52 protein-coding genes and 2 pseudogenes (1 of these 54 running past the window's edge) are annotated in these 56,921 nt (G+C 71.0%); 29 read left to right on the top strand and 25 right to left on the bottom strand.

Annotated features, from left to right (window positions below):
• A protein-coding gene (locus VT50_RS27045) for a dihydrofolate reductase family protein (RefSeq protein WP_046084339.1) crosses the window boundary here: on the top strand, positions 1-573 show its 3' portion. It extends 72 nt beyond the left edge of the window; 573 of the gene's 645 nt are visible here — the last part of the coding sequence; its start codon lies off the left edge, out of view; it ends in the stop codon at positions 571-573.
• A 26-nt stretch (positions 574-599) separates the two neighbouring features.
• Here VT50_RS27045 and VT50_RS27040 read toward each other — a convergent pair.
• Positions 600-791, bottom strand: a pseudogene (locus VT50_RS27040) (VOC family protein); the annotation flags it as partial.
• A 354-nt stretch (positions 792-1,145) separates the two neighbouring features.
• Between VT50_RS27040 and VT50_RS27035 the strand changes: the two are divergent.
• From VT50_RS27035 to VT50_RS27025, 3 genes are all read left to right on the top strand, one after another.
• Positions 1,146-2,168, top strand: coding sequence for a chitinase (locus tag VT50_RS27035; protein ID WP_046084338.1), 1,023 nt, complete (start codon positions 1,146-1,148; stop codon positions 2,166-2,168).
• A 129-nt stretch (positions 2,169-2,297) separates the two neighbouring features.
• Positions 2,298-3,677: an ABC transporter substrate-binding protein gene (locus VT50_RS27030; protein ID WP_046084337.1), complete on the top strand. Its 1,380-nt coding sequence runs from the start codon at positions 2,298-2,300 to the stop codon at positions 3,675-3,677.
• A 13-nt stretch (positions 3,678-3,690) separates the two neighbouring features.
• On the top strand, positions 3,691-4,611 hold the full coding sequence (locus VT50_RS27025; protein WP_046084336.1) for a carbohydrate ABC transporter permease: 921 nt from the start codon (positions 3,691-3,693) through the stop codon (positions 4,609-4,611).
• A 60-nt stretch (positions 4,612-4,671) separates the two neighbouring features.
• Here the strand turns inward: VT50_RS27025 and VT50_RS27020 are convergent, their stop codons facing one another.
• On the bottom strand, positions 4,672-5,745 hold the full coding sequence (locus VT50_RS27020) for a zinc-binding dehydrogenase (RefSeq protein WP_046084335.1): 1,074 nt from the start codon (positions 5,743-5,745) through the stop codon (positions 4,672-4,674).
• A 213-nt stretch (positions 5,746-5,958) separates the two neighbouring features.
• Here VT50_RS27020 and pip point away from each other — a divergent pair, with 213 nt between their 5' ends.
• The 4 genes and pseudogenes from pip to VT50_RS27000 all read left to right on the top strand — a co-directional run bounded on the left by pip (position 5,959) and on the right by VT50_RS27000 (position 10,216).
• Positions 5,959-6,924: a prolyl aminopeptidase gene (pip, locus tag VT50_RS27015; protein ID WP_046084334.1), complete on the top strand. Its 966-nt coding sequence runs from the start codon at positions 5,959-5,961 to the stop codon at positions 6,922-6,924.
• Between the two features lie 79 nt (positions 6,925-7,003).
• Positions 7,004-7,306 (top strand): hypothetical protein, encoded by a 303-nt coding sequence (locus tag VT50_RS27010; protein WP_240529327.1) that lies wholly within the window; start codon positions 7,004-7,006, stop codon positions 7,304-7,306.
• Positions 7,299-7,909: pseudogene (locus VT50_RS41180) on the top strand (DUF6879 family protein). The gene VT50_RS27010 and the pseudogene VT50_RS41180 overlap by 8 nt, the downstream one beginning before the upstream one ends.
• A 231-nt stretch (positions 7,910-8,140) precedes the next feature.
• The gene (locus VT50_RS27000; RefSeq protein WP_053048426.1) at positions 8,141-10,216 is read left to right on the top strand and encodes an ATP-binding protein; all 2,076 of its coding nucleotides are present in this window, start codon (positions 8,141-8,143) and stop codon (positions 10,214-10,216) included.
• Positions 10,217-10,218: 2 nt separating this feature from the next.
• On the opposite strand, the gene VT50_RS26995 is transcribed toward VT50_RS27000, so the two are convergent.
• Together VT50_RS26995 and VT50_RS26990 are read right to left on the bottom strand one after the other, a co-directional pair.
• Positions 10,219-10,404 carry a DUF397 domain-containing protein gene (locus VT50_RS26995; protein WP_046084333.1) on the bottom strand — a complete coding sequence of 62 codons (186 nt, stop codon included), beginning with the start codon at positions 10,402-10,404 and terminating at the stop codon, positions 10,219-10,221.
• Positions 10,405-10,407: 3 nt separating this feature from the next.
• Entirely contained in the window at positions 10,408-11,289 is an 882-nt protein-coding gene (locus VT50_RS26990) for a helix-turn-helix domain-containing protein (RefSeq protein ID WP_046084332.1), read from the bottom strand.
• A 187-nt stretch (positions 11,290-11,476) separates the two neighbouring features.
• Between VT50_RS26990 and VT50_RS26985 the strand changes: the two genes are divergently transcribed.
• The 5 genes from VT50_RS26985 to VT50_RS39125 all read left to right on the top strand — a co-directional run bounded on the left by VT50_RS26985 (position 11,477) and on the right by VT50_RS39125 (position 15,750).
• Entirely contained in the window at positions 11,477-11,980 is a 504-nt protein-coding gene (locus VT50_RS26985; protein ID WP_063893170.1) for an ATP-binding protein, read from the top strand.
• Between the two features lie 41 nt (positions 11,981-12,021).
• Positions 12,022-13,206, top strand: a complete 1,185-nt coding sequence (locus VT50_RS26980; protein ID WP_053048425.1) for a methyltransferase domain-containing protein — start codon at positions 12,022-12,024, stop codon at positions 13,204-13,206.
• 54 nt (positions 13,207-13,260) lie between these two features.
• A complete protein-coding gene (locus VT50_RS26975) occupies positions 13,261-13,869 on the top strand; it encodes an acyl-CoA-like ligand-binding transcription factor (RefSeq protein ID WP_046084331.1) in 609 nt (202 codons plus the stop codon).
• Between the two features lie 41 nt (positions 13,870-13,910).
• Positions 13,911-15,365, top strand: coding sequence for an FAD-dependent monooxygenase (locus VT50_RS26970; RefSeq protein WP_046084330.1), 1,455 nt, complete (start codon positions 13,911-13,913; stop codon positions 15,363-15,365).
• A gap of 187 nt (positions 15,366-15,552) precedes the next feature.
• Positions 15,553-15,750: a hypothetical protein gene (locus VT50_RS39125; protein ID WP_158083227.1), complete on the top strand. Its 198-nt coding sequence runs from the start codon at positions 15,553-15,555 to the stop codon at positions 15,748-15,750.
• Positions 15,751-15,758: 8 nt separating this feature from the next.
• Here VT50_RS39125 and VT50_RS26960 read toward each other — a convergent pair whose 3' ends face one another.
• From VT50_RS26960 to VT50_RS26945, 4 genes are read right to left on the bottom strand one after another with little or no spacing between them, the layout of a single operon-like run.
• Positions 15,759-16,058, bottom strand: coding sequence for a hypothetical protein (locus tag VT50_RS26960; protein ID WP_046084329.1), 300 nt, complete (start codon positions 16,056-16,058; stop codon positions 15,759-15,761).
• Positions 16,033-16,230 carry a hypothetical protein gene (locus tag VT50_RS39120; protein ID WP_143645276.1) on the bottom strand — a complete coding sequence of 66 codons (198 nt, stop codon included), beginning with the start codon at positions 16,228-16,230 and terminating at the stop codon, positions 16,033-16,035. Before VT50_RS39120 ends, VT50_RS26960 begins: the two co-directional genes overlap by 26 nt.
• 26 nt (positions 16,231-16,256) lie before the next feature.
• The gene (locus VT50_RS26950) at positions 16,257-17,147 is read right to left on the bottom strand and encodes a hypothetical protein (protein WP_053048424.1); all 891 of its coding nucleotides are present in this window, start codon (positions 17,145-17,147) and stop codon (positions 16,257-16,259) included.
• Positions 17,148-17,157: 10 nt separating this feature from the next.
• On the bottom strand, positions 17,158-18,495 hold the full coding sequence (locus tag VT50_RS26945) for a hypothetical protein (RefSeq protein ID WP_053048423.1): 1,338 nt from the start codon (positions 18,493-18,495) through the stop codon (positions 17,158-17,160).
• Between the two features lie 147 nt (positions 18,496-18,642).
• On the opposite strand from VT50_RS26945, the gene VT50_RS26940 reads away from it, so the two are divergent.
• The 3 genes from VT50_RS26940 (at position 18,643) to VT50_RS26930 (ending at position 23,039) form a co-directional block, all read left to right on the top strand.
• Positions 18,643-20,775, top strand: coding sequence for a bifunctional polysaccharide deacetylase/glycosyltransferase family 2 protein (locus VT50_RS26940; RefSeq protein WP_046084327.1), 2,133 nt, complete (start codon positions 18,643-18,645; stop codon positions 20,773-20,775).
• 98 nt (positions 20,776-20,873) lie between these two features.
• Positions 20,874-22,043 (top strand): LCP family protein, encoded by a 1,170-nt coding sequence (locus VT50_RS26935; protein ID WP_075200252.1) that lies wholly within the window; start codon positions 20,874-20,876, stop codon positions 22,041-22,043.
• A gap of 183 nt (positions 22,044-22,226) precedes the next feature.
• Positions 22,227-23,039: a carbohydrate ABC transporter permease gene (locus tag VT50_RS26930; RefSeq protein WP_046084369.1), complete on the top strand. Its 813-nt coding sequence runs from the start codon at positions 22,227-22,229 to the stop codon at positions 23,037-23,039.
• A 32-nt stretch (positions 23,040-23,071) separates the two neighbouring features.
• Here the strand turns inward: VT50_RS26930 and VT50_RS26925 are convergent, their stop codons facing one another.
• The 3 genes from VT50_RS26925 to VT50_RS26915 form a co-directional block, all read right to left on the bottom strand.
• The gene (locus VT50_RS26925; protein ID WP_046084326.1) at positions 23,072-24,235 is read right to left on the bottom strand and encodes a hypothetical protein; all 1,164 of its coding nucleotides are present in this window, start codon (positions 24,233-24,235) and stop codon (positions 23,072-23,074) included.
• Positions 24,226-25,524, bottom strand: a complete 1,299-nt coding sequence (locus VT50_RS26920; RefSeq protein WP_046084325.1) for a hypothetical protein — start codon at positions 25,522-25,524, stop codon at positions 24,226-24,228. The genes VT50_RS26925 and VT50_RS26920 overlap by 10 nt, the downstream gene beginning before the upstream one ends.
• A gap of 152 nt (positions 25,525-25,676) precedes the next feature.
• Positions 25,677-26,702: a 6-phosphofructokinase gene (locus tag VT50_RS26915; protein WP_046084324.1), complete on the bottom strand. Its 1,026-nt coding sequence runs from the start codon at positions 26,700-26,702 to the stop codon at positions 25,677-25,679.
• A 209-nt stretch (positions 26,703-26,911) separates the two neighbouring features.
• Between VT50_RS26915 and pta the strand changes: the two genes are divergently transcribed.
• The 3 genes from pta (at position 26,912) to pyk (ending at position 31,663) form a co-directional block, all read left to right on the top strand.
• Positions 26,912-29,032, top strand: a complete 2,121-nt coding sequence (gene pta, locus VT50_RS26910; RefSeq protein WP_046084323.1) for a phosphate acetyltransferase — start codon at positions 26,912-26,914, stop codon at positions 29,030-29,032.
• Complete coding sequence (locus tag VT50_RS26905) at positions 29,029-30,174, top strand: acetate kinase (RefSeq protein ID WP_046084322.1); 1,146 nt, start codon at positions 29,029-29,031, stop codon at positions 30,172-30,174. The genes pta and VT50_RS26905 overlap by 4 nt, the downstream gene beginning before the upstream one ends.
• A gap of 61 nt (positions 30,175-30,235) precedes the next feature.
• The gene (gene pyk, locus VT50_RS26900; RefSeq protein WP_046084321.1) at positions 30,236-31,663 is read left to right on the top strand and encodes a pyruvate kinase; all 1,428 of its coding nucleotides are present in this window, start codon (positions 30,236-30,238) and stop codon (positions 31,661-31,663) included.
• Positions 31,664-31,783: 120 nt separating this feature from the next.
• Here pyk and VT50_RS26895 read toward each other — a convergent pair whose 3' ends face one another.
• The 4 genes from VT50_RS26895 to VT50_RS26875 form a co-directional block, all read right to left on the bottom strand.
• On the bottom strand, positions 31,784-33,118 hold the full coding sequence (locus VT50_RS26895; RefSeq protein WP_046084320.1) for a hypothetical protein: 1,335 nt from the start codon (positions 33,116-33,118) through the stop codon (positions 31,784-31,786).
• Positions 33,096-33,626 carry a DUF6114 domain-containing protein gene (locus tag VT50_RS26890; protein ID WP_046084319.1) on the bottom strand — a complete coding sequence of 177 codons (531 nt, stop codon included), beginning with the start codon at positions 33,624-33,626 and terminating at the stop codon, positions 33,096-33,098. Before VT50_RS26890 ends, VT50_RS26895 begins: the two co-directional genes overlap by 23 nt.
• A gap of 138 nt (positions 33,627-33,764) precedes the next feature.
• Entirely contained in the window at positions 33,765-34,382 is a 618-nt protein-coding gene (locus VT50_RS26885) for a DUF6230 family protein (protein ID WP_046084318.1), read from the bottom strand.
• Positions 34,383-34,945: 563 nt separating this feature from the next.
• Positions 34,946-35,917 carry a tetratricopeptide repeat protein gene (locus tag VT50_RS26875; protein ID WP_046084317.1) on the bottom strand — a complete coding sequence of 324 codons (972 nt, stop codon included), beginning with the start codon at positions 35,915-35,917 and terminating at the stop codon, positions 34,946-34,948.
• Positions 35,918-36,055: 138 nt separating this feature from the next.
• On the opposite strand from VT50_RS26875, the gene VT50_RS26870 reads away from it, so the two are divergent.
• Complete coding sequence (locus tag VT50_RS26870) at positions 36,056-36,733, top strand: TetR/AcrR family transcriptional regulator (RefSeq protein WP_046084316.1); 678 nt, start codon at positions 36,056-36,058, stop codon at positions 36,731-36,733.
• Here the strand turns inward: VT50_RS26870 and VT50_RS26865 are convergent.
• The 4 genes from VT50_RS26865 to VT50_RS26850 form a co-directional block, all read right to left on the bottom strand.
• Positions 36,709-38,409, bottom strand: a complete 1,701-nt coding sequence (locus tag VT50_RS26865; protein ID WP_046084315.1) for a coenzyme B12-dependent isobutyryl-CoA mutase large subunit — start codon at positions 38,407-38,409, stop codon at positions 36,709-36,711. The genes VT50_RS26870 and VT50_RS26865 overlap by 25 nt on opposite strands.
• A 138-nt stretch (positions 38,410-38,547) precedes the next feature.
• The gene (locus VT50_RS26860; RefSeq protein ID WP_046084314.1) at positions 38,548-38,880 is read right to left on the bottom strand and encodes a DUF3817 domain-containing protein; all 333 of its coding nucleotides are present in this window, start codon (positions 38,878-38,880) and stop codon (positions 38,548-38,550) included.
• 85 nt (positions 38,881-38,965) lie between these two features.
• Positions 38,966-39,487, bottom strand: a complete 522-nt coding sequence (locus VT50_RS26855; protein ID WP_046084313.1) for a MarR family winged helix-turn-helix transcriptional regulator — start codon at positions 39,485-39,487, stop codon at positions 38,966-38,968.
• A 43-nt stretch (positions 39,488-39,530) separates the two neighbouring features.
• Entirely contained in the window at positions 39,531-40,886 is a 1,356-nt protein-coding gene (locus VT50_RS26850) for an MFS transporter (RefSeq protein ID WP_046084312.1), read from the bottom strand.
• A 115-nt stretch (positions 40,887-41,001) separates the two neighbouring features.
• Here VT50_RS26850 and VT50_RS26845 point away from each other — a divergent pair, with 115 nt between their 5' ends.
• On the top strand, positions 41,002-41,997 hold the full coding sequence (locus VT50_RS26845; RefSeq protein ID WP_046084311.1) for an ArsR/SmtB family transcription factor: 996 nt from the start codon (positions 41,002-41,004) through the stop codon (positions 41,995-41,997).
• Positions 41,998-42,096: 99 nt separating this feature from the next.
• On the opposite strand, the gene VT50_RS26840 is transcribed toward VT50_RS26845, so the two are convergent.
• Together VT50_RS26840 and VT50_RS26835 are read right to left on the bottom strand one after the other, a co-directional pair.
• Positions 42,097-42,390 carry an MTH1187 family thiamine-binding protein gene (locus tag VT50_RS26840; protein WP_046084310.1) on the bottom strand — a complete coding sequence of 98 codons (294 nt, stop codon included), beginning with the start codon at positions 42,388-42,390 and terminating at the stop codon, positions 42,097-42,099.
• Positions 42,387-42,731, bottom strand: coding sequence for a DUF3817 domain-containing protein (locus VT50_RS26835; RefSeq protein ID WP_046084309.1), 345 nt, complete (start codon positions 42,729-42,731; stop codon positions 42,387-42,389). The genes VT50_RS26840 and VT50_RS26835 overlap by 4 nt, the downstream gene beginning before the upstream one ends.
• Positions 42,732-42,890: 159 nt before the next feature.
• Here VT50_RS26835 and VT50_RS26830 point away from each other — a divergent pair, with 159 nt between their 5' ends.
• The 4 genes from VT50_RS26830 to VT50_RS26815 all read left to right on the top strand — a co-directional run bounded on the left by VT50_RS26830 (position 42,891) and on the right by VT50_RS26815 (position 45,427).
• Entirely contained in the window at positions 42,891-43,529 is a 639-nt protein-coding gene (locus tag VT50_RS26830) for an AIM24 family protein (protein ID WP_075200251.1), read from the top strand.
• The gene (locus VT50_RS26825; RefSeq protein ID WP_046084307.1) at positions 43,529-44,179 is read left to right on the top strand and encodes an AIM24 family protein; all 651 of its coding nucleotides are present in this window, start codon (positions 43,529-43,531) and stop codon (positions 44,177-44,179) included. Before VT50_RS26830 ends, VT50_RS26825 begins: the two co-directional genes overlap by 1 nt.
• Positions 44,176-44,856, top strand: coding sequence for an AIM24 family protein (locus VT50_RS26820; RefSeq protein WP_046084306.1), 681 nt, complete (start codon positions 44,176-44,178; stop codon positions 44,854-44,856). Before VT50_RS26825 ends, VT50_RS26820 begins: the two co-directional genes overlap by 4 nt.
• Before the next feature lie 94 nt (positions 44,857-44,950).
• Complete coding sequence (locus tag VT50_RS26815; protein WP_046084305.1) at positions 44,951-45,427, top strand: MarR family winged helix-turn-helix transcriptional regulator; 477 nt, start codon at positions 44,951-44,953, stop codon at positions 45,425-45,427.
• A 45-nt stretch (positions 45,428-45,472) separates the two neighbouring features.
• On the opposite strand, the gene VT50_RS26810 is transcribed toward VT50_RS26815, so the two are convergent.
• Both VT50_RS26810 and VT50_RS26805 read right to left on the bottom strand, forming a co-directional pair.
• Positions 45,473-46,867, bottom strand: coding sequence for a sensor histidine kinase (locus VT50_RS26810; protein ID WP_046084304.1), 1,395 nt, complete (start codon positions 46,865-46,867; stop codon positions 45,473-45,475).
• The gene (locus VT50_RS26805) at positions 46,860-47,516 is read right to left on the bottom strand and encodes a response regulator transcription factor (protein WP_046084303.1); all 657 of its coding nucleotides are present in this window, start codon (positions 47,514-47,516) and stop codon (positions 46,860-46,862) included. The genes VT50_RS26810 and VT50_RS26805 overlap by 8 nt, the downstream gene beginning before the upstream one ends.
• A 112-nt stretch (positions 47,517-47,628) precedes the next feature.
• Between VT50_RS26805 and VT50_RS26800 the strand changes: the two genes are divergently transcribed.
• The gene (locus VT50_RS26800; RefSeq protein WP_046084302.1) at positions 47,629-48,258 is read left to right on the top strand and encodes a PepSY domain-containing protein; all 630 of its coding nucleotides are present in this window, start codon (positions 47,629-47,631) and stop codon (positions 48,256-48,258) included.
• 88 nt (positions 48,259-48,346) lie between these two features.
• Here the strand turns inward: VT50_RS26800 and meaB are convergent, their stop codons facing one another.
• Together meaB and VT50_RS26790 are read right to left on the bottom strand one after the other, a co-directional pair.
• Positions 48,347-49,306, bottom strand: a complete 960-nt coding sequence (meaB, locus tag VT50_RS26795) for a methylmalonyl Co-A mutase-associated GTPase MeaB (RefSeq protein WP_046084301.1) — start codon at positions 49,304-49,306, stop codon at positions 48,347-48,349.
• Positions 49,307-49,391: 85 nt separating this feature from the next.
• Positions 49,392-50,570 carry an acetyl-CoA C-acetyltransferase gene (locus VT50_RS26790; protein ID WP_046084300.1) on the bottom strand — a complete coding sequence of 393 codons (1,179 nt, stop codon included), beginning with the start codon at positions 50,568-50,570 and terminating at the stop codon, positions 49,392-49,394.
• A gap of 156 nt (positions 50,571-50,726) precedes the next feature.
• On the opposite strand from VT50_RS26790, the gene mce reads away from it, so the two are divergent.
• The 3 genes from mce to VT50_RS26775 all read left to right on the top strand — a co-directional run bounded on the left by mce (position 50,727) and on the right by VT50_RS26775 (position 56,674).
• Positions 50,727-51,191 carry a methylmalonyl-CoA epimerase gene (gene mce / locus VT50_RS26785; protein WP_046084299.1) on the top strand — a complete coding sequence of 155 codons (465 nt, stop codon included), beginning with the start codon at positions 50,727-50,729 and terminating at the stop codon, positions 51,189-51,191.
• Between the two features lie 275 nt (positions 51,192-51,466).
• On the top strand, positions 51,467-55,465 hold the full coding sequence (gene scy / locus VT50_RS26780; protein ID WP_046084298.1) for a polarized growth protein Scy: 3,999 nt from the start codon (positions 51,467-51,469) through the stop codon (positions 55,463-55,465).
• A gap of 270 nt (positions 55,466-55,735) precedes the next feature.
• Complete coding sequence (locus VT50_RS26775; protein WP_020868384.1) at positions 55,736-56,674, top strand: coiled-coil domain-containing protein; 939 nt, start codon at positions 55,736-55,738, stop codon at positions 56,672-56,674.
• Positions 56,675-56,921 lie beyond the last annotated feature (247 nt).

Raw genomic sequence — 56,921 nt, 5'->3', positions numbered from 1 at the left:
GACAAGCCCATCGGGGACGCCGGGAGACTGTTCGCGCGCTTCGACGGACGCTTCATCCACGGCGTGGACGTCACGGATGAACCGATCACCCTCGATCGCGCTCTCACCAGCACCTGGGGTCAGGGCATCGGGGCCGAGATCATGGGCCGGGGCAAGTTCGGTCCGCAGACCGGCGAGTGGACCGACGACGACTGGCGGGGCTGGTGGGGCGACGAACCCCCCTTCCACACGCCCGTGGTGGTACTCACCCACCATCGGCGTGACCCCATCCACTTCGACAACGGGACGAGCTTCCACTTTCTCGACGCCAGCCCCGGGGACGCACTCGCCCACGCCCAGGACCTCGCCGACGGCCGGGACGTGCGCATCGGCGGCGGCCCCTCCACCGTCCGGCAGTTCCTGACGGCCGACCTCATCGACTTCATGCACCTGGTCACCGTGCCCATCACCCTCGGCACCGGGGTCTCGCTGTGGGAGGGGCAGGCCGGAGTCCAGGACCGCTTCACCGTCGAGTCGGCAACCTCGGCGAGCGGCCTCACCCACCACTTCTGGAATCGGACCACCACCGGCTAGGCCTGGATGGTGGCGACGCCCTGGGGAAACGCGTAGTGCTGCATCTGGATCTCCACCGGAGGCTCGGCGAACTGCATTAGCACGCCATCGCGGAGCTGGATGTTGGTGAATGGGCCCCAGGACAGCGCTTCTGAGAGTTCCAACAACTTCCGGAAGAACCGAGCCGAATCGCCGCGGTCCTTGGCAGCGATAATGGTGTGGTTGAACGTGGCTGTCATTCGGCCGACCTCGTTGTTGCTCGACACGGAAAACGGACTCGCGGTGCGCGAGTGCCGGGAGGTCCGCGTGCCGAACTGAGGGGATGCGTTCTTCGCACCCGCCGCGTGATCAGCCCTCCGCCGGGTGGCCAATCCGTGCGTGGCGTAGCGCCGGTCCGGTGTTCACGTTAGGTGACCCTACTTGATCGGACTGACCGCCACAACAGGCAGGCGATCAGCTGCGGTTGGCCTCAATAGGAAAGTTTCCTATCCGGCATCTTGTCGCGGCCATGCCGCCTCGCTAGGTTCAGCCTCGCTAGGTACGGCCCCGCTTGAGACGTTCCTCCCACCCCCCACCAGGAGGCTCCATCAGCCATGCCTCTTTCCAAGCCGACCCACCGCAGACTCGCCCTCGCCGCCGCCATCGGCCTGCTCGGCGCGGGCGCCACCACGGCGGCCACCGCCCAGGCGGCACCCCAGGCCACACCGGAGGCACCGCACACCGCCGCCGCCCCCAGCGGGCTCAACGGCCCGTATCTCTACCTGGGTTGGGGCTCCCCGCCCAACGCCACGGACGTCATGTCGGCCACCGGCATCCAGCAGTTCACGATGGCGTTCATGCTGTCCGACGGGGGCTGCAACCCCAAGTGGGACGGCTCCCGCGCGCTCACCGGCGGCAACGACCAGTCCACGATCAACTCCATCCGCTCGGCGGGCGGCGATGTCACCGTCTCCTTCGGCGGCTGGAGCGGTAACAAGCTGGGCGAGAAGTGTTCCTCCGCGTCCGCGCTCGCCGACGCGTACCAGAAGGTCATCGACGCCTACCAGCTCAAGTCGATCGACATCGACATCGAAGCGAGCGAGTTCGAGAACGCGACGGTCCGCCAGCGCGTGATCGACGCGCTCAAGACGGTCAAGCAGAAGAACAGCGGCATCAAGGTGTACATCACCTTCGGCACCACCACGACCGGCCCCGACTCCAATGGCCAGGACCTGGTCAGGCGCGGCGCCACCGCCGGGCTCGACGTGGACGGCTGGGCGGTCATGCCGTTCGACTTCGGCCAGGGCTCGATCGACATGGCGGCGGCCACCAAGTCCGCGGTGGACGGCCTGAAGAACACGGTGGCGAGCGCCTACGGCCTCTCTTCCGACGCCGCCTACCGCAAGGTCGGCTTCTCCTCGATGAACGGCAAGACCGATGTCGAGGGCGAGACGATATCCCTGAACGACTTCAAGGACACGGTCTCCTACGCCACCAGCCACCACCTGGCCCGCGTCAGCTTCTGGTCGCTCAACCGCGACCGCAAGTGCGGCTCCGGCACGGACGGGGACGCGTGCAGCGGTATCGACCAGGGCACGTACGACTTCACCAAGGCGCTCGCGGGCTACAACGGCTGAGCCACCGGTTCCGTACGACCCGGCGGCGTTCGATCAAGCGGCGATCCAGGTCACGGGGATTGACCTTCCGTTGAAGCCGACCTTACGGTCAGCGCGCAGCCCACAGAGGCCAGCAAGGAGGTCGTGCCCGTGCGCCCCACCGCTCCACTGATCCTCGCCGCCACGCTCGCCGCCACCGCCGGGCTGATCACAGCCTGCGGTGGCGGTTCGGGCAGCGACCCGAACACCGTCAAGGTGGCCTACAACCGGTCCACCGACAACAAGATCCGCTTCAAGGACAACCACCTCGCCAAGGTCAAGAAGCAGTTCGAGAAGGCCAACCCCGGCAAGAAGGTCAAGCTGGTCCCGATCCAGGCGCAGGACAACGACTACGCCACCAAGGTCCAGCAGATGATGCGGTCCCCGAAGACCGCCCCCGACCTGGTCTACGAGGACACCTTCCGGATCAACTCCGACATCAAGGCGGGCTATCTGCGCCCCCTCGACAGCTATCTGGCCAAGTGGAAGACCTGGGACCAGTTCGTCGACACCGCGAAGTCCGCGGCCAAGGCCGAGGACGGCAAGACGTACGGCATCCCGGACGGCACCGACACCCGCGGCCTGTGGTTCAACAAGGAGATCTTCGCCAAGGCCGGACTGCCCGCGGACTGGTCCCCCAAGAACTGGGACGAGATCCTCCAGGCGGCCCGCACGATCAAGAAGAAGGTCCCCGGCGTCACCCCGCTCAACGTCTACACCGGCAAGGCCCCGGGCGAGACCTCCGTGATGCAGGGCTTCGAGATGCTGCTGTACGGCACGGGCGAGGCGGGCGGGAACCCGCTCTACGACCCCGGCGCCAAGAAGTGGGTGACCGGCGGCAAGGGGTTCAGCGACGCCCTCGGCTTCCTCAAGACCGTCTACTCCCAGAAGCTCGGCCCGGACATCTCCGACGCACTCGACCCCAACGTCGGCACCACCGTCTTCAGCGAATGGCTCCCCGAGGGCAAGCTGGCCATCGCCCTCGACGGCTCCTGGCTCGGCCAGAACTGGCTGAAGTCCGGCGGCAAGCCGTGGCCCGAGTGGTCCAAGACCCTCGGCCAGGCCCCGATGCCCACCCAGCACGGCCAGGCGCCCGGCAAGGTCAGCATGTCCGGCGGCTGGACGTGGGCGATCACCGCGAAGTCCAAGAACCCCGATCTGGCCTGGAAGTTCATCGAGCAGCTCCAGACCAAGGACAACGCGGTCAGCTGGGACATCGTCGACGCGCAGATAGCGGTCCGCAAGGACGTCGCACAGGATCCGGAGTACACCTCCTCCATGCCCGGGATCACCTTCTTCACGAGCCTGGTGAAGCACACCCACTACCGCCCCACCACCCCCATCTATCCGCAGGTCTCGACCGCGATCGGCGAGGCCATGGAGGCGGCGACCGCGGGTGACACCTCACCGGAGAAGGCCGCCAAGGCGTACGACGACCAGCTGAAGTCCATCACCGACGGCGCCACGGTGGCGGCGGGCGGCCAGGGCTGAGGGCCGCACCCCGATGGCAACCGCGACCAAGGTGGCGGCGGCCCCGACGGAGACCCCGGCCCGGCCGGGCGGCCCCCGTCGCGGCCGCCCCCTGCGCTGGCTTCCGCTCGCCCCCGCCACCGTCATGCTGCTGCTCTTCCTCGGTGGCCCGATCGCCTACTGCGTCTATATCGCCTTCACCAATATGCAGCTCACGGGCGCGTCCTCCACGGACTTCGTGGGCCTGGACAACTTCCGGCGCGCCTTCGGGGACGACGACTTCCGCAACGCCGTCGTCCTCACCCTCGTCTTCACCGTCCTCTCCTCCCTCGTCGGCCAGAACACCCTCGGCCTGGCCCTGGCCGCCCTGATGCAGCGCGCCTCCCGGCCGGTGCGCACGCTGACCGGCGCGATCGTCATCGCGGCCTGGGTCGTCCCCGAGATCGTGGCGGGCTTCCTGCTGTACGCGTTCTTCCGCCGTGAGGGCACGCTCAACGCCCTGCTGGACTGGCTGGGCCTGCCGTCCCAGAACTGGCTCTACACCCTGCCCATCCTCGCCGTCTCCTTCGCCAACGTCTGGCGCGGCACGGCCTTCTCGATGCTCGTCTACTCCGCCGCGCTGTCCGAGATCCCCAAGGAGATCACCGAGGCGGCGGAGGTCGACGGCGCCGGTGGCCTCGGCCGCTTCTGGCACATCACCCTGCCGATGATCCGCCGCTCCATCGGCACCAATCTGATGCTGAACACGTTGCAGACGCTGTCGGTGTTCGGCCTCATCTGGGCCATGACCCGGGGCGGCCCGGGAAACCGCAGCCAGACCCTCCCGGTCTTCATGTACGACCAGGCGTTCAACAAGTCCCTGATCGGCTACGGCACGGCGGTGGCCCTGCTGTTGCTGCTGGTGGGCGCGGTGTTCTCGGTGGTGTATCTGCGGCTGATGCGCGAGGAGGTCTGACGCGTCGGCTTGCGGCGGCTTGCGGCGGCTTAAGGGCAACCGGGAACGGTCTCGCCGGTGTCAGCTTCCCGGGAGCAGCACCGTGTAGTCCAGACCGCTCAGTGAGGCGGCCGTCTCCAGTGCGTCGTCGAAGTGCTCCAGGTCGTACGAGTGAGCCCTCACCCGCGTCAGGTCGATCGTTCCGGCGCGCACGAGTTGCCAGACTTCCAGCGCGGTCGCGGAGTCGAACATGAACGAACCCGTCACGGTGAGCTGTTGCCGCTGGATGCGCTGGTAGGGCAGGGCGAGTTCATGGCGGACGCCCCCGACCAGGACAGCGGTGCCGCGCAGGCGCAGCGCGTCCAGGCAGGCCAGTGTGGGGTCGGTGGTGGGGGTGTTGCCGACAACGTCCAGCAGCAGGTCGGCCCCCGCGTCGGTCTGGGCGCGGATGGCCTCACCGTCCCGGGCGCGGTCGCCGGTCAGCACCACCGGCTTCACCCTCGGATCCAGTTCCACCAGCGCGGCCAGGGACTCTCGCCTGCGTCCGGTGGCGATCACCTGCGTGGCACCGCGCGCGAGAGCCGCGAATACGGCCGCTCCCCCGAGATTCCCGGTGGCACCGTTCACGATGACGCTCTGCCCGCCGCGCAGCCCGCCCCGGCGCAGGCCCCCGTCCGCGATGGCCAGTGATGCGAGAAAGGGCAGCAGCTCCGGTCGTGTCCACTGGTCCGCTCCGGGAAGGACCGTCACACAGGAGGCGGGGTAGCAGGCCCTCTGGGCAAAGCTGCCGTGCCGCCACTGGTGTTGCATACGGGCCGAACGTGCGCTGCCACTGCCGGTCCACCCGATGAGGATCTCGTCCGGTGAACCGGACATCTCGCCCGAGGAGTACAGCGAGTTGCACAACGCCACTTCGCCCACCGTGACGCCGAACACGTCGTCCGCCACCGCCCGTACCCGTCCGATGCACGTCGGCCCCGGGACGAGAGGGACCGGCAGGTCGTAGTTCAGTTCACCCGTGAGCACCTGGCGGGTGTAGGACGGCACCCGCACGGCCACGACGTCGACCAGCACACCGCCTGGCCGCACCTCTCGGTCGGCCACTTCCTGAACGGCCCACGGCTCACCCATCTGCTCAAGCCATACTCCACGCATCTCGCCAGGCTACATACGCCGCTGGTGACGTCCGCGACGCTCGCCGCCCGCGCGCCAGTCCTCGGACAACACGGACATCCGGCCCGGTGGCTCATCCGCCTCCGCCGGGGCCACGGAACCTGGCCCGCCGACGGACAAAACGCAGGAGACGCCGTCTCGGCCGTGAACTAGCCTCGCGAGGTTGCCCTTTCGCGCCTTCAGGAGGAGACCGCCATGGCCGAGCCGTTCCCACCCGTCGCACCGTACGCCCACGGCCTCCTCGAGGTCGGCGACGGAAACCGGATCTACTGGGAGACCAGCGGGAACCCCCAGGGGAAGGCGGCCCTGTGGGTGCACGGCGGCCCCGGCAGCGGAGGGCGCCGCGGCGCCCGCACGATGTTCGATCCCGAGGTCTTCCGGATCGTCCTGTTCGATCAGCGCGGCTGCGGTGAAAGCCTGCCGCACGCCTCCGACCCGTCCGTCAGCCTCGACCACAACACCACCGACCACCTCATCGCCGACATGGAGCGGCTGCGCGAGCACCTGGGCATCGAGCGCTGGCTCCTCTACGGCGGCTCCTGGGGCTCCACGCTGATCCTCGCCTACGCCGAGCGCTACCCCGAGCGGGTCTCCGAGATCGTCATCGCGGGCGTCACGATGACCCGGCCGGACGAGATCGACTGGCTCTACCACGGCGTCGGACGCCTGTTGCCCGGCCCCTGGGAGACATTCCGCGACACGGTGCCGGAGCCGGACCGGGACGGCGACCTCGTCGCGGCCTACGACCGGCTGGTGAACAGCCCGGACGAGGCGGTCAGGGTCAACGCGGCGCGGGCCTGGTGCGCTTGGGAGGACGCGGTCATCGCCCACGAGGTCCTTGGCAGCCCCGGCTACTACAGCGACAAGTCGGACGAGGCGCTGATGGCCTTCGTCCGGATCTGCGCCCGCTACTTCGGCCACGCCGGGTGGCTCGAGGACGGCCAACTCCTCCGCGACGCCCACCGGTTGGCCGGTATCCCCGCGGTGCTGATCCACGGCCGCCTCGACCTGGGCAGCCCGCTGAAGAGCGCCTGGGAGTTGTCCAAGGCCTGGCCGGACGCCGAGCTGAAGGTGATCGACGACTCGGGCCACACGGGCAGCCCCACGCTCCGGGCCGCCGTCCTGGAGGCGATCGCCCGCTTCGGCAAGCAGGGGCGCTGACCGACTCGGTCATTCGACTCAAAACAGACCTTCGCGCTCCTCCCGCGTATCAGCCGGGCGGCTGTATGTTGGGTCGCATATGCCCTTCACCGAAGGGCTCGAGGAGGCGGGGACGATGGTCTGGCAGGCGGATCCGTCAGCGTTATTCGACAGGCGCCTGGGGGTGTCGCCGCAGGAGCGGGATCCCGACTGCGACGACAACAAGACCTGCCCCGACATGTGGCGACTCAGCAACGGTGACGTTGCCGTTATCGGCCAAGACCTCACCGAGACCTACGAAACGCGACTCCCGGAAGGCGTCGCGCTGGGCACAGGGGAAAGGCTGGTCGTCATCCCCGGCAACGTGCTCAGCCACGCGAAGAAGGACATCCCCGATGCTTGACATCCCGGTTCCCCCGCTCGATCCAGCAGAGGGCGATTGGCTGGAACTCGATGAGTATTCGGATGACTTCGACCTGCACGAGGAGCAGACGCGTAACCGCGACTCGTGGAAGCTGGAACGGAAGCAGTATTTCAAAGAGAGCAACAGCCCGAGCTGGAACGCATTCCGCCGAGGCGACCTGACAGAGGCGCAGCGGCTTTTGAAAGACCGGGCTCAGGCTCTCCGGGAAGAGGCGGAGGAGGCCGTGTCCCGTGGGTCCGTCTTCCGTCGCGTCCGGATCGCGGAGCAGCCCCTCACACCGTATGTGCAATGGGAGTTGCGCTCGCTGCGGTCCGGTCGGAGAACGGCGGACCGGTTCGTGTGGTCCCGGCAGCAGCCGTCAGCCGTCTGGAGAGCGAGGGGCCACTGCCGGAGTTGGTGATTCTGGGCGGGCGCGTCCTTTACCGGGTGATGTACACGGAGGAAAGTGCACCCAAAGGCGCCATCCGGTTCACCGATCCGACGACTGTTACGCAGTGGGAGAGATTTATCGCCGACCTCTTCGCCACCGGTGAAGACATCACGTCCTATGTCGAGCGGGAAGTCGTCGCCGATCGAGGCTGAGACTCTGGGGAGAGCTCCGACGTGAATCAAGGCCAGGAGTACCCCCGCGATGGTACGCACAGTGAGCTGTCCGGATCGTCTCGCGATGTCGTGCAGGCGGGTAGCGTCCAGGGCGGGGTCCATTTCCACCATCAGGGCGATGGCACAAGCCCTCTGGTGCCCCGGCAATTACCGGCAAACGTATATGGCTTTGTCAACCGCACAGATGAACTGAATCAGCTGAACGCGGTGATGGTCGCCGATCACGGTGGCCCTCTTGTCGTTTCCGTATACGTCATCACGGGGACCGCGGGTGCGGGGAAGACCTCGCTCGCACTGCGCTGGGCGCACGCGGTCCGTGATCGCTTCCCCGACGGCCAGCTCTACGTCAACCTGCGCGGTTACGACCCTGGTGAGCCGGTCACTGCCCAGCAGGTGTTACACGGTTTTCTCGCCGCTCTCGGCGTCCGCCCCCGCACCATTCCGCACAACCTCGATGACGCCGCGGGGCTCTACCGCTCGCTCCTCGCCGAACGCCGCATGCTCGTGGTGCTGGACAACGCGGCCACCGTCAGCCAGGTCCGCCCGTTACTGCCCGGTTCCACCGGCAGCTTGACCTTGGTGACCAGTCGCAGCCGCCTCTCCGGGCTGGCCATACGAGACGGTGCCCGACGCATCACCCTGGGCACCCTCCCCGAGCCCGAGGCAGTGGCCCTGCTGCGAGCCGTCACCACCGGCTACCGGCTGGAGGACGACACGGAGAAGCTCACCGAACTGGCCCACCTCTGCGCCTGCCTTCCGCTGGCGTTGCGGATCGCGGCCGAACGAGCCGCGACCCACCCGTACCTGCGGCTGGACGACCTGATCACCGACCTGCGTGATGAGTCCGCCCTGTGGGATGTGCTCAGCACGGGCGACGAGGAAGAGGCCGAGGCCGTCCGTACGGTCTTCGCCTGGTCCTATCGCGCCCTGCCGCCATCTGCTGCCCGTCTCTTCCGGCTGCTCGGAATCCATCCGGGCCCCGAGTTCAGCCTGCACGCCGCCTCCGCACTCGCCGGACTCGCGGCGGGACGGGTACGACAGGCACTGGACACGCTGGTCGGCACGCATCTGCTGGAGCAGACCGCACCGGACCGATACGAGTTTCACGACCTTCTCCGCGCCTACGCCACACAGCAGGCCCGGGAGGAAGAGCCCGCAAAGGATCGCACAGCGGCTCTGCGCCGCGTTCTTGACTGGTACCTGCACACGGCCGACGCCGTTCAGAGCTGGATCGAACCGGAGGAAGACCATCTCTCGCTCGACCCACCGGCCGAAGGTGTGGTGCCACTCAGCTTCGCCGAATACGACCATGCGGTGGACTGGTCCGAGCGCGAACACACGAACCTTCTCGCTGCCGTGCGCGCCGCCGAGGCGGCCGGACTGGACCGGCACGCCTGGCAGCTATCGGCGGTTCTCTTCTACGCACGGGCCCGCTCCACCTCGGTCAATGACTGGCTCACCGTGGCCCCGATCGGTCTGGAGGCGGTACGACGCCTCGGTGACCCCTCGGGCGAAGCCTGGCTCCTCGAATGCCTGGGCATGAGCTACACCAGGGGCAATGACCTCGCCAAGAGCCGGGAATGCCACGAGAGCGCGCTGGCGATCCGACGCGAGATGGGTGATCGGTACGGCGAGGCCCAGTGCCTGAATCTGCTGGGTCTGGTGCACCTGCGCCTGCGCGAGCTGGCCGATGCCGAGGGCTCCTTCCAGCGCGCTCGGTCGGCCTTCAGCGAACTCGGCCTCCCTTACTGGGAGTCCATCGCATTGATCAACCTCGCCAACGCCTGTCACCAGGCGGGGCGGGTGGATGAGGCCGCCCGCGACGCCGAGTTGGTGTACGCCACCTTCCGGGCGCGCAACGACCGGCCCAACATGGGCAGGGCGTTGGGCTTGCTGAGCGCGATCCATCTGGACCGCGGAGACCTCGATGCGGCACTGCGTGCGGCCTCGGAAGCGGTCACCATCGCGCTGGACCTGCGCCACCATGTGCTGGAGGGCTACTGGCTCATCGCCCTGGGCAACGCCCAGCGAGCCCTCGGCGAGTATGCCGACTCCCTCGTCTCCTTCCAGCGCTCGGCCTCGCTCCACCGCCGCCTCGGCGACCGCAGTCGCGAAGCGATGGCATGGCACGGCGCCGGTGAGACGTACCGGGCGATGGGCCGCCCGGGCGAGGCCGCCGACTTCCACCGCCGTGCGGCGGCGGCCCACCACGAGTTGGGGGACCGGTGGCATGAGGCGTTGGCCCTGGACGGCCTGGCCGCCGCCGAACTCGCCGAAGGCGAGTAGTCCTAGGTCGGCAGCTCGCAGAGGGCCCCCTGGAAGTCCGCCCAGGCGGCGGGGGTGAACCTGAGTATTCGCCCCTCCGGGTCCTTGGAGTCCCGTACGGCCACGGTGTTGGGCACGTTCGTCGCCACCTCGACGCATTCGTCAAAGGGGTTGCTATAGCTCGACTTGCGGAAAGTGAAGGCTTCCACTGCTCACAGTTCCTTGATCAGCGCCTCGACGAACGCTCGGGATTCGGGCTCGGAAAGGGCGCACCGCGCGGTCTCCTCGAAGATGCTCACGTGTTGGGCCGCCCCATCACCACCCTCGACCCAGACGTGGCTATGCGACGACTCCACGTACACCACGTCCATGGCACCGGGCTCGGCGAACGAGAGGACGTTGAAGGAACCGGTCAGTCCCTTGACGAATCCCGCGCTGAAGGGAAGCACCTGCACGGTGACATTGGGCCGCTCTCCCCAGTCGAGGAGGTTCTCCAACTGCTCGCGAAGCATTTCGGAATGGACCACGGGGATGCGCAGCGCGGCTTCGGGGATGACCGCTCGCAGCAAGAGCGGTGAGTCGCCGGAGAGCCGCTGCTGCCGCGCCAGCCTGGAAGCCGCGAACGTTTCGGCCTCGTCCGGCGACTCGTCGGGCAACCACGAGCGACGCAGAGCCCGTACGTATGCGGCAGTCTGGAGCAGGCCGGGGATGAATGCCACCTGCCATGCCTTGATCTCGGTCGCCACGGCTTCCAGCGGAGCGTATTGCTGCATGGCACTGCTGAGAGCGACGTCGTTCCACCAGCCCTTGGCCTTACGGCGTTCACGGTCGATGCGTGCCAACTCCAAGAGCCGGCCCACCGTCACCGGATCGTTCGCGCCGTACAGCGTGCAGAGCGTCCGGATGTCCGGCTCACGCATGGGCACCCAGCCGCTCTCCATCTTGGCGACCTTGCCGTTGGACGCGGTGATGGCGTTCGCGGCTTGGACTTGCGTCAAACCGGCCAAGGTCCGCAGCCGCAGAAGCTCCCCACCCAGCTTGCGCCCGAGAACCGTTGAGGCGCGGTTCCCCTGCGCGGATTGATCCCCTGCCACCCGACGCCCTCCCTCTTCACGCCCAGTGTGTGCCCAGGCACGGTCCGCACGCAAGATCGGTTACAAATTTCCCCGAGTGGATTGCCTCGCAGGCCGAAATGAGACTACCTTCCGTGATGAACCGCTCGCACAGGGACGTCAGTTGGCGGACGGACTCCGCCCTGCCCTGCCCACTCGGAGGTACGCGATGGCATTCGCGCCCCAAGACCCCCGGATCCCGGACCCCGTCATCAACGAGGGCCGCCTCGACTACGTCCCGACACCGATAAGCGTGACCAGGGCCCGGCAGCACGCCGCGCGCTTCGTCGCCGACTGGGGGCACCCCGGGCTGGCCGACGACACCGCGCTCATCGCTTCTGAGCTGGCCACCAACGCCGTACGGCACGGCCGCGTACCGGGGCGGCTCTTCCGCGTAGAGCTCACGCTCACCAAGACCCGGCTGCGGATCGCCGTATCCGACCCCAGGGGCGAGCGGCTGCCCCGGCCCCGCCGCCCGTCACCCCGCGACAAGCACGGCCGGGGCCTACTCATCGTCCGGGCCCTCGCGGACCGCTGGGGCGTCCGCGAACGCACCGTCGGCAAGGAGATCTGGGCCGAGCTGGATGCACAAACGAGCCGTAGCCAAGGCGAATGGGACCACACTGGTTCCGGCCGCTTCGGCCATCGCGAGGATAAGGACGGCAAGCAGTGACCACATTCGCGCATCCACGTGAGGCCTTAAGGAGTACGCGCGTGAGTGCCCCTCTTTTCGATGGCGCCCCAGCGCATCCGGGCTCCCTGGTCACGGAGTTGCGGCGGGTGGGAGCGATCCGTTCGGCCGCATGGGCGGAGGCGTTCGCCAGGGTGCCGCGCCATGTCTTCGTGCCCGAGTGGTACGGGCAGGAGACCGACAGCAGGGGCATCACCGTATGGCGCCGACATGACGCGGCCGATCGTGATGCCTGGGAAGCCGCCGTCTACGGCGATCAGACCCTGGTCACGGCGCTCGACCCCGAGACCGCCGAACGCGTCGACGAGCGGGCGTGGACCGGCATTCCGACGTCCTCCAGCACGCTGCCCAGCCTCATGGCGCAGATGCTGGAGGACCTGGGCGTGGTGGACGGCCACCGAGTGCTGGAGGTCGGTACCGGCACGGGGTACAACGCCGCCCTGCTGGGCGCCCGGCTGGGCGATCGCCTCGTGCACTCCGTCGATGTCTCACCCGATGTCGTGGAGGCCGCCCGTGGTCGGCTCGCCTCCCTGGGGTACCGGCCGCACCTCGCCGCCGGAGACGGGCAACGGGGCTTCCCGGGGCACCACGCACCGTTCGACCGGATCATCGCGACCTGCTCGGTTCCCCGCATCCCGGCCGCCTGGGTCGAACAGACGCGACCCGGCGGCACGATCCTCACCGACGTGGCCATGGGCATCGAGGGTGGCCTGGTCCGTCTGACCGTCGACGACGAGCGACGGGCCGTGGGCCACTTCACCACCACGACCGGGCGGTTCATGGCCGCCCGCGGTGACGCGCATGCCTACCGGCATCCCGGGCGGGCGCCTTACGCGCCCCGAGCCGGGGCCCATCCCGCCTCGCTCACCGCTGCCGACATCCGCGCGCACTACCCCTTCCGACTGCTGCTGGCCATCCACATTCCCGACGCCGAGCTGGTCTATCACGTGGACGACGAGACCGGCGCCATGTCGCTCCAGCTCCAGCGGCGCGACGGCACATGGGCACGCGCGCCGATCGCCGATGACCCCACCACCGTCACGTACGGCGGGAACGCCGACCTGTGGCGGCGAGCGGAGGCCGCCTGGCAGTGGTGGAACGACCATGACCGCCCCGCTCAGGACCGTTTCGGCTATGTCCGCGAAGCCGATGGACACCACTACGTCTGGCACCTTCCGGACGGGCATCGGTGGTCGCTCGGCTGTTAAAAATTGCGCGCCGCGCAGATTTGCGGGGCGCGCATATTTTGTTACGCTCGGGCCATGGGGCTACGAGAGCGCAAGAAGGCCCAGACGCACGCCGCGCTCAGCTGGGCCGCGATCCGGCTGACCGTGGAGCGTGGGTTCGACCAGGTCAAGGTGGAGGACATCGCCGAGGCCGCGGGGGTCTCACCGCGTACGTTCAACAACTACTTCTCGAGCAAGGCCGAGGCGATCGCGTTCCGCCACCTCGACCGCTGTCTGCGGGTCGCGGAGGAGTTGCGCGGGCGGCCGGGCGAGCCGCTGTGGGACGCGATCACCGGGTCCGTACTGCGGCAGTTCGCGCCGGACGCGGAGGCGATCGCCCATCCGCCCCCCGTCGACGCCGCGCAATGGACGGAGGGCGTGCGGGTGATGGTCGCGGAACCGGCGCTGCGCGGGGAGATGCTGCGGGCCGGGGCCACCGCCGAGGCCGAGATCGCGGCGGCCGTCGCGGAACGTACCGGCGGCGACCCGGAGCGGGACCTCTACCCGCATCTCGTCGCCTCGGCGGTCATGGGCGCGGTCAACACCGCCATCTCCCACCACCTCCGCATCGACGCGGCCGTGCCGGTGCGCCGCCTGCTCACGGACGCCCTCGACCGGATCGCGGCCGGTCTTGCCACCCCGTAAGGCCCATAAGGCCCCAACCACACCGCCCCGAAAGGGAGTTCATGATCGAGGTCATCATCGCAGGTGCGGGGCCCAACGGCCTGATGCTCGCCTGCGAACTCGCCCTGGCCGGGGTGCGCCCGGTCGTCCTGGAACGCCTCACGGAGCCAACCGACACGCAGCGCGCCAACGGCCTCGTGGGGCAGGTCGTGCCCCTGCTCGACCGGCGTGGGCTGTACGAGCGGCTGGCCGCGTCCGGCACCGCACCCGAGCCCGCGCCCCGTTTCGTCTTCGGCGCGTTTCCGCTCGAGCTGAGCGATCTGCCGGACAACCCGCTGTACACGCTCATGGTGCCGCAGCGCCGGATCGAGAGCATGCTCGCCGAGCGCGCGGCGGAGCTGGGCGTCGAGGTCCGGCGCGGGCATGAGGTCACCGGGCTGACGCAGGGCGAGAAGTCGGTGACCGTCGAGCTGCGCGAACAGGCCCCGGTCGAGGCGGAGTTCGTGGTCGGCGCCGACGGCGGGCGCAGCGTGGTCCGCAAGCTCGCCGGGATCGGCTTCCCCGGTGTGACGACGGACGACTCGGTGTCGCGCAGCGCACATGTGAGCGTGGACCCGGAGCTGATCGGTGCGGACGGCAGTCTGCACGTGCCCGGCTTCGGTGCCATCCCCCCGTTCCGGCATCTGCGCACCGACCACGGGCTGATCACCTGGGCGCCGTTCCCTGGCCGTGACCCGGCGCTGAGCGTCGTGGAGTGGGGGCAACCGGCCGAGGGCGAGGCATCGCTGGACGAACTGCGGGCCAGCGCCCGCCGGGTGCTCGGCGCGGACATCACGGTCGGCCCGCCCACCGGGCCGGGGCCGCATCTGATGCGGCGGCTCTTCGGCGGCAACACCCGGATCGCCGAGCGCTACCGCGAGGGCCGCGTCCTGCTACTCGGCGACGCCGCCCATGTGCACTCGGCGATCGGCGGCCCGGGGCTCAACCTCGGCCTCCAGGACGCGGTGAACCTCGGCTGGAAGCTGGCCGCCGAGGTGCGCGGCCACGCGGGCGAAGGGCTGCTCGACACGTACGAGACGGAGCGGCACCCGGTGGCGCGACGGGTCGCCATGCACACCCAGGCCCAGTCGCTGCTGACCCGGCCGGGCGGCGATGTGACGGCACTGCGCGAACTGTTCGGCGAGCTGCTCGACCAGCCCACGGTCCGGCGGCACCTCGCGGGGCTGCTCTCCGGCGCGGACATCACCTACGCCATGGGCCCGGCGACCGGCCCGCTCGTCGGCCGGTGGGCACCGGACCTCCCGGGCCTCCGGGAGCTGACCCGCACCGCCCGCCCCCTCCTCCTGGACCCCACCGGCACCCTCGACCCGGGTCCCTGGTCACCCCACGTCGACACCGTGCGCATGCCCGGCCTCGACACCGCCCTGCTGCTCCGCCCCGACTGCTACATCGCCTGGCAGGGCACCACGGACGACGGTCTGCACGAGGCCCTGGCCACTTGGTTCCGGGCGGCCTGAGGCCCGAAAACCAGTGGAGCGGCGCGCCCGTGCGCGGTTACGGTGCTCCCGCCCACCGTCACCCACCCGGTCAAGGACATGCCGTTGTACACCATGTGAGAACCCCCAAGCGCTGATCCGTCGCGCGTCGCCCCTGGTGCGCCGTGCTCCTTTTCGCTGCGGTCCTCTCATGGGAATCGGTATCACTATGTCCAAGAACCGGGCGTGCGCGCCCACCCGCCTGCCCATCGCCCTCCACCGCCGCCACCCCGACCGCCCGGCCTGGCAGTCGCCGTACGGTCCGCCCCCGCGCCGGACCCACCGCGGCCGATGGGCCCCCGTACCGGGGCTGGCCGAGGCCCTGTCCACCGCGCGGCGCGGAAACCCACGCGACCGGTGCGCCTGACCACCGGTTCACTCCTCGTTCGTGGACTCCTCGCCGGTGTCCTCGGGCGCCTCGGGCGGGTTCTGTTCCGGTGTCTCCTCCCGGGGCGGCCGGTGGTGGTCGGAGTAGTCCCAGTCGTCGATGCTCGCCGACGTCGCCGCGCCCGCGTGCGCGTCCGTCCGCCGGTGGCGGCCACCGGCGGACTCGGGGATATCGGCGAGGAGTGCGGACAGCCGGTTTCGATGGGCGTCGATCAGCTCCGGCAGTTCGGGCAGTTCTGGCAGTTCCGCGACGGCGTCCGGCTCATCGTTTCCGGGGTCCCGCGACATGCTGGAACACCCCTTTCATCAGCAGTTTCTTACTGGTCCGGCAATGCGTGGTCTCGGTGGTGTCGAATCTGCCGGTTTCGAAGAACTTGTTGGCCGGGTTTCCGCCCAGGCAGAACGCGAAATGGTCACAGGTGGCCCGGCAGTTGGTGAATCCGTCCAGGGCCTCGGCCACCCATGGCACCTCGGCGGCCCGTTCCATCAGCTCGGCCAGCCCGGACTCGGTGATGTCGCCGATGGACGGGGCGCCGTGCCGCGGTGAGGTGGATCCGGCGAGTTCGGGCCCCGTGGGCACCAGGGCCCCGATCCACATGACCATGGGGGCGAGCTCACGCGGGGCGGTCGCGCGCTGCTCCGCCCGGCCGTCGAGTTCGTCGCGGACATAGCGCAGGCGGACTCCTCCAGCCTGCGGACCCGGCGCAGCGCGATGCTGAGGTTGTTCCAGGACTTCCCTTCGCTCCGCCGGTCGCCCCGTGCGCGGGCGCCGTTGATCGCGTGCTGGTAGACGACGATGGCATCGCCGTACAGACGCCGTCGGCCCAGGTATTCGCCCAGATCCAGGGCCAGTTGGGTGGCGGCGCGCGCATGGCGGGGTTCGGCGGCCCAGCAGGCGGCTGCCACCAGGCCGGTCCGCTCACCGTCGAGCCAGCCAAGAGCCTCCGCGCGGCCCGCGAAACGCGGGTGGGGCCTTCGTACGGGCGGGATGCGCATCAAGCCCCCCGCGTCCACCACGAGTTCGTTGTAGTGATCCAGGATCCGGGCACGGGAACGTTCGTACTCGCAGGTGGACCGGGCGCCGTCCGCGGCCACCTTGGCGGCCGCGTAGGCGCGGAGCAGATCGTGCATGCGCCAGCGCCCACCGGCGCCCCCGGGCTCGACGGGATGCACCCGCACCAGGACATCGACGCCTCGGGGCGGCAGCGGCGCGCCGTAGCTCACACTCAGGGGCTCCGCCGAAATGCCTTCGCCCGGGGCGAGCGCGAGCAGCAGGAACAGCCGTGACTGCTCATCGGTCAGCCTGCCGTAGGACAGATCGAAGGCCGCGCGGACGCCGCGCTCCCCGTCGTCCAGATAGTCCACCCGGGTGGCCACGCCCGCCAGCTCACCGGCGAGCTTCCCCGATGGGCTTGCCCGGGTCCGCGATGAGCAGTGCCGCCGCGATCTGGAGTGCGAGGGGCAGATGTCCGCACAGCCCGCACAGGCGCTCCGCCTCGGTCCGCTCGGCCACGATCCGGGGGTCCCGCGGCTGCGCATTGCGTACGGCCGCCGTGAGCACCTCCATCGCGGCGGGCGACGGCAGCACCCCGAGGTGGAGCTGGTACATCCCGAGCTGGGCCAGGGTGTCGCGCGAGGTCACCAGGAGCCGGTGCCCTGGATGTCCGGGAATCAGCGGTCTGACCTGGGAGGACTGAGCGGCGTTGTCCGCCAGGACCAGCACGGGCCCGGTCTCGGCCGCGATCCCGCTCAGCAGCGACCGATACAGCCCGGCCCGCTCGTCGACCGTGGGCGGGATGTGCTCAGGCGCCACTCCCAGGGCCCTGAGCAGGGACTCCAGCGCGCGTTCCGGGGTGAGGGCGGTGCCGTCGTAGCCATGCAGATCGACGAAGAGCACACCACCGGGGAACCATCCCCGCCGCTGTGCCTCGTACGCCGTCTGGAGGGCCAGGGCCGTCTTCCCCACGCCGCCCAGCCCCGCGACCGCGGCGGCGGCCACATCGCCATGGGCGGGCCCGCCCCGCGCGGCTGGCCTCAGCACATCGAGGAGCGAGTCGAGTTCGGTCAGTCGGCCGACGAATCCGGGGTGCGGCGCGGGCTGCGAGAACAGCGCGCCGGGCACCGGCCCCGGCGACGGCTGATGGTGGTGCACCACCATTTTGCCCACGACACTGCCGGAGAAGTGTCCCGAACCGAAGTCGATGTGGTCCGCGCGGTCCGGATGGTTCACAGGGGGCTCTCCGGCCTCGGGGTCGGCACCGTCCGACGGCCCAGGACGGCGCTCGGGGCGGCGCGCGGGCGGGCGCTCGGGGCGGCGCGCGGGCGGGCGCTCGGGACCGCGTTCGGGCGGGCGCTCGGTGCGGCGCTCCACCCGTTGGCCGACCACGGGTCCGTGGAAGACACCGCCGCTGAAGTCAATGTGGTCGCCCCCGTACCGCGGCCCGGCCGTGGACCGCCCGTCCGGCGGCGTCCGCGCCGGAGACGGGTCCGGGCCGCCCCCGGTGCCGGGGGCGGGGTCACCCCCGGTGCCGGGCGCCACCGGCGCACGCCGGGACCTCAGCTCCACCGCCACCGCGAGCGCGAGGGACGCGATTCCGATGAAGACCCCCACCACACTCGCCGTACGGACCGCGTCCTCCAGGCCGACGACCGAGAAATACGCGGCCAGACCGGCCACCACCACGCCGAGCGCCGCCCACGCGGCAATAGGCCCCGCCCGTTCCATGGGCCCGTTATCTCCGGATTGCGACCACGAACCACCCCGTTCCATAGGCGATTGGGCCGCGCGGCGGGGAGTGTCCCGGGAATTCTTATCCATTCCCGCGGCTTCGCCGGGCCCGCCCCGGGCCCGGCAACTACGGTGCGACCAACCATGTTTGAGGGCAACCGGTCGAGAAAACACCAGGAACCACACCGCCTGTCCCGGGGAGGGCGGCACAAGCGGTCCCGTGATCCGCGCGCGCACTGGCTGCTCCTGCTCCTCGTCCTTCCGGCCATGTTCGGCCTGCTGATGTTCCAGGGCTGGACCAACCACGAGGTCGACGCGGCGAAGGCGCGGCGGCCGTGCACCAGCCCGGTGCCCAGGGCGCTGGCCGGTGGCGGGCCGGTGGTGCAGATCAACGGGGGCCGGGTGCGGACCGTGGGGATGCCCGCCGGGACGGTGGCGCTGACCTACGACGGCGGTCCTGACCCGGTCCAGACCCCGCGTCTGCTGGACCTGTTGCGCCGGTATGACGCGCGGGCCACGTTCTTCGTCTCCGGCGCCAAGGCGGCCCAGTACCCCGGTCTCGTACGCCGGATCCGCGACGCGGGCCACGAGATCGGGTCGAACACCTACACCGGCGCCGACATGGGCTCGGCGTCCGCCAGCCGGTCCCGGATGGAGCTGTCCCTGACCGAGTCGGCGCTGGCGGGCTCCGTGGGCGTCCAGCCCAGGCTGCTGCGGCTGCCGCTGACCACCCATGTGGACACGCTGTGCGGCGACGAGTGGCGGGCGGCGCGGAGCGTGGCCGCGGAGGGCTATGCGCTGGTGGCCGCCGACCGGTCGGGCACGACGCCCTCGCAGGGGATGGTCCGGCAGTTCAGCCAGACGGACACCGCGTACCAGGGGACGGAGAAGCTGCTCAGGGACCCGCGGGCCAAGAAGTTCACCACCGTGACCGGCGGGCTCGGGGTGCCCCCGGTCGACGTCCCGGTCTCCGGCCTGGAGCGCTGGGAGGGCGAGGCGCTGATCTGGGTCGCGGCGATCGGCCGGGGTTTCGCGTCCACCATGGTCTGGGTGCTGGGGATCGCGGGGGCGCTGGGGGTGCTGCGGCTGCTGATGCTCATGCTGTTCGCCCGCACCCATGTCCGGCGGCTCACCCGCTTCCGGCCCGGCGCGCCCTGGCTGCGGGAGGTGAACGAGCCGGTGACGGTGCTCATCCCCGCGTACAACGAGGAGGCGGGCATCGAGGCCACCATCCGCTCGCTGCTCGCCTCCACCCACCCCGAGCTGCAGCTCATCGTGATCGACGACGGCTCGACCGACCGTACGGCCGATATCGCCGCGAGCGTCGACGACCGCAGGGTGCTGGTGGTACGGCAGCCCAACGCGGGCAAGGCCGCCGCCCTCAACACCGGTCTCGTCCACACCGAGCACGACATCGTGGTGATGGTCGACGCCGACACGGTCTTCGAACCGGACGCCGTCCACCAGCTCGTCCAGCCGCTCGCCCACCCGGCCATCGGCGCGGTCAGCGGCAACACCAAGGTGGGCAACCGGCGCAGTCTGCTGGGCAGGTGGCAGCACCTGGAGTACGTCTTCGGGTTCAACCTCGACCGACGGATGTTCGAGGTGCTGGAGTGCATGCCGACCGTGCCCGGCGCCATCGGGGCCTTCCGGCGGGACGCGGTGCTGGGCGTCGGCGGGGTCAGCGAGGACACCCTCGCCGAGGACACCGACCTCACCATGGCGCTGTGGCGGGCGGGCTGGCGGGTGGTGTACGAGGAAACGGCCGTCGCCTGGACCGAGGTGCCCAGCTCGCTGCGCCAGCTGTGGCGGCAGCGGTACCGCTGGGGGTACGGCACGCTGCAGGCCATGTGGAAGCACCGCCGCGCGATGATCTCGCTGGGCTCGGTGGGGCGGTTCGGCCGCCGGGGGCTCAGCTATCTCACGCTCTTCCAGGTGCTGCTGCCGCTGCTGGCGCCCGTGATCGACCTCTTCGCCCTGTACGGCGCGCTCTTCCTCGACCCGGTGGAGGCGGCCGGGGTGTGGTTCGGCTATCTCGCCATCCAGATGGTCTGCGCCGGGTACGCGCTGCGGCTGGACGGGGAGCGGATACGGGCGCTGTGGTCGCTGCCGTTCCAGCTCTTCGTCTACCGGCAGCTGATGTATCTGGTGGTCATCCAGTCCGTGGTGGCCCTCCTGCTCGGAACGCGGCTGCGGTGGCACCGTATCCAGCGCTCCGGGACGGCCGGGCAGGCACTCGGCGATCCACCCGCGCACCGGAGCCTGACGGCGAGGTAACGTACGGCGGCCGGGTCCGCGTTCAACGCGGCGCCGAAGTTGTCATACCTCTACGAAGGGACGGCGGGCGCCTTCGGCCGCTCGGCAGACTGCCGCCCATGAGCGATCGGTTGGGGCCGTCCATGCCACGGGGCGTGCCCGCACGTCACGGCGTACCCACCAAACCGGCCCCCTACCGGACCGGCGCAGAGACCAGCGCCCTCGGCCCCGAGCCCATACCCCCGCCCCCGTCCCCGCCCGCCCCCACCGTCCGGCGCCGCGCCCCCAAGGAGCCGCTGAGCAGGCGCCGCCGGATCGTCCGGCTGGCCATCGTGGCGGTCTCCGCGCTGCTCCTCGCCTCCGGCAGCGCCTACGTCTGGGCCGACACCCAGCTCCATCGCGAGGTCGACCTGGGCAGGGCTCCGAACCGCCCGCCGCCGGGGAAGGGCACCAACTACCTGATCGTGGGCTCCGACAGCCGGGAGGGCCTGTCCGAGGAGGCCAGGAAGAGCCTGCGCACCGGCTCGGCCGAGGGCCGCCGCACCGACTCGATGATGGTGCTGCACACCGGCGCGGGCGGCACCACGATGATGAGCCTGCCGCGCGACTCCTGGGTGGACGTCCCCGGTTTCGTCCGCCCCGAGACCGGCAGGCGCTACGGCCCGTCCCAGAACAAGCTGAACGCGGCCTATGCGATGGGCGGCCCCGATCTGCTCGTCCCGACCATCGAACGCAACACGGGGCTGCGCATCGACCACTACGCGGAGATCGGCTTCGCCGGGTTCGTGGGCGTCGTGGACGCGGTCGGCGGGGTGCGGATGTGTGTGGACCGGGACATCGAGGACCCCAAGTCGGGCCTGGATCTGAAGAAGGGCTGCCACACCCTCGACGGCGCGAAGGCGCTCGCGTTCGTCCGCCAGCGCAAGCAGGAGGCCGAGGGCGACCTGGGCCGCGCCCAGAACCAGCGGAAGTTCCTGGCCGCGCTCGCCGACAAGGCCGCCACCCCCGGGGTCCTGGCCAACCCGTTCGCGGCCGTCCCGACCGTGCGCGCGGGCCTGGACACGCTGATCGTGGACAAGGACATGGGCCTGCCGACCCTGATGTCCCTGTTCGAGGCGGTCAAGGGCGTCACCTCGGGCAACGGCAGGCAGCTCAACGTCCCGGTGTCCAACACCAACCTCCGGACGTCCAAGGGCAGCGCGGTGCAGTGGAACGCGGCACAGGCGCGGCGCCTCTTCGACCAGCTGCGGAACGACCAGCCGGTGACGATCGCCCCGCCGACGCCGTAAGGACCGCGCACGCGTCTTCCCCGAGCGGGCGGCAACGGGTTTCATGGACCCACGCTGATCGACTGCGCTCGCAAGCCCGCAAGCGCGCGAGGAGGTCCGAGGTTGTCCGCGCTCTCCGCCCGCCCCGCCCGCACCTGGCCCCGCTCCGCCAAGAGCCGCACCGGCCCCCGCTGGTCCCCGCGGCTGCGCCGCCGTCTGGCCGCCGACGCCGCGCTGCTGCTGATCGCCGCCGCGTTCCTGCTTCCGCTCGCCTGGCTGGTGCTGGCGTCCATCGACAACGATGCCACCCTGCGGGTCTCTTCGCCCGGCTCGCCCACGATGGACAACTTCTCCGCGGTGTGGACGGACGAGATCACCTTCACACCGATGCTCAACAGCCTGCTCCTGTGCGGCGGCGCCACCATCCTGACCGTCGCCTGCGCGGCCCTCGCCGCCTATCCCCTCTCGCGCTTCCGCTCCCGCGCCGTGCGCCCGTATCTGCTGACGGTGCTCTTCACCACCTGTCTGCCGATCACCGCGATCATGGTTCCGGTCTATGGACTCTTCGTCCAGGTGGACCTCATCGACACCATGTCCGGCACCGCACTCTTCCTCGCCGCCTCCCAGCTCCCGTTCGCCATCTGGCTGATGAAGAACTTCATGGACGGCGTGCCGGTGATCCTGGAGGAGGCGGCGTGGACCGACGGCGCGTCCTGGCTGCAGGGCCTGACCCGGGTGATCCTGCCGCTGATGGGCCCGGGCATCACGGTCGTGATGATCTACAGCTTCATCATGATGTGGGGCAACTTCTTCGTCCCCTTCATGCTGCTGCTCTCCCCCGAACAGCTCCCGGCGTCCGTATCGATCTTCACCTTCTTCGGCAACTACGGCCAGGTGGTCTACGGCCAGCTGGCCGCCTTCTCGATCCTCTACTCCACCCCCGTGCTCCTGCTCTACGTCCTGATCTCCCGCCGCCTCGGCGGCGGCTTCGCCCTGGGCGGCGCCGTCAAGGGATGACGGCGCAGTGCGTCAAGCCCCCGCGCCCGTCGTCACTCGCCGCCCGGCAGGCTGGGCGCGGCGCAGTCGTGGTGGGTGGACGAGGCGGCGGCGAAGGCCGCCAGGGCGGCGCGTTCATAGCCGAGGTCGGGGCGGCGGCGGGTCTCGCCGTCCGCGGCGTCGGCGCGGATGAGGTACAGGGCGGACTCGGCGCCGCGCGGGCAGGTGGCACCGGCCCAGTAGGCGCTCTGGCCGAGCCGCCCGGCGGGCTTCTCGGCGGGGGTCACGTTCTCGTAGTCGTAGTCCCGGGTGAACTGGGAGCGGGCGTCCTCCGCGTAGGGGCCGTAGTACGCCTCCAGCCGGTACAGCGGTGAGCCGTCCCGGGTGCCGAGCACACAGCTCTCGCGCGGTGCGCGGTCGCGGGCGGTCTCGCGGGCGGTGGAGACGGCGGAGCGGGAGGCGGTGGGGACGGCCGCGCAGGTGCCCTTGGCGCCGATCAGCGGTTCGTACTCGTCCTCGTTCACCGGCAGTCCGACGGTGCGCACCGGCTTGCCCAGGCGCGCGCCGCAGCCCCAGTGGTCGTTGGCCGCCTCGGCGGTCGCGGTGGCGGTGCGGACGAAGTCGGGGCGGACGGCGGGGTCGTCGAGGGTGGCGGCGCCGTGCAGCGCGGTCTCCACGGTGATCAGCAGACTGTCGCCGCGCCGGGCGCAGTCGAGGGTCACGGCGGTGGTGGCCGTGCCGTCCTTGGCGTCGTCCAGCCGTGCGGTGTCGGTGGCGAACAGACCGGACCAGCCGTGGCCGAGCGGGACGGGCAGGGTGTGGCGGTCGGGTACGGCGGTGTAGAGGTCGTCGTATCCGTACTCGGTGCGGGGGCGGGGCGAGCCCTCGACGGAGACGGCGATGTGGCCGGTGCCCTCGGCGGTGATCCGGCAGTGGACGGAGAGGGAGTTGGCCCGCCCGGCGCCCTTCTTGTCGCTCTCGGAGGCGGTCTTCCCGAAGGAGCCCTGGGTGCGGTTGGTGACGTCCAGTGCGGTGTCGTCGCCGAGCACCGAGCGGACCTCTGCCACCGGGAGCACCCCGTCGCAGGCTCCCGCCAGCGCCCGGTCCTCGCTGCCCGCGAACCAGACGAACGCTCCGGTGAGGGCGGCGAGCGCCACCGCCACGGCGACCAGGGCGTGGATCTGGCGCCGGGTGAGTGCGGGTCGGGTCAGTGCCACTGCTCGACCTCCCCGAGCACCTTGGTGTCGCGGCACTTAGCGGACGCGGGCCAGCCGTCGTCGGCGTCGAGATAGCGGTCGAGGACCGTACGCGCGGCGGTGGAGAGCCTGGCCCGGTCCGTGCCGCCGATCACGGCAGTCTCGCCGTCCTGGAGCCGGATCTCGGGGTAGACGGCCACCCGGTGGTAGGTGGCGCTGCCGTCGCACACCGACCGTGCCCACAGGGCGAGTTGGGGCCGTCCGGAGTAGGAGGAGACGCGGGCCTCGCGCCGGGTGCCAGCGCTCCCGTCCGCCTCGGAGGAGCGCTTGTCGTCCTCGGCTCCCCATCCGGGCACATGGCCCTCGCGTTCGTAGGAGTCGTACGCCGACCGGCCCAGGATCCCCGACCAGCTGGCCGCCTCGACCTCGGTGACCTGCCACCGCTTCGGGCGCGGGCGCTCACCGGCGTCCTTCGCCGCACCCCGCCGCCCGGCGCAGGCGCTCAGCCCGGTGGACTCCTGGTGATCACCGAGGGTGGTCCAGGGGCCGGGGGCGGCACCGGGGAGCGAGGAGCCCTCGATCCACCCGCACTTGCGCAGGCCCCGGCCGGGCGCGCCGTGGGTCTCGTCCGTGTCCACCACGGCGGTCGGCGTCATGAGCGGGCCGGAGCCGCAGTGCTGGGCCTTGGTGAGGGCGTTGGCCACGTGGACGGCGGTACGGAAGCCGAGGAGCGCGGTGGCGCGGCCCGGCTTGCCGCTCCCGGCCGCGTCGGCCTTGCCGGCCTTACCGGTCCCGTCCGTCACCCGGGCCGTCACATACAGATCGGTCGTGGGCCGGACCCTGCCGTCGAGCCCGCCCCGGCAGTCGGCCACCAGCCAGGCGCCGCGCTTGCCGTACTGGCCGGTGGTGCCCGGCGCCACGAAGGTGCCACGGCCACCGGCGGGTTCGAGGAGGTCCCGGCTCTTGACGGCCTCGGGCACATCGGAGACCAGCGCCTCGGCGTGGACCGTGACCCCGTGGCCGTCGCCCCACGACAGCGAGCAGTCCAGCAGCGAGCGGCTCTCCTGGCCGGGGGTGAGCACCGTGCCGTGCTCGCTGAGCTCGCCCGGCCGCTCGTCACCCACCAGCCGCTCGAGGTCCCGGTACGGCAGGGTGCCGTCGCAGGCCTTCCGCAACTGGGTCCGGTTGGCGGCGAGATGGCCGCCGCCGCTGTCCCGCGCCACGAGGACGGCCCCCGCGATCCCCACGACCGCCATCAGTACGACAAGGGGTGTGCGGCGCTGCCACACACGGCCCCGTAAACCAAGCATCCCGCCCGTAACTCCTTATGTCCCCCGACCAGTTCCCCCTTGGCCAAGCGGGGACAGTATCAGAGGGCCGGGACGGCGGCGCCGGTCGGTCGGGCCGCGGCGGATCAGAAGGCCGCTCAGAAAGCCGCTCGGTGGACGGATCAGAAGGCGGCTCAGAAGACCGACTCTGCCTCGTCCATCCGGTCCACCGGTACGGTCTTGAGCTCGGTGACCGCGTTGGCGATCGGCACCATCTGGATGTCCGTGCCGCGCAGTGCGGTCATCATGCCGAAGTCGCCGCGGTGCGCCGCCTCCACGGCGTGCCAGCCGAAGCGGGTGGCCAGCACGCGGTCGTACGCGGTGGGCGTGCCGCCGCGCTGCACATGCCCCAGGATGACCGGGCGGGCCTCCTTGCCCAGGCGCCGCTCCAGCTCGGCCGCGAGGCGGTTGCCGATGCCGGTGAACCGCTCGTGGCCGTACTGGTCGATCTCGCCCTTCTGGTAGTCCATGGAGCCCTCGGCCGGATGCGCGCCCTCGGCGACGCAGATGACGGCGAACTTCTTGCCGCGGGCGAACCGCTCCTCGACCATCTTCACCAGCCCGTCCACCTCGAAGGGCCGCTCCGGCAGGCAGATGCCGTGGGCGCCGCCCGCCATGCCGGACTCCAGCGCGATCCAGCCCGCGTGGCGCCCCATGACCTCGACGACCATCACCCGCTGATGGGATTCGGCGGTGGTCTTCAGCCGGTCCATGGCCTCGGTGGCGACGCCGACGGCGGTGTCGAAGCCGAAGGTGCGGTCGGTGGAGGAGATGTCGTTGTCGATCGTCTTGGGGACGCCGACGATCGGCAGCCCGGCGTCGGAGAGCATCCGCGCCGCGGTGAGGGTGCCCTCGCCGCCGATCGGGATCAGTACGTCTATCCCGTAGTCACGGGCGTGGTCCTTCGAGGTCTCGCACGCCTCGCGCAGCCGGGCGCGCTCCAGGCGGGAGGAGCCGAGGATGGTGCCGCCGCGGGCGAGGATGCCGCTGACCGCGTCGAGGTCGAGCTTGCGGTGACGGCCGTCGAGGAGCCCCTTGAAGCCGTCCTCGAACCCGATGACCTCGTCTCCGTGGCCGGCGACCGCGCGGTGGACCACCGACCGGATCACAGCGTTGAGACCGGGGCAGTCGCCGCCTGCGGTGAGAACTCCGATGCGCATCGTGCTGTGTCTCCTGCTCCCTACGGGTAGATGTGAGCCAGTCCGATTGTTTCATGGGCCGGGTGGTGCTGTGTCCCCCGAGCGACAAGCGCCTTAATCACGGTCGAAGGTATTGTCAAGAGGACTGGGCCGGTCAATGTGGCCAATTTGTGCCTGATGGGCGCACATAACGAAAACACCGACGAACGCCAGAGGAACGGAGAGCACGCGTGACACGCAGCGTGTACGTGACCGGAGTCGAGCGTGGCGACGGACGCCAGGTCGTGGAGCTGGGGGTCATGGAGCTCCTGACCCGCCATGTCGACCGGGTCGGCGTCTTCCGCCCCCTGGTGCACGACGACCCCGACCGCCTCTTCGACCTGCTGCGGGCGCGCTACCGGCTCAGCCAGTCGCCGGAGTCCGTCTTCGGCATGGGTTACGACGAGGCGGCCGCGCTCCAGGCCGAGCGGGGCACCGACGAGCTGGTCTCGCAGCTGGTCGGCCGGTTCCACGAGGTGGCCGACGCCTATGACTACGTCCTGGTGCTGGGCAGCGACTACGCGGCCACCAGCCTCCCCGACGAGCTGGGGCTGAACGCACGGCTGGCCAATGAGTTCGGCGCCTCGGTGATCGTGGTCGTCGGCGGCCAGAAGCAGACCGCCGAGTCGGCCGGCGCCGAGGCCCACAACGCCTACCGCGCCTATGAGGGACGGGGCTGCGACGTGGTCGCGGTGGTCGCCAACCGGGTGGTGCCCGCCGACCGCGAGGCCATCGCCGCGCGGCTGGCCGCCAAGCTGCCGGTGCCCAGCTATGTGCTGCCCGAGGACGGGTCGCTCTCGGCGCCCACCGTCTCCCAGATCGTCCGCTCCCTGGGCGCCGAGGTGCTGCTCGGTGATCACACGGGGCTCTCCAGGGACGTACGGGACTTCGTCTTCGGCGGCGCGATGCTGCCGACCTTCCTGCCCGCGCTGACGGAGGGCTGTCTGGTGGTGACGCCCGGGGACCGCGCCGATCTGATCGTCGGCGCGCTGGCCGCGCACAGCGCGGGCGCCCCGCCGATCGCCGGGGTGCTGCTCACCCTCGCCGAGCGGCCGGGCCCCGACATCCTGGCGCTGGCCTCGCGGCTGGCCCCGGGGACCCCGGTGGTGTCGGTGGCGGGCGGGTCCTTCCCGACGGCGGCCGAACTGTTCGCCATCGAGGGCAAGCTCACCGCCAGCGCGCCGCGCAAGGCGGAGACCGCGCTGGGCCTCTTCGAGCGGCACGTGGACACCGCGGCGCTGACCGAGCGCATCTCGGTGGGCCGCTCCGGCCGGGTCACCCCGATGATGTTCGAGCGCGAGCTGATCGAGCGGTCCAGGTCCCACCGCCGCCGGGTGGTGCTGCCCGAGGGCGCGGAGGAGCGGGTGCTGCGCGCCGCCGACGTACTGCTCCGCCGCGATGTGTGCGATCTCACACTGCTGGGCGAGGAGGAGCCGATCCGCAAGCGCGCCGCCGAGCTCGGCATCCAGCTCGCCGAGGCGCAGATCATCGATCCGCAGACCTCCCCGCTGCGGGAGCGCTTCGCGGAGAGCTACGCGAGGCTGCGCGCCCACAAGGGGGTCTCCCACGAGCTGGCGTACGACGTGGTGGCCGACGTGTCGTACTTCGGCACCCTGATGGTCCAGGAGGGGCTGGCCGACGGCATGGTCTCGGGCGCGGTGCACTCCACCGCCGCCACCATCCGGCCCGCCTTCGAGATCATCAAGACCGCCCCCGGCGCCCAGATCGTCTCCTCGGTCTTCTTCATGTGCCTGGCCGACCGGGTGCTGGTGTACGGCGACTGCGCGGTCAACCCCGACCCGGGCGCCGAGCAGCTCGCGGACATCGCCATCCAGTCGGCGACGACGGCCGCCCAGTTCGGGGTGGAGCCGAGGATCGCGATGCTGTCGTACTCCACCGGCACCTCGGGCTCCGGCGCGGACGTGGACAAGGTCCGCAAGGCGACCGATCTGGTCCGCGAGCGCCGCCCGGACCTGCTGGTCGAGGGCCCGATCCAGTACGACGCGGCGGTGGACGCGGCGGTGGCGGCGACCAAGCTGCCCGGGTCCGAGGTGGCGGGCAAGGCCACCGTGCTGATCTTCCCGGACCTGAACACCGGCAACAACACCTACAAGGCCGTACAGCGCTCGGCGGGCGCCGTCGCGGTCGGCCCGGTGCTCCAGGGCCTGCGCAAGCCGGTGAACGACCTGTCCCGCGGGGCACTCGTACAGGACATCGTCAACACCGTCTCGATCACCGCCATCCAGGCGCAGTCCCCCACGTCTGCGGCGACCGCCCCGACGTCCTCGACCCAGAAGGCGCAGTCCGCGTGAACGGCTCCCGAGTCCTCGTCCTCAACTCCGGTTCCTCGTCCGTGAAGTACCAGCTGCTGGACATGGCCGACGGCTCCCGTCCGGCCTCCGGCATCGTGGAGCGGATCGGTGAGGGCCCCGTCGCCGATCACGCGGCGGCCCTCAAGCAGGTGGCCGACGAGCTGGCCGCCGAGGGCCTGGGCCTCGACTCGCCCGAGCTGGCGGCGGTCGGCCACCGGGTGGTGCACGGCGGCACCCGGTTCACCGAGCCGACCCTGATCACCGACGAGGTGGTCGGGGAGATCGAGAAGCTGATCCCGCTGGCCCCGCTGCACAACCCGGCCAATGTCACCGGGATCAAGGTGGCCCGCTCGCTGCGCCCGGACCTGCCGCAGGTCGCGGTCTTCGACACGGCGTTCCACTCCACCATCCCGGAGGCGGCGGCGCGCTACGCGATCGACGTGGCGACCGCCGACCGGTGGGGGGTGCGGCGCTACGGCTTCCACGGCACCTCGCACGCGTATGTCTCCCGGGCCACCGCGGAGCTGCTGGGCAGGGAGCCCGCGGAGGTCAACACGATCGTGCTGCACCTGGGCAACGGGGCCAGTGCCTCGGCGGTGCGCGGCGGCCGGTGCGTGGAGACCTCGATGGGGCTGACCCCGTTGGAGGGTCTGGTGATGGGTACCCGTTCCGGGGACATCGACCCTGCGGCGATCTTCCACCTGTCCCGGGTGGGCGGCATGTCGACCGATGAGATCGACACGCTGCTCAACAAGCGCAGCGGTCTCGCCGGACTGTGCGGGGACAACGACATGCGCGAGATCGGCCGCCGGATGGGCGAGGGCGACCGGGCCGCCCAGCTCGCCTTCGACATCTACGTCCACCGGCTGCGGAAGTATGTGGGCGCGTACACCGCGGTGCTGGGGCGGGTGGACGCCGTCGCGTTCACCGCCGGTGTGGGGGAGAACTCCCCGGCGGTACGGGAGGCGGCGATGCGCGGCCTCGGCGCGTTCGGCATCGAGGTGGACGGCGTCCGCAACGCGCTGCGCTCCGCCTCGGCGCGGCTGATCTCCACGGAGGCCAGCCGGGTCGCGGTGGCCGTGGTGCCCACCGATGAGGAGCTGGAGATCGCCAGCCAGACGTTCGACCTGGTCAGCGCGTAGGTTCCGCAGCACCCTTGACTGAAATATTCCGCTCCGAAACAAACCCGATAGGATCTGCCTCATGCGCCGTTCCAAAATCGTCTGCACCCTGGGCCCCGCCGTCGACTCCTACGACCAGCTGAAGTCCCTGATCGAGGCCGGGATGAACGTGGCCCGGTTCAACATGAGCCATGGAAGCCACCCGGAGCACGAGGAGCGGTACCACCGCGTCCGCAAGGCGTCCGAGGAGACCGGGCACGCGGTCGGCGTCCTCGCCGACCTCCAGGGCCCCAAGATCCGTCTGGAGACCTTCAAGGACGGCCCGGTGGAGCTGGTCCGCGGGGATGAGTTCATCATCACCACCGAGGACGTGGACGGTGACCGGACCATCTGCGGCACCACCTACAAGGGGCTGCCGGGCGATGTCTCCAAGGGCGACCAGGTCCTGATCAACGACGGCAATGTCGAGCTGCGGGTCACCGCCGTGGAGGGCCCGCGGGTGCGGACCATCGTCATCGAGGGCGGGGTGATCTCCGACCACAAGGGGATCAACCTGCCGGGCGCGGCGGTCAATGTGCCCGCGCTGTCCGAGAAGGACATCGAGGACCTGAGGTTCGCCCTGCGGATGGGGTGCGACATGGTCGCCCTGTCCTTCGTACGGGACGCCTCCGACGTCCGGGACGTCCACCGGATCATGGACGAGGTGGGCCGCCGGGTGCCGGTGATCGCCAAGGTGGAGAAGCCGCAGGCGGTCGCCAATATGACCGAGGTCGTCGCGGCCTTCGACGGGGTGATGGTGGCCCGTGGTGACCTCGCGGTGGAGTATCCGCTGGAGAAGGTCCCGATGGTGCAGAAGCGGCTGATCGAGCTCTGCCGCCGCAACGCCAAGCCGGTGATCGTCGCGACCCAGATGATGGAGTCGATGATCACCAACTCCCGGCCGACCCGCGCCGAGGCGTCCGACGTCGCCAACGCGATCCTGGACGGCACCGACGCGGTGATGCTCTCCGCGGAGTCCTCGGTCGGCTCGTACCCCATCGAGACGGTCAAGGTGATGTCCCGGATCGTCCAGGCCGCCGAGCAGGAGCTGCTCTCGCGCGGCCTCCAGCCGCTGGTGCCCGGCAAGAAGCCGCGCACCCAGGGCGGTTCGGTGGCCCGCGCGGCCGCCGAGATCGCCGACTTCCTGGGCGCCAAGTCGCTGGTGGCCTTCACCCAGTCCGGCGACACCGCCCGCCGGCTCTCCCGCTACCGCGCCCAGCAGCCGATCCTGGCCTTCACCACCGACGCGTCCACCCGCAACCAGCTCACCCTGAGCTGGGGCGTGGAGTCCTTCGTGGTGCCGTATGTCGAGCACACCGACGCGATGGTCGACCTGGTGGACGCCGAGCTGCTGAAGCTGGGCCGCTACGCCGGGGGCGACACCATGATCATCACCGCCGGTTCGCCGCCCGGCGTCCCCGGCACCACCAACATGGTCCGGGTGCACCACCTGGGCGGCACGAGCGAGTAGCGCCGAACGCCCCGCAAACGCGTCCGTGGGCACCGTCTCCGATTGGAGGCGGTGCCCACGGGCGTTTCCCTCCTCATGGAGGGGTGTGCGGCTCCCGAACGGATCGGTGGTGTCGCGGGATCACTCCCCGGTCTTGAACAGGTGCATACCGGGAACGGTCAGATCGCCACCGAACTGACCGGCCTGCTTGACCGTGACATTGGTGAAGAACACCTCGGGGATGTTCACCGGCGGCGGGGTCTTGGGGCTGAAGGTGATCGGGATGAGCCCCAGGAGGTTCCCCTTCAGCTCCTCGGTGTACATGGTCACCGTGCCGTTGCGGATGGTCGAGGTGGAACCCTCGCGCGCCTGCACATGGGTGGTGGTCCCGCCCGGGCCCACCACCAGCTGGTGGAGGTCCTTGATGTCCACGCCCGAGGCGGTGAACTTCAGGACCTTCTTGATCTGGCCGCCCTGCGTCTTGACCTCCACGATGCCCTTGTAGTCCAGGCCGTGCAGGCTCAGCAGGGTGCTCTTGAGGGTCCAGGGGTCCTCGGGCAGCAGACTCGAGGTCGGCTCTGACTCGGCGTTCTCGTACGCGTCGGCGTCGAACTCCGGGCAGGGGAACGCCTCCTTGCCGTCCGCGTCCTTCGAGGCGGACGCGGAGGGCTTGGGAAGCGCCTTGTCCGCCGTGTCCTTGGCGTCGTCGACGGTCTTGCCCACCCCGTCCACGGTGTCCTCGACGCCCTTGCCCACCTTGTCCACCGTGTCCTTGACCGGATCGGCGGGCTTGTCGGAGGTCTTGGACGGGGACGGCGACGAGCTGGGCTTGTCGCTGGCGGACGGGCTCGGCGAGGCGCTTGGCCCGGCCGACTCGTCCCCGCTCTGGTCGCCGGGCGTGAGGACGTCGTGGAGCGCGTCCCCGAGTCCCAGCGGGTCCAGCGGGTTCTTGGACTTCGACGGGCTCGGCGAGGCCGAGGGCTCCTTCGACTCCTTCTCGTCCCCGGAGCCGGACGACGGCGCGGAGGAGGAACGGGACGGAGACGGCGTGGGAGTGGCCTTGTCGTCCCGGGACCCGGTCTGGCCGCCCGAGGACTCCTCTGAGCCCTTGGCGCCGTCCTCGGAGCCCTTGCCGGACGAGTCCTTGGCGTCCTTCGTGTCCTTGTCCTCGCCCTGGGCCTCCTTGCCGCCCTTGGCGTCGTCCTTGTCCGCCTCGTCCGGCTGCGACACACACGGCCCGGGCTTGTAGCGGTCCTCGGGCCGGGGGTTGGCCGAGGCGAGCTGCGGGGTGAGCCCCATGCCCATCAGCACGGCCGTCGGCATGGCGGCCAGCGCTATGGCCTTGCCGGCGGGCACCTGAAGGCGGGTGAGTACCGACTTCTTCGGTGCCGCGTGCCGCGGGCCGGTTCTGACCCGGCGTGGGCTCACTCCCTCCGGCTGCTCGGGTCGGTCTTCACCCCGCACGGTGCCTCCCATTCGTGGCTTCCTGGTCCGGCGCGGACCCGGCCCCGGCCGGCTCCGGCACGCTTCCACCGTTCCCGTCGTCCTCTGACGCGTTTCCCGGCCCCTCGGCCGGCTGCCCGGCGGAAGTCTCCCCGGGCGCCCAAGAGATGCTCATGCCGCCGCCGAACAGCGCGAGCAGGAATCCCATCAGAAAGCCGCCGAAGTTCGAGACGGGGATCGACACCAGACCGAGCAGGATCGTGGCGACTCCGGCGAACACCCGCACCATGGGCTGGAACCACATGGTCAACCCCAGGACCACCAACAGCACCCCGATGATCAGCGAGGCCGATCCGGCGGTGGTGGACATGTTGATGGTGAATCCACCGGCGTTGAGGTCGTTGTACGGGAAGTACATGATCGGTACGCCCGCCAGCAGGCTCAACAGCCCCGCCCAGAACGGGCGCTGCCAGCGCCATGTCCTGAAGGACCCCCGCCAACGGCTGATACGGTCACGCGCCCCCGGCGACTCGGCACTCATTGAAAACAGCTCCCTGGGGCTGGCGATCGGTGTGATCGCGGTTGTTCTCTACAGCGGTACTAGCCTGGCGCATCCCCGCTGCGGGTCGATGCCCGGGTGAGGGGCAGCACGGCGGCCCCCCACCCTTGGCTCAGCTGATCAGAAGCACTCGTTCTTGCCCTTGCTGACCTTCATCGAAAGGCCGGAGAGCTTGAACGTGCCCGCGCTGGTCGCCCAGGCGGTCTGCTTCACACCGGTCAGCGTGGCGGAATCGGCCTGCTGGCCGAACGAACCGGGATCGGCCGCATCACCCTTGTGAATGCCGGGACCCTTGTGGGCGTCACCCGCCGCGACACCGATGTCGATGCCACGGAACGTGGCGTCCGCGTTGAGCTGATCGAGATCGATGAAGAGGTTCTTGGCCTCAACCTGCTTGCTGCCGTTGCCGGCCGTCAGCTTCAGCGACACATCGCCGAAGACCGGAACCGGGACCACGACGGACTGGCACAGGCCCTTGAGCTTCGCGCTCTTGAACGCCGACACCGCGACGGGGATCTTCTTGCCCCCGTGCTGGGTGTCCAGCGCGCCGTACTGCGCGAACCCGGTGCCGTCGAGCCGGTCGACCGAAACCTTGAACTGCTGGCCGGACACGTTGAACGAGGCCGCGAGCGCACCCTGGGACAGGGCGACGCCGATCGCGGCCGTGGCAGCAACGCTCGGCACCATGACAACGGCGAACCGCTTCCATCTGGTGCCGCCACGAGCCACGGACTCCATGACTTTCCTCCTTCTCGGACGTACATCTCCGGCCGGGGCGAGGCCCCGGACCTGGGATGGGAGAAGTGCTACGTCCTCGGGAAGGAGAGCGCCCACGTCTCACAGGCGCACACCGCACCCGCAACACCGGCGATCACCCCCGAGCGACAACCACTGGCCACGCAATCTCGCGCAACCTCCTGGACAGGCCCTGCCTTGTGGGCAGAGACCCCCCTGTCCACGGTCGGCGCCACTGCCGCCGACCTGCCCGGTGGGGACCCAACCACACCGACGCGCCGACCGGATGCCGAGCTACCGGGGGGATGGACCGAGCTTGGCCGATCGTGGTCCATTCCCGGCCTGGGCACAAGGGGTTCGTTACTAGCGAGTAACGGACAGATAACCGAACCGCGGCAGGACGGTCGAGATCGGCCACGCAGGGTTGCCGGACAGTGACCGGAAAGAGGGGGAGATTTACTCCAAGACCGGACAAAGCCTGGGCTTGCATTTACTGGCAGTAACAGCGACCGCGTTTACCAAGTTTTGGTAAAGAGCGGTCGCTGTGTTGTTTGAGGAGCCGGAGGTCAGAACAGCACCCGCGCCAACGCACCGCGCGCCGCCACCACTCGGGGGTCCTCACCGCCGATCACATCGAACAGGCTCAGGAGATGAACGCGGGCCGCGTCCCGGTCCTCCCCCGCCGTACGGCGCACCGCGTCCACCAACCGACCGAAGGCGTCCTCCACATGACCGCCCACCAGGTCGAGGTCGGCCGCCGCGATCTGGGCCGCGACATCCGCCGGGCTCTCCGCGGCCGCCTTGCGCACCTGTGTGGCGTCCACTCCCTGAACCCGCTCCAGCAACTGGGCCTGGGCCAGGCCCAGCTTGGCCTCGCCGTTGGCCGGGTCGTCGGCCAGCACGTTCTGATACGCCCGCACCGCACCGCCCAGGTCACCGGCGTCCAGCGCCTGATGGGCCGCGGCGAGCGCGAGGTCCTGCGGCGACTCGGGGGCCGCCGGGGCGGCCTCCTCGGCGTCCTCGTCCTGGGCGCCGGGTTCAACCGGTGTACCCACGATGCCGAACTGCTGCTCCGCCGCCTGGATCAGCTGGTCCAGCACCTGGCGGATCTGTGCCTCGGGCGCGGCGCCCTGGAAGAGCGGCACCGGCTGACCCGCGATCACCGCGAACACCGCGGGGATGCCCTGGACGCCGAACTGCTGGAAGAGCATCTGGTTGGCGTCGACATCGATCTTCGCGAGGACGAACTGCCCGGCGTACTCCGTGGCCAGCCGCTCCAGAATGGGGCCGAGCTGCTTACACGGCTCGCACCACTCGGCCCAGAAGTCGATGACGACCGGCACTTCGGTGGAGCGCTGCAGGACGTCCTGCTGAAAACCCGCCTCGTCGACATTGAAGATCAGACGGCCGGGCGCGGGCGCCTCCCCGGTGCGGGCCGACTCGGCCCGTGCCCGCTCCGCCTTCTGCTTCGCTTCTCCGGCCGCCTTCACCGCGGCGAGGTCGACCACTCCACTCATGGACATGTTCCGTGGCTGCATGGTCCCATCCTCCCCTCTTCCCGCGGTGAAGGGAAAAGCGCGTCGGCCGATGGCCCGGCCGCGGCACACCCTTACGCTACGAGTCGTAGCGTAACTCACCCGGGACGATGCGCGGTACTGGCGGGTAGGGTGCCGCGCATGAGCCCGTCCGCACGCCGCACCGGGCGCCCGCGCAGCGCCGAGGCCGACCGCGCCATCCTGGTCGCCACGCGTGCCGCCCTGGTGGAACTGGGCTGGGCGAAACTGACCCTGGGCGATGTGGCGGCCCGCGCCAAAGTCGCCAAGACGACCCTCTACCGCCGCTGGGCGAGCAAGTGCGAGCTGGTGGTGGACGCGGTCGCGGCGGTCTTCGACGAACAGCTGGAAGCGGGTGACCACGGCAGTCTGCACGCCGATGTGGAGGCCGCGGTGATCCGGCTGGGGGCGCTGCTCGAGCGCCCCGAGACGGGCACCGCGCTGATGGCCGTCCTCGCCGAGGCGATGCATGACGAGACGCTGCGGTGCCGGGTGCGCTCGGCGATCGTGGACCGGCAGAAGCGGCTGGTGACGCTCGGCCGGGAGCGCGCCCGGCTCCGTGGGGAGCTGCCGTGCGAGGAGGATCCGGGGACGTCGGCCCGCAACGCGGACCTGATCTTCGACGCGGTCGCCGGAACGGTGCTCCACCGGCTGATGGTCAGCGCGGAGCCGGTGGACCCGCGCTGGGCACGGGACTTCACGGATCTGCTGCTGTACGGGATGACCGGGGCGGACTCCGGCGGCGCGACGGCCGCGGGGCCCGCCCCGGACGGGGCTCAGAAGCCGGCCGGCTCCGTGTAGACGCCCCACTCGTCGCGGAGGGCGTCACAGATCTCGCCGAGCGTGGCCTCGGCGCGCACCGCGGCCAGCATCGGCTCGATCATGTTGGACCCCGCACGGGCGGCGGCGATCATCGCCTGGAGCCCCTTGGTGATCTCGGCCTCGTCCCGCCCGGCCCGACGGCCGCCCAGCACCCGCACCTGCTCGCGCTCGACCTCGTGGCTGACCCGCAGGATCTCCAGGTCGCCGGTGACCGAGCCGTCGTGGCAGTTGACGCCGACGACCTTCTTGTCGCCCTTCTCCAGGGCCCGCTGGTAGCGGAAGGCGGATTCGGCGATCTCGCCGGTGAACCAGCCGTCCTCGATGCCCTGGAGGATGCCCGCGGTGATCGGCCACCGGGGCTCCTGCCCGCCCGGCGCCGTACGGCGGCCGCGCTCCTTGATCTGCTCGAAGATCTTCTCGGCGTCGGCCTCGATCCGGTCGGTCAGCGCCTCGATGTACCAGGAACCGCCCAGCGGATCGGCCACATTGAGGATCCCGGTCTCCTCCATCAGCACCTGCTGGGTGCGCAGGGCGATCTCGGCGGCCTGCTCGCTGGGCAGCGCGAGGGTTTCGTCCAGGGCGTTGGTGTGCAGCGAGTTGGTGCCGCCGAGGACGGCGGCCAGGGCCTCCACGGCGGTCCGCACCACGTTGTTGTACGGCTGCTGGGCGGTGAGCGAGACGCCCGCGGTCTGGGTGTGGAACCGCAGCCACTGCGCCTTCTCGGTGGTCGCCCCGTAGACATCGCGCATCCAGCGGGCCCAGATCCGGCGGGCGGCGCGGAACTTGGCGATCTCCTCGAAGAAGTCGACATGCGCGTCGAAGAAGAAGGACAGCCCGGGCGCGAAGGTGTCCACGTCCAGACCCCGGGAGAGGCCGAGCTCCACATAGCCGAAGCCGTCGGCGAGGGTGTACGCGAGCTCCTGCGCGGCCGTCGCCCCGGCCTCGCGGATGTGGTAGCCGGAGACGGACAGCGGCTTGTACGCGGGGATGCCCTCGGAGCAGTACTCCATCAGGTCGCCGATCAGCTTCAGATGCGGCTCGGGCGGGAAGAGCCATTCCTTCTGGGCGATGTACTCCTTGAAGATGTCGGTCTGGAGCGTGCCGTTCAGCCGTGAGATGTCCACGCCCTGGCGCTCGGCCGCGACCAGGTACATGCAGAAGACCGGCACGGCCGGGCCGCTGATGGTCATCGAGGTGGTGACGTCGCCGAGCGGGATGTCCTTGAAGAGGATCTCCATGTCGGCGGCGGAGTCGATGGCCACCCCGCAGTGGCCGACCTCGCCGAGCGAGCGCGGGTCATCGGAGTCGCGGCCCATCAGGGTGGGCATGTCGAAGGCGACCGAGAGCCCGCCGCCGCCCGCCTTGAGGATCATCTTGTAGCGCTCGTTGGTCTGCTCGGCATTGCCGAACCCGGCGAACTGGCGGATGGTCCAGGCCCGGCCCCGGTACCCGGTGGCGTAGAGGCCACGGGTGAACGGGAACTCCCCGGGCCAGCCGATCCGCTCGAACCCCGCCACGGAGTCGCCCGGGGCGGGTCCGTAGACCGGCTCGACGGGGTCCCCCGACAGCGTGGTGAAGTCCGCGTCGCGCTTGCGTGCCGCGTCGTACCGGGCCTGCCAGCGTCGGCGGCCCGCCTCAATGCCTTCGGCGTCCATGCTTCAAAAGTACTTGGACGTCCTACTAATTGTCGACGCGAGACTCGCCACACCCGGCCGATCGGGTGGCCCGGCACGCGCGTCCGCGCGCCTCGTCCGGGCCCGGACGGGACGCGCGGAGTGGTCGGAATCCGCTGGTCAGACCTGTGCGGGCGCCGGTTCGCCGCCGCTGACCAGCGGCTCCACCTCGTGGGTGACCTTGCGCTCGACGAAGAACGCGGCCGTCGGGATGGTGCCAGCCACCAGGACCCACAGCAGCTTGCCGAACGGCCACTTGGCCTTGGAGCCGAGGTCGAAGGCGAAGACCAGGTAGACGATGTAGAGCAGGCCGTGGATCTGGGAGACCACGAGCGTGAGGTCCTGGCCCGTGTCGAAGCCGTACTTGAACACCATGCAGGTGCAGAGCACGAGCAGCATCACTGCGGTGAGGTAGGCCATGACCCGGTAGCGGGTCAGCACGCTGCGTTTCATGCCCCGAGCGTAACCGCCCGTTCCGGGGCGATCTTCGCCGCCCCCGGACTTCACCGGCCGCCCCTCAGCCGCCCCGGAGCCCCGCTCAGCCGTCCTCGAGGCCGTCCACGAAGTCCTCCGCGGCGACCCTCAGCGGGCGCAGCATCTCAAACAGCCTGCCGCAGTCCTCTGCGTCGTAGACCCCGAGTCCGAACTCCATCGCCATCAGGTCGCGGGTGGCCGCCTCGACCACCTCACGGCCCCGGTCGGTGATCGAGGCCAGGGTGCCGCGGCCGTCGTTGGGGTTCGGCCGCTTGTCGACCAGACCGGACGTGACCAGGCGGTCCACCGTATTGGTGACCGAGGTCGGGTGGACCATCAGCCGCTCACCGATCTTGGACATCGGCAGCTCACCGGCCTTGGAGAAGGTGAGCAGCACCAGCGCCTCATAGCGGGCGAAGGTCAGTCCGTACGGTCTGACGACCGCGTCGACCTGGCCGAGCAGGATCTGGTGGGCCCGCATGATCGAGGTGATCGCGGCCATCGAGGGCACGGACCCCCAGCGCTGCTTCCAGAGCTCATCGGCGCGGGCGATGGGGTCGAACGACAGGCTGAGCGGCTTCGGCACACCACCGACCCTACCGGCCGGTCATATCGTGGTCAGCCCCATCTCACACTTCGGGCCGTACCGGCCCGGAGACCGTGCGCCGCACCTCCAGCGCCACCAGCAGCGAGCAGAGCGCCCCGCAGCCGCCCGCGGCCGCGGCCACCCCGTGGACCGGTACGAACTCGGCGACCGCGCCCGAGACCGCCATGCCGAGGCCCTGCGCGGTCATCAGCCCGGCCGTCATCACCGTCATCGCCCGGCCGCGCAGCTCTTCGGGGACGGCGGCGAAGAACCACTGGTCGAGGCCGAGGCTGTAGGCGATGCCGCACCCGGTCAGCACCTGGAGGGCCAGCGCCCAGCCGAACGACGGACGGACCGCGTACCCCAGGGCGGGCAGCATCGCCGCCACGCCGACCGGCAGCGTCAGCCGGGCCCGGGCGCGCGGCCCCAGCAGCGAGCCCACCAGCGCCTCACTGACGACCGCGCCCACCGGCATCCCGCACATCAGCAGCCCGAGGCCCGCCGGGCCGAGGCCCAGCCCATCGGAGTACGGCGTCAGCAGCACCTCCGGCATCACCACGAACATCGGCGGCACCCAGGACAGCAGCATCAGCGCCCGGAGCCGGCGGTCCGCGAACAGCCGCCGGATCCCGCTCAGCGAGTCCCCGAGCAGGGGGCACCTCCCAGCGGTAGCTGGGGGAGCCCCGCCCCCGGTCCGCTGCCGCGCCGGGCGGCGGCGGGTGCCGAAGCGGAGCACCAGCGCCGAGCCGATGAGCGCCGCCGCGGTGAGCGCCAGCGCGGCCCGCGGCGAGACGGCGGCCAGCAGCAGCCCGCCGACGCCGAACCCGGCGAGCTGCGCGGTCTGAGCGGTGATCCGGATGACCGAGCGGCCCAGGACGAAGGCGTCACCCTCGCCGAGGACGTCGCCGAGGGTCGCCGCCCGGGTGCCGCTGAACACCGGGGAGATCGCGGCGGGCACACAGCGCAGCGCGAGCAGCGCCGCCACCGGCACCCCAGGCACCACCATGGCGGCCACGCACGCGGCGTGCACCAGATCGCAGACCACCAGCACCCGGCGGGCCGGGAAGCGGTCGGCGACGGAGGACAGCAGGGCGCCGCCGATCACGTACGGCAGCATCGAGGTGGCGAACGTCAAGGCGCTCAGCAGCGGCGATCCGGTGAGCCGGAAGACCAGCACGGACAGCGCGAGCTGGCCGACCACCTCGCCGAGCATGGAGACCAGGTGCGCGGCGAAGACGGCCCGGAACTCACCGACCGCGAACACCGCGCGGTAGCCAACGCTCCCCGGGCCCCCGGACGGCCCCGCGTCGGCGCCGGGCGCGAGCTCGGGTCGGGAGGTCTGCGCGCCGGGGCGCGACTCGAGGGGGCCCGTGGTGCCGGGCCCGGAGGGCGTTGACATACCGAGAGCGTGGCCGTACGGACGGGGCGCGCTCTAGTGTTTCGGCCTGAGCCGAATCCTCGCGGCGGGGCGCGGCGGGGAGGAGGGCGCCACGCCGCGGCCGGGAGGGGACACCATGCCACTGCACATGCAGTTCGGTGCCGACGATCTGCTGCGCTGCCGGTTCGCCATCTCGCCCCTGTGCCAGACCCACGAGGCGGTGCGCACGCTGCGCCGGACCGAGCGGCACGGCTACCACCTGCCGTGGCTGCGCCGGGTGCGGGAGGCGGCGGCCGTGCTCGATCTGTCGCAGCTGTGGCTGCTGATGCCGAGGCGGGGCGGCTACACCCCGGACTTCCTGGGGCCGCCGCCCGAGGTCCCGTACGCGCCGTTCGAGGACGAGCTGGCCCGGATGCGGGCCACCGACCCCGCCGTGGCCCGCCGTGAGCTGGCCCTGTCCCTGGAGTGCACACCGGGGGCCGCCGACTCCGCACGGGGCCGGGCGATGCTGGCCGATCCGGCGGCGGCCGTGGCGCGGCTCGCTGAGGTGACAGAACGGGCCTGGCGGGCCCTGGTGGCACCGGACTGGCCCCGGCTGCGGGCACTGCTGGAGACCGATATCGCCCATCGCTCACGGCAGCTGGCCGAGGGCGGTCTGGAGCGGCTGTTCGCGGATCTGCGCCCGGCGCTGCGCTGGACCGACTCCACGCTCACCATCCGCAACTCGGTGGTGCCCGCCCGGACGCAGGAGCTCGCGGGCCGTGGGGTGCTGCTGATGCCCAGTGTCTTCGTCTGGCCGGATGTGGTGAGCGGCTTCGCCCCGCCGTGGCAGCCCACGGTGATCTATCCGGCGCGCGGGGTGGGCGGGCTGTGGCGGGAGCCGGACGAGGCCACGGCGGACGCGCTCGTACGGCTCCTCGGTGCGAACCGCGCGGCGATCCTGGCGGGTCTTGAGGAGCCCGCCTCGACGTCGGTCCTCGCCCTCCGCCACCGGCTCGCGCCCTCGTCCGTATCGGCGCATCTGTCGGTGCTGCGCGCCGCCGGGCTGCTCAGCTCGCGGCGCCATGGCCATCAGGTGCTGTACGAGCGCACACCGCTGGGGATGGCGCTGGTGGGCGGGGGCGGGGGCTGAGGCGCCCGCCCCCGCCGGGGTGCATCGTCGGAGCCGCGGTGCGCGGCCGGAGGCGGGGTGCGCGGCCGGAGGCGGGGTGCGCGGCCGGAGGCGGGGTGCTCAGTCGGAGAGGTGCCGCTCGACCGTCTCGACCTTGGAGCTCAGCCCGTCGGTGACACCAGGGCGGATATCCGCCTTGAGGACCACCGAGACCCGGGGCGCCCGCGCCTCCACCACCGCGACGGCGCGCCTGACGACCTCCATGACCTCGTCCCACTCGCCCTCGACCGAGGTGAACATCGCGTCCGTACGGTTGGGCAGCCCCGATGCGCGGACCACCCGCACCGCGTCGGCCACGTACTCCCCCACGTCCTCGCCGACGCCCAGCGGCGTCACGGAAAAGGCGACGATCATGCGTTGATCACGCCCTCCTTACGGGCGCGGGCCGCGATCACCCCGGCCTCGGTCTCCCGCTTGAGCTTGCGCTCGGCGAAGAAGCCGCCGGTGGGCAGGACGGAGAGGACGAAGTACAGGGCCGCGGTCTGCCACCCCCACTTGACGCGGTTCCAGGCGTCCGCCCAGAAGACCACGTAGAGGATGAAGAGCACGCCGTGCACCATGCCCATCACCGGCACCGCGTTGAAGTCCGTGGTGCGCTTGAGCACCGAGCAGATGAGCAGCAGCAGGAACGACACGGCCTCGGGCGCGGAGACCAGGCGGAGCCGGCGCAGCGCGGTGGCGGTCTTGAAGTCCACGAGAGCACCTTCGGGTGAAGAGAGACACGGACCAGCTTGTGAAGAAATGCACAAGCTTTCGCCCATTGTCGCAGCCCCGCGGGCGATCACGGTCCGGGGGGCACCCCATCCCCGGCGCTCCCTGTCCGCCGACGCCGCCGGACCGCTACCGTCGGCTCCGTGGCTCAGTTTCGGCTCCAGGGAAGCAGGGTGCTCGCGGTCGACCTGACCGGCGACTCCGTGAAGGCCAAGAACGGCGCGATGGTCGCCTACGAGGGGGAGATGACCTTCAAGAAGAGGACGGGCGGCGGGGAGGGGCTGCGCGGGATGGTGACCCGGCGGCTCACCGGTGAGCAGATGGCGGTCATGGAGGTGAAGGGGCACGGCACGTGCTACTTCGCCGACCGGGCGAGCGAGATCAACCTGGTGTCGCTGCAGGGCGAGAAGCTGTACGTGGAGTCCAGCAATCTGCTGTGCACGGACGCGGCGCTGCGCACCGGCACCTCCTTCACCGGGCTGCGCGGCTCCTCACAGGGCAACGGCCTGTTCACCACGACCGTCGAGGGCACCGGCCAGGCCGCGCTCGTCTCCGCCGGTACGGCGGTCGTGCTGCGCGTCACCCCGCAGACGCCGCTGCAGGTCGACCCGGGCGCGTACCTCGCCCACACCGGCGGTCTCAAGCAGCACTTCCAGGCGGGGGTGAACTTCCGCGCACTGATAGGCGAGAGCGGTGGGGAGTCCTTCCAGATCCGCTTCGAGGGCGATGGGCTGGTGTACGTCCAGCCCAGCGAGCGCAACACGATCGGGGGGGATCTGTGATGCCGTTCACCGTGCTCACCTCGCGGATGGTCGAGGCCCAGGTGGTGCCCGGGCAGACCCTGTTCAGCCAGCGCGGCGCGATGCTCGCCTACCGCGGGGACGTGCGGTTCACCCCCAGCATCACCGGCGGGCAGGGCGGGGTGCGGGGGATGATCGGGCGGCGGGTGGCCAATGAGGCCACCCCGCTGATGACCGTCGAGGGCCAGGGCACGGTGATGTTCGGGCACGGCGGCCACCACGTCCATGTGGTCGACCTGGCCGGCGACACCCTCTGCGTGGAGTCGGACCGGCTGCTGGCCTTCGACGGCTCGCTGCGCCAGGGCACGATGTTCCTGGGCTCCCAGGGCGGGGTGATGGGCATGGTGCGCGGCCAGGTCACCGGCCAGGGGCTGTTCACCACCACCCTGGAGGGGCACGGCTCGGCGGCGGTCATGGCGCACGGCGGGGTGCTGGAGCTGCCGATCGGCCCGGGACGTCCGGTGCATGTCGATCCGCAGGCGTATGTCGCCCACCGGGGTGATGTTCGCAATAAGCTCTCGACGGCGATCGGCTGGCGCGAAATGGTGGGCCGCGGCTCGGGGGAGGCGTTCCAACTGGAGCTGTCCGGCACCGGCACGGTCTATGTCCAGGCATCGGAGGAGAAGCTGTGAACGGCCCCGTCATCCACGACGCCTGGACGCTGCCCGTCGACGACAACATCAATCCGTACGCCTTCAGCGTGGATCTGAACGGCCAGTGGTTCCTGCAGAAGGGGAAGATGGTCGCCTACTACGGGCAGATCGACTTCCAGGGCGTCGGGCTCGGCCACCTCGACCACCTCATCGCCCACAGCTTCCACTCCCCGCTGCACGCGGCGGAGTGGGTGGTGGCCGAGGGCCAGGGCAAGATGGTGCTCGCGGACCGCGCCTTCGACGTCAACTCCTATGACCTGGACGACGGCAACCTCTCCATCCGGTCCGGCAACCTGCTCGCCTTCCAGCCCTCGCTGTCCCTGAAGCAGTCCATCGTCCCGGGCTTCCTCACCCTCATCGGCACGGGGAAGTTCGTGGCCGCCTCCAACGGGCCCGTGGTCTTCATGGAGCCGCCGATCCGGGTGGACCCGCAGGCGCTGGTGGGCTGGGCGGACTGCCCGACGCCCTGCCACCACTACGACCACCAGTATCTGCGCGGCTTCCTCGGGGCCGTCCGGTCGCACACCGGCATCGGGGGCGCCTCGGGCGAGGAGCACCAATTCGAGTTCGTGGGCGCGGGGACCGTACTGCTCCAGTCCACGGAGGAGGTCGTCGCCGAGATATCGGTCGGCGAGACGGGGGGTACCGGTTCGTGAGCACGAGGGTGCGGAGTGTAACGTCGAACAGGTGACCTCTAGCCCGATACATCCATTGGTTCGGAATTCAACTTCTATAGGTAGAATACATCCCATGGAGACCGAGAACGGCACGCGCTGGCTCAGCGATGAGGAACAGTGCGCCTGGCGCACCCACCTGGACGTCAGCCGGCTGCTGACCTACCAGCTCGAAAAGGACCTGCAGCCGTTCGGCCTGACCATGAACGACTACGAGATCCTGGTCAACCTCTCGGAGTCGGAGGACCACCGGATGCGGATGAGCGATCTCGCGTCCGCGACCCTGCAGTCCAAGAGCCGACTGTCCCACCAGATCACCCGGATGGAGAACGCCGGCCTGGTCCGCCGCGAGAACTGCGAATCGGACCGGCGGGGGCTGTACGCCGTGCTGACCGAGCAGGGCTGGAACACCATGCGCAAGGTCGCCCCCCACCATGTGGCGTCCGTGCGCAGGCACTTCATCGATCTGCTGCCGCCGGAGGACCTCAAGGCGCTGTACGGCTCGCTGGTGCCCGTCGCGGAGCACCTGCGCACCCAGCGCGGCCGGGTCTGAGCGAAGCCCCTGCGGGCACCCCGTCGGCCGGGCCGGGCGCACGGCCTACCTGGGCAGACGTAGCTCGAACAGGGCGCCGCCCTCGGGTGCCGTCCGTACGGTCAGCGTGCCGCCGTGGCGCACCGCCACGTTCCGCGCGATGGCGAGGCCGAGCCCGGCCCCGCCATCGTCGCGGCTGCGGGCGTCGTCGAGCCGTACGAACCGCTCGAAGATCCGCTCCCGCTCGGCCTCGTCCACCCCCGCGCCGTCGTCCGCGACCTCCAGCACGGCCCAGCGGCCCTCCTCGCGCACCGCCACCCGCACCCCGCTCCGGGCGTGCCGCTGGGCGTTGTCGAGCAGATTGCCCAGCACCTGGGCCAGCTGGCCGCGCGAGCCCGGCACCGCGACCGGCGCCACCTCGTCCCGCACCGGCACCCGGTCCGCCGCCCGCTGGGCCAGCTCCTCGCGCACCAGGGCGTCCAGCGCCACCGGTGTCTCCCCGGTGGGCCGCTCCCCCGCGTCCAGCCGGGCCAGCAGCAGCAGATCGGCCGCGAGCCGCTGGAGCCGCACCACGTCCGCCACCGCGCCGTCCAGGTCCAGCAGCTCCGGATGGGCCGCGCCCACCTCCAGCTGGGTGCGGAGCGAGGCCACCGGGGAGCGCAGCTCATGGGAGGCGTCGGCCACGAAGGCGCGCTGCCGCTCCACGGACGCCTCCAGCGCCATCAGCGTCTCATTGGTGGTCCGGGCCAGCCGCGCCACCTCGTCGTACGACCCCGGCTCCGGCACCCGCCGGGACAGGTCCGTGCTCGCCGTGATGGCCGCCATCTCGCGCCGGATGCCCTCCACGGGCCGCAGCGCGCGCCGGGTCACCAGCCAGGTCACGGCGGCCACGACCAGCAGCAGCAGCGGCAGCCCGATCAGCATCGCGTCCCGCACCGTGGTGACCGCGCCGCGCTCGGTGGCCAGCGGGGCGCCCGCGTAGACGGTGACGTCCTCGCCCCGGGCGTCGGTGACGTCGATGGCCGCCCAGCGGTACTCCGCGGTCTCGCCGTCGACCCGGGCGGTGCCGGAGCCGTACTCGGGCGTCGAGGAGACCTCCCCCGCGCCGCCGTCGTCATCGTCGTCATCCTCACCGGGCGGGGCCGGGACCGGCCGCACGGAGGGGCTGCCGGTGCCCGTGACGGCCTGGAGGTCGTCGCTGACCGCGCGGACCCGGTGGTCGTCGTCCACGATCTGCACCGGGGTGTCGTCGCCGAGGTCCAGCTCCTGGAACGGCACCCCGCCGGCGACCTTGGAGGCCACCGCCCGCGCGGTGGACCCGGCGTCGATCTCGGCACGGTCCGCCAGATTGCTCTGCAACACCGCGAGGACCGCGATCCCCGCAGCCACCAGGGCCACCGCGACCACCACGGTCGCGCCCAGCGCCGCCCGCGCCCTTACGGAGCCGAAGACCTTACGCACGGAGCCGGTACCCCGCTCCCCGTACGGTCTCGATGAGGTCCGCGCCCAACTTGCGGCGCAGGGCGCTCACATACACCTCGACGATGTTGGGGTCGCCCTCGTAGGCGAAGTCCCACACATGCTCCAGGATGTCGGGCTTGGAGACGACATCGCCCGCCCGCGTCGCCAACTGCTCGAGCACGGAGAACTCCTTGGTGGTCAGCGGCACCTCCCGGCCGTCCCGCTCCACCCGGCGGGCGCCCCGGTCCACGGTGAGCGGCCCCACCCGCACCAGGGGAGAGGCCCCCGGGCCGCGCCGCCGCAGCAGCGCCCGTACCCGCGCCACCAGCACCACATACGAGAACGGCTTGGTCAGATAGTCGTCGGCCCCCGTGTCGAGCCCTTCCGCCTCGTCGTACTCGCCGTCCTTGGCGGTGAGCATCAGGATCGGCACCTCGTGCCCGGCCGCCCGGAGCTCCCCGCACACCCGGTAGCCGTTCAGCCCCGGCAGCATGATGTCGAGGACGACGAGGTCGTACACGCCCTCCTGCGCACGGTGCAGCCCCTCCTGGCCGTCGTGCGCCACATCGACGGCGAACCCCTCCGCCCGCAGCCCCTTGGCCAGCGACAGGGCCAGCCGCCGCTCGTCCTCCACGATCAGCAAACGCATACGACCAGCGTCGCAGAGCGAACCTGAAGAACTCTTCAGGCGGCTTCAGGTGGGCTTCAGCATCCATCGGCCAGGGTGGTTGACGTCCGAATACGAATGGGGAGGAACCCACATGAAGCGCAACATCGTCATCGCGTCCGTCGTCGCGGCCGCTCTGGCCACCGGCGGTACGGCCGTCGCCGTGGCGGGCACCCAGTCCTCGTCGTCGGGCACCCAGTCCTCGTCGTCGGCGGCCCGGTCCTCGTCCGCGGCGGGCCAGTCCGGATCCGCGGCGGGCCAGTCCGGATCCGCGGCGACCGCGTCCACCGGCGCCTCGCTGAGCCAGGCCGCCGGTGCCGCGCTCAAGGCCGTCCCGGGCACGCTGGACTCCATCGACCGCGACCACGGCCGCTGGGAGGCGGACGTCCTGGCCAAGGACGGCACGTGGCACGAGGTCACGCTGGACGCCAGCGGCAAGGTGCTCCACCAGCGGGTGGACCGGGACGACAACGACCCCGAGGACGCCGCCGAGGCCAAGGCCCTGCGGCAGGCCACCGTCTCGGCCACCGAGGCGGCCCGGAAGGCCGCGCCGTACTCCACCGTGACCTCCGTGGAGTTCGACGGAGACCGCACCCCGGTGTGGGAGGTCGACACCGTCAAGAACCACAAGGAGCGCGACCTGATCGTCGACCCGCAGTCCGGCAAGGTCACCCAGGCCCCGGCCGACGACGACCACGGTGACGACGACGGCGACGACGACTGACCGTCGTCAGGAGCAGGAGCAGGCTGAGGGAGCGGGGGCGGACCCCGCTCCCTCAGCCTTGCGCGGTCACCGCTCGGTCACCGCTCCCTCAGCCCCGCTCGGTCACCGCCGCCACCAGCTCGTCCGCCGCCGTGTACGGATCAAGACCGCCCGCGGCGACCCGCTCGGCGAGCGCCCCCAGGCGGCGGTCGCCGTGCAGATCGCCGATCCGCTCCCGCAGCGCCGTCACCGCGATCGTCTCGACCTCACCCGCCGCCCGCCGCATCCGGCGCTCCGCGAGCACTCCGTGCTCCTCCATCCACGCACGGTGCTTCTCCAGCGCCTCGACGACCTCGTCGATCCCCTCGCCGCGGGCCGCCACGGTCTTCACGATCGGCGGCCGCCAGTCGCCCGGCGAGCGGGCCTCGCCCAGGCCCAGCATGTGGTTGAGCTCACGGGCCGTGGCGTCGGCGCCCTCCCGGTCGGCCTTGTTGACCACGTACACATCGCCGATCTCCAGGATCCCGGCCTTGGCCGCCTGGATCCCGTCGCCCATCCCCGGTGCGAGCAGCAGCACGCTGGTGTCGGCCTGGGCGGCGATCTCGACCTCGGACTGGCCGACGCCCACCGTCTCCACCAGGATCACCTCGCAGCCGGCCGCGTCCAGCACCCGGATGGCCTGCGGGGCGGCCCAGGCGAGCCCGCCGAGATGGCCGCGGGTGGCCATGGAGCGGATGTAGACGCCGGGGTCGGAGGCGTGCTCCGACATCCGCACCCGGTCGCCGAGGAGCGCCCCGCCGGAGAACGGCGAGGAGGGGTCCACGGCGAGCACGCCCACCCGCTTGCCCGCCCGCCGGTAGGCGGAGACGAGCGCGGAGGTCGACGTGGACTTGCCGACCCCCGGCGAGCCGGTCACCCCGACCACATACGCGCCCCCGGCCAGCGGAGCGAGCGCGGCCATCACCTCGCGCAGCTGCGGCGAGGCGCCCTCGACCAGCGAGATCAGCCGGGCGACCGCACGCGGCCGCCCCTGCCGTGCCTGCTCCACCAGCGTGGGCACATCAGCCATGGGTGCCGTACTCCTCATCACTCGGGCACAATCGCCTGATCACAACCGCTTGATCACTACGGAAACCGGCGGTTCCGGTACGGGGTTACTTCCCCGCCGGCACCCGCAGGATCAGCGCGTCACCCTGCCCGCCGCCCCCGCACAGCGCCGCCGCGCCGGTGCCGCCGCCGCGCCGCCGCAGCTCCAGCGCCAGATGCAGCGCGATGCGCGCGCCGGACATCCCGATGGGGTGGCCGAGGGCGATCGCACCCCCATTCACATTCACCTTTTCGGGGGAGACGCCCAGGTCCTTCATTGACTGCACGGCGACCGCGGCGAACGCCTCGTTGATCTCGATGAGGTCGAGGTCGTCCACCGTCAGCCCGCCCTTGCCCAGGGCGTGCGCGATCGCGTTGGACGGCTGCGACTGGAGGGAGTTGTCGGGTCCCGCCACATTCCCGTGGGCGCCGATCTCGGCGATCCACTCCAGCCCAAGCTCCTCGGCCTTGGCCCTGCTCATCACGACGACCGCGGCGGCACCGTCCGAGATCTGCGACGACGTGCCCGCGGTGATCGTCCCGTCCTTGGTGAACGCGGGCTTCAGCCGGGCCAGCAGCTCCGGGGTGGTCTCGCCGCGGATGCCCTCGTCCTTGTCGAAGACCACCGGTTCGCCCTTGCGCTGCGGGATCTCCACCGGGGTGATCTCGGCGTCGAAGAGGCCGTTCTTCTGCGCGGCGGCGGCCCGCTGGTGGGACTGGGCCGCGAACTCGTCCTGCTCGGCGCGCTGGATGCCCAGCCGGGTGTTGTGCTTCTCGGTGGACTCGCCCATGGCGATGTGCTCGAAGGGGTCCGTCAGCCCGTCGTACGCCATCGCGTCGAGCATCTCGACCGCGCCGTACTTGTACCCCCCGCGGGACTTGGGCAGCAGATGGGGGGCGTTGGTCATGGACTCCTGGCCGCCCGCGACCACGATGTCGAACTCACCCGCGCGGATCAGCTGGTCGGCCAGGGCGATCGCGTCCAGCCCGGAGAGGCAGACCTTGTTGACCGTGAGGGCGGGCACGCTCATCGGGATACCCGCCTTGACCGCCGCCTGACGGGCGGGGATCTGTCCGGTGCCCGCCTGGAGCACCTGCCCCATGATCACGTACTGCACCTGCTCGGCACTCACCCCGGCCCGCTCCAGCGCGGCCTTGATCGCGATCCCGCCCAGATCGCTGCCTTCGAGCGAGCGCAGGCTGCCCAGCAGCCGTCCCATGGGCGTGCGCGCGCCCGCCACCATCACAGAGGTCGTACCAGTCATTGGTGCGTCCCTTCACGAGGAGAAGGAAGTTAACGAGGGTTATCGTCAATGTACTGACGAGTACCCGCGCGGTCACCGGCCCATCGGTGTGATCGCGCGCACGTTGCGTAACCGACCGTACGGCGGTGCACTGTTCCCATGCTGACGAGAATCGACCACATCGGGATCGCCTGCTCCGACCTCGACAAGACCGTCGAGTTCTACCGTGCCACGTACGGCTTCGAGGTGTTCCACTCCGAGATCAACGAGGAGCAGGGGGTACGCGAGGCCATGCTCAAGATCAATGAGACCTCCGACGGCGGGGCCTCCTACCTGCAGCTCCTGGAGCCGATCCGGGAGGACTCCGCGGTCGGCAAGTGGCTGGCCAAGAACGGTGAGGGCGTCCACCACATCGCCTTCGGCACCGCCGACGTCGACACCGACTCCGAGGCCATCCGGGACAAGGGCGTCCGGGTCCTCTACGAGCAGCCCCGCCGCGGCTCGATGGACTCCCGGATCACCTTCCTCCACCCCAAGGACTGTCACGGTGTGCTGACCGAGCTCGTCACCGCCGCGGACCCCGCCGCGCGCCCCGCCGCGCACAAGGACGAAGAGGATCACTGAAGCGGACCACTGACCTACCCCTTCCCCGGCCGGTAGAGTGCTGCATCGGCCGGGGTACGGAAACGGAGAGGGTTCGGGTCCGGCCCGGGCTTCGCCGATGATCTGACACCATTTCTTCGGAAGGGCCAGCTCCGGTCCGACCCGGCACGCACCTCGCCTGGTCGGTACCGCAAGGGAACCCGTCGAGGGACCCCGGGACACCGCAAGGGACCCGGGAACCCGGAGGGTTACGGAGCCGGCCGCCAACGCGACCAGGGGACGGATGGGACCGCGCAGTGCGGGGCTACGACCGCTACGAGCCTGACGATCAGCTCTCGAAGTTCGAGGCCGAGATGGAGCGGCTGAAGACCGAGCGGGAGAAGGCCGTCCAGCACGCCGACGACCTCGGCTACCAAGTCGAGGTGCTGCGCGCCAAGCTGCATGAGGCGCGCCGTAATCTGGCGGCCCGCCCCGCCTACGACAGCGCCAACGCCGGCTATCAGGCCGAGCAGTTGCTGCGGGACGCGCAGCTCCAGGCGGACCAGCTGCGCGCCAACGCCGAGCGGGAGCTGCGCGAGACCCGGGCCCAGACCCAGCGCCTGCTCCAGGAGCAGGCCGAGCGGCAGTCCCAGCTCGAGGCCGAGCTGCACGCCGAGGCCGTGGCCCGGCGCCAGCGGCTGGACCAGGAGCTGGCCGAGCGCCGCGCCACCGTCGAGTCCCACGTCAACGAGAACGTGGCCTGGGCCGAGCAGCTGCGGGCCCGGACCGAGGCGCAGGCCCGCCGGCTCATGGACGAGTCCCGGACGGAGGCCGAGCACGCCCTGGCCGAGGCCCGCGCCGAGGCCCAGCGGATGACCGAACAGGCGCGCCAGCGGCTGGGTTCCGAGGCGGAGGCCGCCCGCGCCGAGGCCGAGGCGATCCTGCGCCGGGCCCGTACCGACGCCGAGCGGCTGCTGACCAACGCGGGTACCCAGGCCCAGGAGGCCACCGACCACGCCGAGCAGCTGCGCACCTCCACCGCCAGCGAGGCGGACCAGGCCCGCCGTGCCGCGGCCGAGCAGACCCGCGCCGCAGAGCAGCGGATGCAGGAGGCCGAGCAGGCGCTGAGGGAGGCGCGCGGCGAGGCCGAGAAGGTGGTCACCGAGGCCAAGGACGCGGCGGCCAAGCGGCTCAGCGCCGCCGAGTCGGACAACGAGCAGCGCACCCGTACCGCCAAGGCGGAGGTCGCCCGGCTGGTCGGCGAGGCCACCAAGGAGGCCGACCGGCTGCGGGCCGAGGCCGAGCAGCTGCGGGACGACGCCCGCGCCGAGGCCGAGCGACTGGTCGCCGAGGCGGGCGACGACGCCCGGGCCAGGGCCGCCGAGGACTCCGCTGCCCAGCTGGCCAAGGCGGCCCGGAGCGCCGAGGAGGTGCTGAGCCGCGCCTCGGAGAAGGCGCAGTCCACCACCAAGGCGGCCACCGAAGAGGCGGAGCGGATCCGGCGCGAGGCCGAGGAGGAGGCCGACCGGCTGCGGGCCGAGGCGCATGACACCGCGGAGCAGCTGAAGGGCACCGCCAAGGACGACACCAAGGAGTACCGCGCCAAGACCGTCGAGCTGCAGGAGGAGGCCCGCCGGCTGCGCGGCGAGGCCGAGCAGCTGAAGTCGGAGGCGGCCGCCGAGGGCGAGCGGGTCCGCGCCGAGGCGCGCCGGGAGGCCGTCCAGCAGATCGAGGAGGCGGCCAGCACCGCCGAGGAGCTGCTGACCAAGGCCAAGGCCGACGCCGAGGAGACCCGCTCCGGTGCCACCGCCGAGAGCGAGCGGGTGCGCACCGAGGCCATCGAGCGGGCCAACGCGCTGCGCCGGCAGGCCGATGAGCTGCTGAAGCGGGCCCGTGGCGAGGCCGAGGAGCTGGTGACCTCGGCCGAGGAGCAGGCCGAGCGGGTCAAGTCGGAGGCGGCCACCGCGGCCGAGGAGCTGCGCGAGGAGGCCGAGCAGGCCGCCGAGGACCGCCGCGCCGAGGCCGAGGGCGAGCTGAACCGGCTGCACCAGGAGGCCGAGCAGCGGCTCTCCTCCGCCGACGAGGCGCTGCGGGACGCCCGCGAAGAGGCGGAGCGGCTGCGCAAGGAAACCGCCGAGGAGATCGAGCGGCAGCGCACCGAGTCCGCCGAGCGGCTGAACGGGCTGCGTCAGCAGGCGGAGGACGAGGCCGCCCGGCTGCGCGACGAGGCCGCCGCGGACGCGTCGAACGCGCGCGCCGAGGGCGAGTCGGTGGCCGTACGGCTGCGCGGCGAGGCCGCCGCGGAGGCCGAGCGGCTGCGCTCGGAGGCCCAGGAGACGGCCGACCGGGTGCGCGCGGAGGCGGCGAGCGCCGCCGAGCGGATCGGCACCGAGGCCGCGGAGGCGCTGGCCGCCGCCCAGGAGGAGGCGGCCCGCCGCCGCCGCGAGGCCGAGGAGCTGCTGGCCGACGCCCGCGAGGAGGCGCAGGCGGAGCGTACGGCGGCGCGGGAGCAGAGCGAGGAGCTGCTGGCCGCCGCCCGGAACCGGGTCTCCGAGGCGCAGGCGGAGGCGCAGCGGCTGGTCGAGGAGGCCGAGCAGACCTCCGCCGAGCTGGTGGCCACCGCCGAGCAGACCGCCCAGCAGGTGCGGGACTCGGTCGCCGGGCTGCACGAGCAGGCCGAGCAGGAGATCACCGCGCTGCGCAGCGCGGCGGAGCACGCCGCGGAGCGGATGCGCGAGGAGGCGCAGGGCGAGGCCGACCGGGTCCGCGCGGACGCCCACGCGGAGCGGGAGCGCGCCTCGGAGGACGCCACCCGGGTGCGGCGGGAGGCCACCGAGGAGTCCGAGGCCGCCAAGTCGCTCGCGGAGCGCACGGTCGCGGAGGCGATCACCGAGTCGGATCAGCTGACCGAGCAGGCCCGCGAGGAGGCGGGCAGGCGCCGCGCCGAGGCCGCCGAGCAGGCGGACCGGCTGCTCACCGAGGCCACCCACGAGGCCGAGCGGCTGCGCGTCGAGGCCAACGAGACGCTTGACGAGGCCCGGCGCTCGGCCAACAAGTCCCGTACCGAGGCCGCCGAGCAGGCCGATACGCTCGTCAACGGCGCCACCGAGGAGGCCCAGCGGCTGGTCTCGGAGGCCACCACACGGGCGCAGGTGCTGCGTTCGGAGGCGGCCGACGCGCGGGCGACCGCGGAGCAGGACGCGGCCCGCACCCGGGCCCAGGCCCGCGCGGATGCCAACACCATCCGCGCGGAGGCGGCCGAGCAGGCGGACCGCCTGGTCACCGAGGCCAGGAACGAGGCCGACCGGCTGCACGCGGAGGCGAGCACCGAGGCGGAGCGGCTGCGCAACGAGGCCGCGGAGACCGTCGGTTCGGCGCAGCAGCACGCGGCGCGCACCCGCGCCGAGGCGGAGCGGGTCGAGACCGAGGCGGCGGCCGAGGCGGAGCGGATCCGCAACGAGGCGCAGGCCGAGGCGGACCGGCTGATCGACCGGGCCCGCGAGGACGCCAACAAGCGGCGTTCGGACGCCGCCGAGCAGGCCGACCGGCTGATCACCGAGTCCTCCGCGGAGGCCGAGCGGCTCACCTCCGAGGCGCAGGAGGCCGCGCTGCGCGCGGCGACCGCGGCCGAGGAGCAGGCGGACACCATGGTGGGCGTGGCCCGCCAGGAGGCGGACCGGCTGCTCACCGAGGCCACGGCCGAGTCCAACGCCATGGTGGAGAAGGCCCGTACGGACTCCGACACCATGCTGGGCGAGGCCCGGGGCGACGCCACGGCCATCCGGGAGCGCGCCGAGGAGCTGCGCACCCGGACCGAGGCCGAGGTCGAGGAGTTGCACGAGCGGGCCCGCCGGGAGTCCGCGGAGCAGATGAAGGCCACCGGCGAGCGGGTCGACAAGCTGGTCGCGGCGGCCACCGCACAGCTGATGAAGGCGGAGGAGAAGGCCAAGTCGCTGGTCGCGGAGGCGGAGAGCGAAGCGAGCCGGGTGCGGATCGCGGCGGTGAAGAAGGCCGAGGGGCTGCTGAAGGAGGCCGAGCAGAAGAAGACCGAGGCCGAAGGGGAGGCGGACCGGCTCCGGAACCAGGCCACGGACGAGGCCCAGCAGATCGTGGACGAGGGCAAACGGGAGCTGGAGTTGCTCAAGCGCCGCCGCGAGGACATCAACGCGGAGATCTCCCGTGTCCAGGACGTCCTCGAGGCGTTGGAATCCTTCGAGACCCCCGCGTCGGGTGGCGCCGGCGGCAAGGAGAACGGCCAAGTCAAGACGGCGGCGGGTGCGGGAGCGACGAGGAGTGGAAAGCGGTCGGAGGGGTAGCCGTATCCGGGGGAACGAGTCTCAGCCGTGGCTATCGAGGTTTCGCTTGAGTCTCGCGTCGGTTTCGCGTGAGTCTCGCGTGCGTCACGCGTCAGGCTGCGTCTATCACGGCTTGTCCGTATCATCCCGACGAGTGACGAGGTCTCGGTCTTACTGCCACTCAAAAGGCTGGAGATTCTGCAGATCAAACAGACGTTGACTCGATGACACGCCGTTCGGCCCCCTAGGATTCCCTCTATCACCTCACCGGTCTCTTTCGACAGGAACCCCATGAGCGACACTTCCTCCCCCTTCGGCTTCGAGCTCGTGCGGCGTGGGTACGACCGCGGTCAGGTGGACGACCGCATTTCCAAGCTCGTCGCCGATCGTGACAGTGCACTGGCCCGTATTACCTCTCTGGAAAAGCGCATCGAGGAGCTGCACCTCGAGACGCAGAACGCTCAGGCCCAGATCAACGATTCGGAGCCGTCCTATGCGGGGCTCGGCGCCCGGGTCGAGAAGATCCTTCGACTCGCCGAGGAAGAGGCGAAGGATCTGCGCGAAGAGGCTCGGCGCGCCGCCGAACAGCACCGTGAGCTTGCCGAGTCGGCCGCCCAGCAGGTCCGCAACGACGCCGAGTCGTTCGCCGCCGACCGCAAGTCCAAGGCCGAGGACGAGGGCGCGCGGATCGTCGAGAAGGCGAAGGGCGAAGCGGCCACGCTGCGCCAGGAGGCGCAGAAGGACGCCCAGTCCAAGCGCGAGGAGGCGGACTCCCTCTTCGAGGAGACCCGCGCCAAGGCCGCGCAGGCCGCCGCCGACTTCGAGACCAACCTCGCCAAGCGCCGCGAGCAGTCCGAGCGCGACCTGGCCTCCCGTCAGGCCAAGGCCGAGAAGCGGCTCGCGGAGATCGAGCACCGCGCCGAGCAGCTGCGCCTGGAGGCCGAGAAGCTGCGCACCGACGCCGAGCGCCGCGCCCGCCAGACGGTGGAGACCGCGCAGCGCCAGGCCGAGGACATCGTGGCCGACGCCAACGCCAAGGCGGACCGCATCCGCAGCGAATCCGAGCGCGAGCTCGCGGCCCTCACCAACCGCCGCGACAGCATCAACGCCCAGCTGACCAACGTCCGCGAGATGCTGGCCACGCTGACCGGTGCGGCGGTGGCCGCGGCCGGTGCCCCGGGCGAGGACGAGGCGGCCACCCGCGGCGTCCCGGCCCAGCAGTCCCGGTGACCCTGGGCCACACCGGAGCGCCCCATGCCCCGCGCCGCCCAAGCGGCGCGGGGCACGCGCATGTCAGGGCCCAGGCCCACGGTCCCGCCCCAGCGGGCAAGAGTCATACGCCCGCCCCCAACAAACCCAGGCACCCGAGCAAACCCAACCCCCTAGCGGCAAACCCAGCCCCTCAGGCAAACCCAGCCCCCCGAGCAAACCCAGCGCCTCCGACAAACCCAGCCCCTCCGGCGCTTGAGGAGCGGGG

This window comes from Streptomyces antioxidans (assembly GCF_000968685.2).
Lineage (GTDB): Bacteria > Actinomycetota > Actinomycetes > Streptomycetales > Streptomycetaceae > Streptomyces > Streptomyces antioxidans.
This window is presented reverse-complemented; position numbering and strand designations above follow the sequence as displayed.

Coding starts and splice junctions, on each gene's coding strand:
- VT50_RS26895 (WP_046084320.1), bottom strand. CDS start 33,118: ATGGGAGGCACCGTGCGGGGTGAAGACCGACCCGAGCAGCCGGAGGGA.
- meaB (WP_046084301.1), bottom strand. CDS start 49,306: ATGGCTGATGTGCCCACGCTGGTGGAGCAGGCACGGCAGGGGCGGCCG.
- pip (WP_046084334.1), top strand. CDS start 5,959: ATGGCCGAGCCGTTCCCACCCGTCGCACCGTACGCCCACGGCCTCCTC.
- VT50_RS27035 (WP_046084338.1), top strand. CDS start 1,146: ATGCCTCTTTCCAAGCCGACCCACCGCAGACTCGCCCTCGCCGCCGCC.
- VT50_RS26885 (WP_046084318.1), bottom strand. CDS start 34,382: ATGGAGTCCGTGGCTCGTGGCGGCACCAGATGGAAGCGGTTCGCCGTT.
- VT50_RS26935 (WP_075200252.1), top strand. CDS start 20,874: ATGAGCGATCGGTTGGGGCCGTCCATGCCACGGGGCGTGCCCGCACGT.
- VT50_RS39125 (WP_158083227.1), top strand. CDS start 15,553: ATGTCCAAGAACCGGGCGTGCGCGCCCACCCGCCTGCCCATCGCCCTC.
- VT50_RS26920 (WP_046084325.1), bottom strand. CDS start 25,524: ATGCTTGGTTTACGGGGCCGTGTGTGGCAGCGCCGCACACCCCTTGTC.
- mce (WP_046084299.1), top strand. CDS start 50,727: ATGCTGACGAGAATCGACCACATCGGGATCGCCTGCTCCGACCTCGAC.
- VT50_RS26815 (WP_046084305.1), top strand. CDS start 44,951: ATGGAGACCGAGAACGGCACGCGCTGGCTCAGCGATGAGGAACAGTGC.
- VT50_RS26940 (WP_046084327.1), top strand. CDS start 18,643: ATGTTTGAGGGCAACCGGTCGAGAAAACACCAGGAACCACACCGCCTG.
- VT50_RS26860 (WP_046084314.1), bottom strand. CDS start 38,880: ATGAAACGCAGCGTGCTGACCCGCTACCGGGTCATGGCCTACCTCACC.
- VT50_RS26775 (WP_020868384.1), top strand. CDS start 55,736: ATGAGCGACACTTCCTCCCCCTTCGGCTTCGAGCTCGTGCGGCGTGGG.
- VT50_RS26915 (WP_046084324.1), bottom strand. CDS start 26,702: ATGCGCATCGGAGTTCTCACCGCAGGCGGCGACTGCCCCGGTCTCAAC.
- VT50_RS26970 (WP_046084330.1), top strand. CDS start 13,911: ATGATCGAGGTCATCATCGCAGGTGCGGGGCCCAACGGCCTGATGCTC.
- VT50_RS26985 (WP_063893170.1), top strand. CDS start 11,477: ATGGCATTCGCGCCCCAAGACCCCCGGATCCCGGACCCCGTCATCAAC.
- VT50_RS26875 (WP_046084317.1), bottom strand. CDS start 35,917: ATGCAGCCACGGAACATGTCCATGAGTGGAGTGGTCGACCTCGCCGCG.
- VT50_RS26890 (WP_046084319.1), bottom strand. CDS start 33,626: ATGAGTGCCGAGTCGCCGGGGGCGCGTGACCGTATCAGCCGTTGGCGG.
- VT50_RS26865 (WP_046084315.1), bottom strand. CDS start 38,409: ATGGACGCCGAAGGCATTGAGGCGGGCCGCCGACGCTGGCAGGCCCGG.
- VT50_RS26845 (WP_046084311.1), top strand. CDS start 41,002: ATGCCACTGCACATGCAGTTCGGTGCCGACGATCTGCTGCGCTGCCGG.
- pyk (WP_046084321.1), top strand. CDS start 30,236: ATGCGCCGTTCCAAAATCGTCTGCACCCTGGGCCCCGCCGTCGACTCC.
- VT50_RS26975 (WP_046084331.1), top strand. CDS start 13,261: ATGGGGCTACGAGAGCGCAAGAAGGCCCAGACGCACGCCGCGCTCAGC.
- VT50_RS26825 (WP_046084307.1), top strand. CDS start 43,529: ATGCCGTTCACCGTGCTCACCTCGCGGATGGTCGAGGCCCAGGTGGTG.
- VT50_RS26800 (WP_046084302.1), top strand. CDS start 47,629: ATGAAGCGCAACATCGTCATCGCGTCCGTCGTCGCGGCCGCTCTGGCC.
- VT50_RS26945 (WP_053048423.1), bottom strand. CDS start 18,495: ATGGAACGGGCGGGGCCTATTGCCGCGTGGGCGGCGCTCGGCGTGGTG.
- VT50_RS27010 (WP_240529327.1), top strand. CDS start 7,004: ATGCCCTTCACCGAAGGGCTCGAGGAGGCGGGGACGATGGTCTGGCAG.
- VT50_RS26805 (WP_046084303.1), bottom strand. CDS start 47,516: ATGCGTTTGCTGATCGTGGAGGACGAGCGGCGGCTGGCCCTGTCGCTG.
- VT50_RS27000 (WP_053048426.1), top strand. CDS start 8,141: ATGGTCGCCGATCACGGTGGCCCTCTTGTCGTTTCCGTATACGTCATC.
- VT50_RS26960 (WP_046084329.1), bottom strand. CDS start 16,058: ATGTCGCGGGACCCCGGAAACGATGAGCCGGACGCCGTCGCGGAACTG.
- VT50_RS27020 (WP_046084335.1), bottom strand. CDS start 5,745: ATGCGTGGAGTATGGCTTGAGCAGATGGGTGAGCCGTGGGCCGTTCAG.
- VT50_RS26870 (WP_046084316.1), top strand. CDS start 36,056: ATGAGCCCGTCCGCACGCCGCACCGGGCGCCCGCGCAGCGCCGAGGCC.
- VT50_RS26840 (WP_046084310.1), bottom strand. CDS start 42,390: ATGATCGTCGCCTTTTCCGTGACGCCGCTGGGCGTCGGCGAGGACGTG.
- VT50_RS27025 (WP_046084336.1), top strand. CDS start 3,691: ATGGCAACCGCGACCAAGGTGGCGGCGGCCCCGACGGAGACCCCGGCC.
- VT50_RS26850 (WP_046084312.1), bottom strand. CDS start 40,886: ATGTCAACGCCCTCCGGGCCCGGCACCACGGGCCCCCTCGAGTCGCGC.